The sequence below is a fragment of the Lentibacillus songyuanensis genome, from assembly GCF_039548255.1.
In the GTDB taxonomy this organism is placed as follows: Bacteria; Bacillota; Bacilli; order Bacillales; family Amphibacillaceae; genus Lentibacillus_C; species Lentibacillus_C songyuanensis.
The window spans coordinates 288,358-346,028 of record NZ_JBCLVH010000001.1 but is presented as its reverse complement, the minus strand read 5'-3'; the positions used below and the strand labels follow the sequence as shown (position 1 = coordinate 346,028).

The 57,671-nt window shown below is 41.7% G+C and carries 59 protein-coding genes and 1 riboswitch (1 of these 60 running past the window's edge); of the genes, 22 read left to right on the top strand and 37 right to left on the bottom strand.

What is annotated here, in order from left to right; translation table 11 throughout:
* Positions 1-148: 148 nt before the first annotated feature.
* The 3 genes from WMZ97_RS01640 to WMZ97_RS01630 all read left to right on the top strand — a co-directional run bounded on the left by WMZ97_RS01640 (position 149) and on the right by WMZ97_RS01630 (position 2,101).
* Positions 149-1,159, top strand: a complete 1,011-nt coding sequence (locus tag WMZ97_RS01640; protein WP_343270303.1) for an LLM class flavin-dependent oxidoreductase — start codon at positions 149-151, stop codon at positions 1,157-1,159.
* A gap of 25 nt (positions 1,160-1,184) precedes the next feature.
* Complete coding sequence (locus WMZ97_RS01635) at positions 1,185-1,484, top strand: hypothetical protein (RefSeq protein ID WP_343270302.1); 300 nt, start codon at positions 1,185-1,187, stop codon at positions 1,482-1,484.
* A 158-nt stretch (positions 1,485-1,642) separates the two neighbouring features.
* On the top strand, positions 1,643-2,101 hold the full coding sequence (locus WMZ97_RS01630; protein WP_343270301.1) for a YndM family protein: 459 nt from the start codon (positions 1,643-1,645) through the stop codon (positions 2,099-2,101).
* 50 nt (positions 2,102-2,151) lie between these two features.
* Here WMZ97_RS01630 and wrbA read toward each other — a convergent pair whose 3' ends face one another.
* The 4 genes from wrbA to WMZ97_RS01610 all read right to left on the bottom strand — a co-directional run bounded on the left by wrbA (position 2,152) and on the right by WMZ97_RS01610 (position 6,291).
* Positions 2,152-2,820 (bottom strand): NAD(P)H:quinone oxidoreductase, encoded by a 669-nt coding sequence (gene wrbA, locus WMZ97_RS01625; protein WP_343270300.1) that lies wholly within the window; start codon positions 2,818-2,820, stop codon positions 2,152-2,154.
* Positions 2,821-3,106: 286 nt separating this feature from the next.
* Complete coding sequence (locus WMZ97_RS01620; RefSeq protein ID WP_343270299.1) at positions 3,107-3,706, bottom strand: response regulator transcription factor; 600 nt, start codon at positions 3,704-3,706, stop codon at positions 3,107-3,109.
* Positions 3,706-4,845 carry a sensor histidine kinase gene (locus WMZ97_RS01615; RefSeq protein ID WP_343270379.1) on the bottom strand — a complete coding sequence of 380 codons (1,140 nt, stop codon included), beginning with the start codon at positions 4,843-4,845 and terminating at the stop codon, positions 3,706-3,708. The genes WMZ97_RS01620 and WMZ97_RS01615 overlap by 1 nt, the downstream gene beginning before the upstream one ends.
* 402 nt (positions 4,846-5,247) lie before the next feature.
* Positions 5,248-6,291 (bottom strand): fatty acid desaturase, encoded by a 1,044-nt coding sequence (locus tag WMZ97_RS01610; protein ID WP_343270298.1) that lies wholly within the window; start codon positions 6,289-6,291, stop codon positions 5,248-5,250.
* A gap of 188 nt (positions 6,292-6,479) precedes the next feature.
* On the opposite strand from WMZ97_RS01610, the gene WMZ97_RS01605 reads away from it, so the two are divergent.
* Positions 6,480-7,097 carry an NUDIX hydrolase gene (locus tag WMZ97_RS01605; RefSeq protein WP_343270297.1) on the top strand — a complete coding sequence of 206 codons (618 nt, stop codon included), beginning with the start codon at positions 6,480-6,482 and terminating at the stop codon, positions 7,095-7,097.
* 201 nt (positions 7,098-7,298) lie between these two features.
* Entirely contained in the window at positions 7,299-8,099 is an 801-nt protein-coding gene (locus WMZ97_RS01600) for an N-acetylmuramoyl-L-alanine amidase (RefSeq protein WP_343270296.1), read from the top strand.
* A 48-nt stretch (positions 8,100-8,147) separates the two neighbouring features.
* Here WMZ97_RS01600 and WMZ97_RS01595 read toward each other — a convergent pair whose 3' ends face one another.
* The 3 genes from WMZ97_RS01595 to WMZ97_RS01585 are packed head-to-tail and all read right to left on the bottom strand — an operon-like array spanning position 8,148 to position 8,953.
* The gene (locus WMZ97_RS01595; RefSeq protein WP_343270295.1) at positions 8,148-8,324 is read right to left on the bottom strand and encodes a hypothetical protein; all 177 of its coding nucleotides are present in this window, start codon (positions 8,322-8,324) and stop codon (positions 8,148-8,150) included.
* A 22-nt stretch (positions 8,325-8,346) separates the two neighbouring features.
* A complete protein-coding gene (locus WMZ97_RS01590) occupies positions 8,347-8,727 on the bottom strand; it encodes a permease (protein WP_343270294.1) in 381 nt (126 codons plus the stop codon).
* A 16-nt stretch (positions 8,728-8,743) separates the two neighbouring features.
* Positions 8,744-8,953: a helix-turn-helix transcriptional regulator gene (locus WMZ97_RS01585; protein ID WP_343270293.1), complete on the bottom strand. Its 210-nt coding sequence runs from the start codon at positions 8,951-8,953 to the stop codon at positions 8,744-8,746.
* 256 nt (positions 8,954-9,209) lie between these two features.
* Between WMZ97_RS01585 and WMZ97_RS01580 the strand changes: the two genes are divergently transcribed.
* Complete coding sequence (locus WMZ97_RS01580; RefSeq protein WP_343270292.1) at positions 9,210-9,506, top strand: hypothetical protein; 297 nt, start codon at positions 9,210-9,212, stop codon at positions 9,504-9,506.
* A gap of 95 nt (positions 9,507-9,601) precedes the next feature.
* Here the strand turns inward: WMZ97_RS01580 and WMZ97_RS01575 are convergent, their stop codons facing one another.
* From WMZ97_RS01575 to WMZ97_RS01545, 7 genes are read right to left on the bottom strand one after another with little or no spacing between them, the layout of a single operon-like run.
* Entirely contained in the window at positions 9,602-9,973 is a 372-nt protein-coding gene (locus tag WMZ97_RS01575; protein ID WP_343270291.1) for a Na+/H+ antiporter subunit G, read from the bottom strand.
* The gene (locus tag WMZ97_RS01570; RefSeq protein WP_343270290.1) at positions 9,951-10,235 is read right to left on the bottom strand and encodes a Na(+)/H(+) antiporter subunit F1; all 285 of its coding nucleotides are present in this window, start codon (positions 10,233-10,235) and stop codon (positions 9,951-9,953) included. The genes WMZ97_RS01575 and WMZ97_RS01570 overlap by 23 nt, the downstream gene beginning before the upstream one ends.
* Positions 10,228-10,716 (bottom strand): Na+/H+ antiporter subunit E, encoded by a 489-nt coding sequence (locus tag WMZ97_RS01565; RefSeq protein WP_343270289.1) that lies wholly within the window; start codon positions 10,714-10,716, stop codon positions 10,228-10,230. The genes WMZ97_RS01570 and WMZ97_RS01565 overlap by 8 nt, the downstream gene beginning before the upstream one ends.
* Positions 10,717-10,741: 25 nt before the next feature.
* On the bottom strand, positions 10,742-12,220 hold the full coding sequence (locus WMZ97_RS01560) for a Na+/H+ antiporter subunit D (RefSeq protein WP_343270288.1): 1,479 nt from the start codon (positions 12,218-12,220) through the stop codon (positions 10,742-10,744).
* Positions 12,213-12,548, bottom strand: a complete 336-nt coding sequence (locus WMZ97_RS01555) for a Na(+)/H(+) antiporter subunit C (RefSeq protein WP_343270287.1) — start codon at positions 12,546-12,548, stop codon at positions 12,213-12,215. The genes WMZ97_RS01560 and WMZ97_RS01555 overlap by 8 nt, the downstream gene beginning before the upstream one ends.
* A gap of 3 nt (positions 12,549-12,551) precedes the next feature.
* Positions 12,552-12,974 (bottom strand): Na(+)/H(+) antiporter subunit B, encoded by a 423-nt coding sequence (locus WMZ97_RS01550; RefSeq protein ID WP_343270286.1) that lies wholly within the window; start codon positions 12,972-12,974, stop codon positions 12,552-12,554.
* On the bottom strand, positions 12,971-15,373 hold the full coding sequence (locus WMZ97_RS01545; RefSeq protein ID WP_343270285.1) for a Na+/H+ antiporter subunit A: 2,403 nt from the start codon (positions 15,371-15,373) through the stop codon (positions 12,971-12,973). The genes WMZ97_RS01550 and WMZ97_RS01545 overlap by 4 nt, the downstream gene beginning before the upstream one ends.
* A gap of 766 nt (positions 15,374-16,139) precedes the next feature.
* On the opposite strand from WMZ97_RS01545, the gene WMZ97_RS01540 reads away from it, so the two are divergent.
* Positions 16,140-16,814 carry a histidine kinase gene (locus WMZ97_RS01540; protein WP_343270284.1) on the top strand — a complete coding sequence of 225 codons (675 nt, stop codon included), beginning with the start codon at positions 16,140-16,142 and terminating at the stop codon, positions 16,812-16,814.
* Between the two features lie 150 nt (positions 16,815-16,964).
* On the opposite strand, the gene WMZ97_RS01535 is transcribed toward WMZ97_RS01540, so the two are convergent.
* The 4 genes from WMZ97_RS01535 to WMZ97_RS01520 form a co-directional block, all read right to left on the bottom strand.
* Positions 16,965-18,920, bottom strand: coding sequence for an ABC transporter permease (locus WMZ97_RS01535; RefSeq protein ID WP_343270283.1), 1,956 nt, complete (start codon positions 18,918-18,920; stop codon positions 16,965-16,967).
* Entirely contained in the window at positions 18,910-19,671 is a 762-nt protein-coding gene (locus WMZ97_RS01530) for an ABC transporter ATP-binding protein (RefSeq protein ID WP_343270282.1), read from the bottom strand. The genes WMZ97_RS01535 and WMZ97_RS01530 overlap by 11 nt, the downstream gene beginning before the upstream one ends.
* Before the next feature lie 99 nt (positions 19,672-19,770).
* Positions 19,771-20,775: a sensor histidine kinase gene (locus WMZ97_RS01525; protein WP_343270281.1), complete on the bottom strand. Its 1,005-nt coding sequence runs from the start codon at positions 20,773-20,775 to the stop codon at positions 19,771-19,773.
* Entirely contained in the window at positions 20,768-21,463 is a 696-nt protein-coding gene (locus WMZ97_RS01520) for a response regulator transcription factor (protein ID WP_343270378.1), read from the bottom strand. Before WMZ97_RS01520 ends, WMZ97_RS01525 begins: the two co-directional genes overlap by 8 nt.
* Before the next feature lie 398 nt (positions 21,464-21,861).
* Here WMZ97_RS01520 and WMZ97_RS01515 point away from each other — a divergent pair, with 398 nt between their 5' ends.
* Positions 21,862-22,923 carry an NAD(P)/FAD-dependent oxidoreductase gene (locus WMZ97_RS01515; protein ID WP_343270280.1) on the top strand — a complete coding sequence of 354 codons (1,062 nt, stop codon included), beginning with the start codon at positions 21,862-21,864 and terminating at the stop codon, positions 22,921-22,923.
* A gap of 144 nt (positions 22,924-23,067) precedes the next feature.
* Here WMZ97_RS01515 and WMZ97_RS01510 read toward each other — a convergent pair whose 3' ends face one another.
* Positions 23,068-23,778, bottom strand: coding sequence for a hypothetical protein (locus tag WMZ97_RS01510; protein WP_343270279.1), 711 nt, complete (start codon positions 23,776-23,778; stop codon positions 23,068-23,070).
* A 184-nt stretch (positions 23,779-23,962) separates the two neighbouring features.
* On the opposite strand from WMZ97_RS01510, the gene WMZ97_RS01505 reads away from it, so the two are divergent.
* The gene (locus tag WMZ97_RS01505; RefSeq protein ID WP_343270278.1) at positions 23,963-24,262 is read left to right on the top strand and encodes a c-type cytochrome; all 300 of its coding nucleotides are present in this window, start codon (positions 23,963-23,965) and stop codon (positions 24,260-24,262) included.
* A 91-nt stretch (positions 24,263-24,353) separates the two neighbouring features.
* Here the strand turns inward: WMZ97_RS01505 and WMZ97_RS01500 are convergent, their stop codons facing one another.
* Positions 24,354-24,503 (bottom strand): hypothetical protein, encoded by a 150-nt coding sequence (locus WMZ97_RS01500; RefSeq protein ID WP_343270277.1) that lies wholly within the window; start codon positions 24,501-24,503, stop codon positions 24,354-24,356.
* Between the two features lie 64 nt (positions 24,504-24,567).
* Positions 24,568-25,476 (bottom strand): homoserine O-acetyltransferase MetA, encoded by a 909-nt coding sequence (metA, locus tag WMZ97_RS01495; RefSeq protein WP_343270276.1) that lies wholly within the window; start codon positions 25,474-25,476, stop codon positions 24,568-24,570.
* Positions 25,477-25,797: 321 nt separating this feature from the next.
* On the opposite strand from metA, the gene WMZ97_RS01490 reads away from it, so the two are divergent.
* Positions 25,798-27,048 (top strand): dicarboxylate/amino acid:cation symporter, encoded by a 1,251-nt coding sequence (locus WMZ97_RS01490; RefSeq protein ID WP_343270275.1) that lies wholly within the window; start codon positions 25,798-25,800, stop codon positions 27,046-27,048.
* Between the two features lie 22 nt (positions 27,049-27,070).
* On the opposite strand, the gene WMZ97_RS01485 is transcribed toward WMZ97_RS01490, so the two are convergent.
* Positions 27,071-27,826, bottom strand: a complete 756-nt coding sequence (locus WMZ97_RS01485; protein ID WP_343270274.1) for a hypothetical protein — start codon at positions 27,824-27,826, stop codon at positions 27,071-27,073.
* Between the two features lie 562 nt (positions 27,827-28,388).
* The gene (locus WMZ97_RS01480; RefSeq protein ID WP_343270377.1) at positions 28,389-29,795 is read right to left on the bottom strand and encodes a SpoVR family protein; all 1,407 of its coding nucleotides are present in this window, start codon (positions 29,793-29,795) and stop codon (positions 28,389-28,391) included.
* 342 nt (positions 29,796-30,137) lie between these two features.
* Between WMZ97_RS01480 and WMZ97_RS01475 the strand changes: the two genes are divergently transcribed.
* Positions 30,138-30,491: a hypothetical protein gene (locus WMZ97_RS01475; protein ID WP_343270273.1), complete on the top strand. Its 354-nt coding sequence runs from the start codon at positions 30,138-30,140 to the stop codon at positions 30,489-30,491.
* A 50-nt stretch (positions 30,492-30,541) separates the two neighbouring features.
* On the opposite strand, the gene yhbH is transcribed toward WMZ97_RS01475, so the two are convergent.
* From yhbH to WMZ97_RS01455, 4 genes are all read right to left on the bottom strand, one after another.
* Positions 30,542-31,702, bottom strand: a complete 1,161-nt coding sequence (yhbH, locus tag WMZ97_RS01470; protein ID WP_405027641.1) for a sporulation protein YhbH — start codon at positions 31,700-31,702, stop codon at positions 30,542-30,544.
* A 192-nt stretch (positions 31,703-31,894) separates the two neighbouring features.
* A complete protein-coding gene (locus WMZ97_RS01465; RefSeq protein ID WP_343270272.1) occupies positions 31,895-33,790 on the bottom strand; it encodes a PrkA family serine protein kinase in 1,896 nt (631 codons plus the stop codon).
* Between the two features lie 330 nt (positions 33,791-34,120).
* The gene (locus WMZ97_RS01460; RefSeq protein WP_343270271.1) at positions 34,121-34,708 is read right to left on the bottom strand and encodes a helix-turn-helix domain-containing protein; all 588 of its coding nucleotides are present in this window, start codon (positions 34,706-34,708) and stop codon (positions 34,121-34,123) included.
* Positions 34,709-34,841: 133 nt separating this feature from the next.
* Positions 34,842-35,747 (bottom strand): hydroxymethylglutaryl-CoA lyase, encoded by a 906-nt coding sequence (locus tag WMZ97_RS01455; RefSeq protein WP_343270270.1) that lies wholly within the window; start codon positions 35,745-35,747, stop codon positions 34,842-34,844.
* A gap of 397 nt (positions 35,748-36,144) precedes the next feature.
* On the opposite strand from WMZ97_RS01455, the gene WMZ97_RS01450 reads away from it, so the two are divergent.
* A complete protein-coding gene (locus tag WMZ97_RS01450; protein ID WP_343270269.1) occupies positions 36,145-36,459 on the top strand; it encodes a DUF4870 domain-containing protein in 315 nt (104 codons plus the stop codon).
* 143 nt (positions 36,460-36,602) lie between these two features.
* A complete protein-coding gene (locus WMZ97_RS01445; protein ID WP_343270268.1) occupies positions 36,603-37,019 on the top strand; it encodes a hypothetical protein in 417 nt (138 codons plus the stop codon).
* 74 nt (positions 37,020-37,093) lie between these two features.
* Here the strand turns inward: WMZ97_RS01445 and WMZ97_RS01440 are convergent, their stop codons facing one another.
* From WMZ97_RS01440 to WMZ97_RS01430, 3 genes are all read right to left on the bottom strand, one after another.
* On the bottom strand, positions 37,094-37,783 hold the full coding sequence (locus WMZ97_RS01440) for an LrgB family protein (RefSeq protein WP_343270267.1): 690 nt from the start codon (positions 37,781-37,783) through the stop codon (positions 37,094-37,096).
* Positions 37,776-38,144 (bottom strand): CidA/LrgA family protein, encoded by a 369-nt coding sequence (locus WMZ97_RS01435; protein WP_343270266.1) that lies wholly within the window; start codon positions 38,142-38,144, stop codon positions 37,776-37,778. Before WMZ97_RS01435 ends, WMZ97_RS01440 begins: the two co-directional genes overlap by 8 nt.
* 342 nt (positions 38,145-38,486) lie before the next feature.
* On the bottom strand, positions 38,487-39,722 hold the full coding sequence (locus WMZ97_RS01430; RefSeq protein WP_343270375.1) for an MFS transporter: 1,236 nt from the start codon (positions 39,720-39,722) through the stop codon (positions 38,487-38,489).
* A 192-nt stretch (positions 39,723-39,914) separates the two neighbouring features.
* Here WMZ97_RS01430 and WMZ97_RS01425 point away from each other — a divergent pair, with 192 nt between their 5' ends.
* A complete protein-coding gene (locus WMZ97_RS01425) occupies positions 39,915-40,337 on the top strand; it encodes a MarR family winged helix-turn-helix transcriptional regulator (protein ID WP_343270265.1) in 423 nt (140 codons plus the stop codon).
* Positions 40,338-40,442: 105 nt separating this feature from the next.
* Here WMZ97_RS01425 and WMZ97_RS01420 read toward each other — a convergent pair whose 3' ends face one another.
* Positions 40,443-41,438, bottom strand: coding sequence for a glycosyltransferase (locus WMZ97_RS01420; RefSeq protein ID WP_343270264.1), 996 nt, complete (start codon positions 41,436-41,438; stop codon positions 40,443-40,445).
* Between the two features lie 299 nt (positions 41,439-41,737).
* Positions 41,738-41,922, top strand: a riboswitch (Lysine riboswitch).
* Between the two features lie 132 nt (positions 41,923-42,054).
* On the opposite strand from WMZ97_RS01420, the gene dapA reads away from it, so the two are divergent.
* Positions 42,055-42,942, top strand: coding sequence for a 4-hydroxy-tetrahydrodipicolinate synthase (gene dapA / locus WMZ97_RS01415; RefSeq protein WP_343270263.1), 888 nt, complete (start codon positions 42,055-42,057; stop codon positions 42,940-42,942).
* 205 nt (positions 42,943-43,147) lie between these two features.
* Here dapA and WMZ97_RS01410 read toward each other — a convergent pair whose 3' ends face one another.
* On the bottom strand, positions 43,148-43,723 hold the full coding sequence (locus WMZ97_RS01410; protein WP_343270262.1) for a CBO0543 family protein: 576 nt from the start codon (positions 43,721-43,723) through the stop codon (positions 43,148-43,150).
* Positions 43,724-44,418: 695 nt separating this feature from the next.
* Between WMZ97_RS01410 and WMZ97_RS01405 the strand changes: the two genes are divergently transcribed.
* Positions 44,419-44,970 (top strand): helicase, encoded by a 552-nt coding sequence (locus tag WMZ97_RS01405; RefSeq protein WP_343270261.1) that lies wholly within the window; start codon positions 44,419-44,421, stop codon positions 44,968-44,970.
* 349 nt (positions 44,971-45,319) lie between these two features.
* Complete coding sequence (locus tag WMZ97_RS01400) at positions 45,320-46,717, top strand: purine-cytosine permease family protein (RefSeq protein ID WP_343270260.1); 1,398 nt, start codon at positions 45,320-45,322, stop codon at positions 46,715-46,717.
* Between the two features lie 74 nt (positions 46,718-46,791).
* Here the strand turns inward: WMZ97_RS01400 and WMZ97_RS01395 are convergent, their stop codons facing one another.
* From WMZ97_RS01395 to WMZ97_RS01385, 3 genes are all read right to left on the bottom strand, one after another.
* Positions 46,792-47,844, bottom strand: a complete 1,053-nt coding sequence (locus WMZ97_RS01395; RefSeq protein ID WP_343270259.1) for a tellurite resistance/C4-dicarboxylate transporter family protein — start codon at positions 47,842-47,844, stop codon at positions 46,792-46,794.
* A gap of 294 nt (positions 47,845-48,138) precedes the next feature.
* The gene (locus tag WMZ97_RS01390) at positions 48,139-48,462 is read right to left on the bottom strand and encodes a hypothetical protein (RefSeq protein WP_343270258.1); all 324 of its coding nucleotides are present in this window, start codon (positions 48,460-48,462) and stop codon (positions 48,139-48,141) included.
* A gap of 140 nt (positions 48,463-48,602) precedes the next feature.
* The gene (locus WMZ97_RS01385; RefSeq protein WP_343270257.1) at positions 48,603-49,496 is read right to left on the bottom strand and encodes a LysR family transcriptional regulator; all 894 of its coding nucleotides are present in this window, start codon (positions 49,494-49,496) and stop codon (positions 48,603-48,605) included.
* Positions 49,497-49,614: 118 nt separating this feature from the next.
* Between WMZ97_RS01385 and WMZ97_RS01380 the strand changes: the two genes are divergently transcribed.
* The gene (locus WMZ97_RS01380) at positions 49,615-50,811 is read left to right on the top strand and encodes a coenzyme F420-0:L-glutamate ligase (RefSeq protein WP_343270256.1); all 1,197 of its coding nucleotides are present in this window, start codon (positions 49,615-49,617) and stop codon (positions 50,809-50,811) included.
* Positions 50,812-51,013: 202 nt separating this feature from the next.
* Here the strand turns inward: WMZ97_RS01380 and WMZ97_RS01375 are convergent, their stop codons facing one another.
* Entirely contained in the window at positions 51,014-51,892 is an 879-nt protein-coding gene (locus WMZ97_RS01375) for a LysR family transcriptional regulator (protein WP_343270255.1), read from the bottom strand.
* 202 nt (positions 51,893-52,094) lie between these two features.
* Between WMZ97_RS01375 and WMZ97_RS01370 the strand changes: the two genes are divergently transcribed.
* The gene (locus WMZ97_RS01370) at positions 52,095-53,306 is read left to right on the top strand and encodes an MFS transporter (RefSeq protein WP_343270254.1); all 1,212 of its coding nucleotides are present in this window, start codon (positions 52,095-52,097) and stop codon (positions 53,304-53,306) included.
* 78 nt (positions 53,307-53,384) lie between these two features.
* Here WMZ97_RS01370 and WMZ97_RS01365 read toward each other — a convergent pair whose 3' ends face one another.
* Positions 53,385-53,927: a hypothetical protein gene (locus WMZ97_RS01365; RefSeq protein ID WP_343270253.1), complete on the bottom strand. Its 543-nt coding sequence runs from the start codon at positions 53,925-53,927 to the stop codon at positions 53,385-53,387.
* 297 nt (positions 53,928-54,224) lie between these two features.
* Here WMZ97_RS01365 and WMZ97_RS01360 point away from each other — a divergent pair, with 297 nt between their 5' ends.
* From WMZ97_RS01360 to WMZ97_RS01350, 3 genes are all read left to right on the top strand, one after another.
* Positions 54,225-55,517, top strand: coding sequence for a purine/pyrimidine permease (locus WMZ97_RS01360; RefSeq protein ID WP_343270252.1), 1,293 nt, complete (start codon positions 54,225-54,227; stop codon positions 55,515-55,517).
* 508 nt (positions 55,518-56,025) lie between these two features.
* Positions 56,026-57,060 carry an ABC transporter permease gene (locus tag WMZ97_RS01355; protein ID WP_343270251.1) on the top strand — a complete coding sequence of 345 codons (1,035 nt, stop codon included), beginning with the start codon at positions 56,026-56,028 and terminating at the stop codon, positions 57,058-57,060.
* 5 nt (positions 57,061-57,065) lie between these two features.
* Positions 57,066-57,671 carry the 5' portion of an ABC transporter ATP-binding protein gene (locus WMZ97_RS01350; protein WP_343270250.1) on the top strand. The gene runs 78 nt beyond the window's last position, so the window shows 606 of its 684 coding nt (coding positions 1-606); the start codon lies at positions 57,066-57,068; its stop codon lies beyond the right edge, outside the window.

The window sequence follows — 57,671 nt, the reverse complement described above, 5'->3', positions numbered from 1 at the left end:
CTATATTACTGAAAATATGGCAATAGCGCAACCCACCAGGGACGTTGAACATGTCAACTGATAAAACAAGCAAGATAGTAGACCCGGCCATGGAAAAGACGTATCATTTCTTACTAAGCATAGGAATATTAATAAGGAGTGACTATAATTGACCTCAGAACAAACAAAGACCTTTCATCATATCCCATTATCTGTTTTGGACCTTGCTCCGATTAATGAAGGAAGCAGTCCTAGCGAATCATTACAAAATAGTACCGATTTAGCGCAGCATGTTGAAACATGGGGATTTAACCGCTATTGGCTCGCCGAACATCACAACATGCCTGGTATTGCCAGCTCCGCAACTTCTGTTTTAATCGGACATATTGCCGGGGCAACGAATCATATGCGAATTGGTTCAGGCGGTGTGATGTTACCGAACCATGCCACACTTGTGATTGCAGAACAATTTGGTACCCTAGAAACGCTCTACCCGGGACGTATCGATTTAGGACTTGGCAGGGCACCAGGAAGTGATCAGGAGACCGCCTATGCGCTTCGGCGAACGTTAAACATGGGCCCAGAGGAATTCCCATTACAAGTAGAGGAACTGCAAGGATATTTTGCAGGTACCGAACGTGTTCATGCCGTTCCTGGTGAAGGATTGGACATTCCAATCTGGCTCCTTGGCTCCAGCGGGTTCAGTGCGCAGCTTTCCGCCCATAAGGAATTACCGTTTTCGTTTGCCAGTCATTTTGCACCGGATTATATGATGCCAGCACTACACCTTTACCGGGAAAATTTCAAGCCATCAGCAGCCCTTAAGAAACCGTATGTCATGCTTGGTGTCAATATCATTGCCGCGGATACAGACGAAGAGGCCCGTTATCTGGCTACATCACATCAACAGCAATTCTTGAATATTCGTCGTGGCAGACCATCTAAACTGCAAGCCCCGATCGAAAACATTAACAGCGTGTGGTCTGAAGTAGAACGCGCTGCAGTTGAAAAATCACAGGAGTCCCCCGCTAGTATTGTTGGTGGGCCGGAAACCATTAAACGCGGCTTAGAAAGCTTTCTGGAGCAGACACAGGCAGACGAGTTTATCATCAGCTCACAAATTTTTGATCATCAGGCGCGTTTACACTCCTATAAAATTGTTAGCGAATTGATGGATTGACCCTCAAAATAGGGAGGTACAATCAATGCTTACCGAAACGCTTATATACCTTGCCGGCGGATTATTTATCATTTGGATCGGTTATGTAATTTGGAAAAAACAAGCCTTTTCCCTGCTCGCCGGAATGGGAAAGAATCCGGTTAATAAAGAAAGGCTGGGAAAGCGGCTCGGCTTTCTGTTTATCAGCCTTGGCATTCTGGTTATCATCACCCCATTTTTAATCATGCTATTTGGCAGCATCATGAAAACAATCACTGGGGTGTTGGCACTGGCAGATTGCATTATTATCCTCGGTGTTGTCATATTGGATCAAATAGGATTTTGATATCGTATCAAGGGACAGACAAAATGAAGCGAGTTGTCGCTCGCTCTCTATATTTTTCATATTTAACAATAGCACGCCAGCCATTGCACCTGTATTTTTCATATTTTTAGCGAACTTGTCCAAACTAATGGCAAAACGAGGACAAGTGAGGTGTTATCATGCAACATCTGAAAGCATTAGGTCTTAAATTTCTTGCCATCGCCTTTACCATTTATACCATATTTGGCATTTTTACCGGCGCTGGCTGGGTAAATCTATTCTGGATTAGCCTATTTGTTACCGTCATTTCTTATCTTATTGGCGATATGATTATTTTACGGCAGTTTGGTAATATAACTGCAACCATTGCTGACTTTGCGTTGACATTTCTATCGCTGTTTATTCTGGGTGGCTTGTTTCTCCACGCGACCATTCCAATCATCACGACCTCCATCCTGTCAGCGTTCTTTATTAGCTGCGTTGAACCGTTCATTCACGGGTATATCGTTAATCGGTTCTCCCCTGATGATTATGAACGAAAAGATTGGCGAACTATGAACCAGCTGCAAACGGAATTTGGTGAAGAAACAAACAAAAATACCATCAAGGCTGATCGAAAAGACGAAAATAATAAATAAAAATGCGCCTGGAGAGCATCCAGGCGCATTTATCATACCCTATACGTGAATTAGTTATTACCAGCCTTAATACGACTAGCAATATCAACTGTACGTTTGGCTTGAACTTCAACAGCCGGCTTGACGTCATTGACAATATTTCCTTCTGCATCAACAGTTGCACTTGCGCCATATGGATTACCGCCAGTTGTGAACAACACAGGATCAGTATATCCTGGTGCAGCAATGATCGCGCCCCAATGCATTAAGGATGTGTATAGGGAAAGAATGCTTGCTTCCTGCCCGCCATGATCATTTTGTGCTGATGACATCGCACTAACTACTTTGTTAACTAATTTGCCAGTAGCCCATAAACCACCTTGCATATCAAGGAACTGCTTCATTTGTGAAGCCACACCGCCGAAACGTGTTGCTGCACTAAAGATAATTGCGTCGGCCCATTCCAGATCGCCTGAGGTTGCTTCTGGAACATCTGCTGTTGCTTCATGATTCGCTTTCCAAGCAGGGTTCGATGCAATTGCTGCATCAGGTGCCAATTCCGTTACTTTCAATAAACGTACTTCCGCACCAGCTTGCTTTGCAGCTTCCTCCGCCCATTTTGCCATTTTGTAGTTTGTACCGGTTGAACTGTAATAAACTATTGCTAATTTAACATCTGCCATTTTAGTTATCTCCTTCTTCGTTGTATTTTTTCCAAATAACTTTTTTAAAAATCCCATGTCTAGCTCTCCCAAAGATATCGATGTCATAAAGCCAACTTACATACTTCTGTATTTCGTCTAATCTATTCTTTGCAAAAGCCTCCCTTTTTATTAAAATTTCTTCTTTTAAAACGAAATACAACTACGTATTATTTAACAAGTTAATTACTTTATGTAAGTATTATACAAAGAAATGGTGATTATGTCAAATAACAAACTGACAAAAAGTAACTTATTATGAATCATTGTACAACCTGGTATTATGCATGAATACACAAACCAAACACATTCCACGGTTGGATTATTATTTAAGCCACCCCTGCTCCTTAAATCGAGAAACGGCTTCAATTCGATTGCTCACTTCCAGTTTATCCAGGATGACAGAAACATAATTTCGAACCGTTCCATTTGATAAAAATAGATGCTTGGCGATTTCTTTCGTGCTTTTACCCGACGCTATCAGTTTAAGCACTTGTGTTTCCCGCTGGGTCAAAGGATTCCCGTTATTGTATGCCATATCGACTAACTCTGGAGCATACACCCGTCTGCCATCCATAATGACACGGATAGAATTGGCTAATTCCTCACTCGGACTATCCTTTAAAAGGTACCCGCTGACCTCTGCTTTTCGGGCACGCTCAAAATACCCTTGCCGGGCAAAGGTCGTTAAGATGATTACCTTACAAGAATGATTCTTTAATTCCTCAGCTGTTTCAAGTCCGCTTTTCAGCGGCATTTCAATATCCATTATACAAATATCAGGATTGCACTGCTTCACTAAGGCCAGCGCCTCCTCACCGTTTCTTGCCTTACCTACTACTTCCATATCCTCTTCCAAATCAAGTATCGACCCAAGCGCGCCTAACAGCATGCGCTGATCCTCAGCTAATACAATTCGAATCATTACTGTACCCCCTGTTTCGGCCGTTTAATATCATTTGGCACCCGAATCATCAATGTTGTTCCATTAGATGACGTAATATCGAGACTGCCGTTGACAAATTCCAGTCGCTCGCTCATCCCCATAAGCCCATTTTTTTCCTGGAATGTATTGGTTTTATTATCCGCCATCCCCACCCCATCATCCGTTACGATGATCACCAGCTCATTTGGTGCTTGATCGATGCGGATACTGCATAAGCGAGCCTGGCTATGCTTAACAACGTTGGTGACTGCCTCTTTAACACACATACTCAGCACATTTTCAACCAATGGAGGTATGTTGGTTAGCTCCTGAATTCCTTGTATTTGGAAATCGATTTGTGCAGCTTTTAAAATCTCCTGAACCCGTACCATTTCATCCTCCAGTTTCGCACCCTTCATATCTGAAACCATCTCACGCACTTCTTTCAGTGCCGTCCTGGCGGTTAAATGTATATCGGCAATTTCCTTGCTTGCCGACTCCGGATTCCGATTTATCAATTTGCCGGCTAAATCACTTTTCAGTCCAATAAGAGAAAGTTTCTGCCCCAATGTATCATGCAGATCACGCGCAATTCGCTGACGTTCTTCTAATACTACCATTTGCGAAAGCTTTTTATTAGCAATTTTTAATTGACTTTCTAATCGTTCACGCTTATTCCGGTTATATATCGTGAATGGCAATAGAATAACCCCAATAACACTAATGGTAATGAATGGAAGTTGCATTAAAAACACATCATTTTGTATAAAAAAACCAATCCCAACTGCAACGACTGTAGTAACAAGGTGAACGATATAGAGTGTTAAAAACTTTTTCCGGTGCGGAATATTGCCAATATAGAAGGCGAGAAACAGCGAAAAATAAACATACCCCAAAACCAGTGTCATGACAATACTTATCGCCATTTCGACGCTTATCGATATGCTAGCTGTCCAATCCTCTGAAATAAATGATAGCCGGTATGCTGTGAAAAATAGACAAATCATTAAAATACCAAAGATTATCCCCCACGTTGATGAGGATTTAAAGGTAAAATAGAAAGGAAGGATGCAAAAAATAATCCATGCGTAAATGCTGAGCCCGGTATTCTTTGGGATAAGATGATACCATTTATGCATATTGATTCCTTCTTGTTCCATGCAATCACATCCTTCTATATTAGGTAAGAAAGTATAAAAATCCAAGCTCTATTCTGCTTATGCCAGAGTAGGCCACATCCGGATCCAGCACCCGGCGAGTAGCCAACACCCGTCTCCGTACGATAAGTCAACATCGACTCCCGGGTTAAAGAAGGCCAACTAAGAACGGACTTTGCGTCCAACGTCGGCATACCCCCTATGAAGGGGCATGTTTCCTTTATCTCCAACGCAGGAATGTTCGATTAATACCACTGCTTTGCGCGGCAACACCGAACCACCCTGCATGGCAGGGCGCAGCATATACGCCGCCACCTTCTTCTTCAGTATAACAAAAAAAGACCTCCCCCAGATCATTTAAGAAGGTCCCACAATGTTATTCGTTTACTTTTCCTGAACGCTTGTCTTCATAATGGTGACGGAAGGATCTTTTTTTAACAGATCCTTGATCTCCTTAAAACTGACAAACGATCGGTTTGCCTCATCATATAGCCGAAACCGGATCGACTTCAAACTGGAGGCGAATGTTATGGTTGTTGCCTTTTGCAATGGCGGTGTAGATTGATGAGCTTTTTCCAGATTGTAGTTCGGGACCCTTGGACACAGGTGGTGTACGTGATGGAAACCAATACTGCCAGTAATCCATTGCATCACTTTTGGCAACTTATAATATGAACTGCCATCTACTGCCGCTTTGACATAATCCCATTCTTCCTCATTTTCAAAGTAAGAGTCCTCAAATTGATGCTGAACATAAAACAGCCAAATGCCCAGCGCTCCGGAAATAAATAACATTGGCAATTGAATAATTAGAAATGCCTGCCAGCCAACCACCCAAATTAGCAGCGCATATAGGACAACAATGGAGAGATTAATCAAATATGTGTTTAGCCGTTCTTTATGTCTGGCCCCCTTCCGATTAAACCGATTCGATAACAAAAATAAATAAAGCGGACCCAACCCAAACATAACGATTGGGTTACGATACAGACGGTAAGCTATTCTCCCCCAAAAAGAAGCCGAAACATACTCATTAACCGTCATCACCCAAACATCACCTGTTCCACGCTTATCAAGGTTACTGCTTGTGGCATGATGAATCGCATGGCTGCGTTTCCACTTTTCAAAAGCGAACAACGTAATAATCCCGGTAATCGTACCAAGAATCCGATTCGCCTTTTTATTTTTAAAAAAAGATTGGTGCGTACAGTCATGGAAAATGATAAAGATTCGGACAACAAACCCTGATGCAACGATGGAACATGCTAACGTTAACCATACAGAAATGGCTAAACTTTGATAAGCAAGGAACCACAACAGAAAAAAGGGCAAAAGTGTATTGATAAGCTGCGTGATACTTGATTTTGTATTTGACTTTTCATAGGGTGCGACATTTTTTCGTAATTGTACTTGCTTTTGTCTACTCATATTATATTACCCCCAGGATATATCATGAAAATATTCATATCTCAAGTTTAAGTGACTACACTAACCGATCATAGTCATAAACGTCAATGCAGCAGTATGACAAATGTCATATCAGGTGGGGTGAAATGGAAGTTGTTTTAATTAAATGGGAGGTTCTAGTATAATAGAGTTGTCATGGAGGTGTTAAGGTGAAACCAGAAGATATCATGGCAAAGTTAAATGGACGGATCCCAGCGATTCTCGGTTATGAGGATTTTCGGAAACACGCCATCCTGTTGCCACTGATTGAAAAAAACAATGAAACCCATATATTATTTGAGGTCAGATCGATGAAACTAAGAAGCCAGCCAGGAGACATCTGTTTTCCAGGGGGCAAAATTGACCCGACAGATCCCGATCCTGAATATTGCGCGATTCGTGAAACAACGGAAGAACTCAGGATACCAAAGGCCGTGGTCCAAAATATTGTGCCACTTGATTACATTGTTGCAGATAACGGACGAATGATTTACCCTTTTGCAGGCACAATTACCAATCCAGAACAAATAAACCCTAATACAGCAGAGGTAAGCGAGACTTTTACAGTTCCCCTATCCTACCTGCTTTCGGCAAAACCCGATGTATACAAGGTCCACTTTAACGTGGTACCAGCAGACGACTTTCCACTTGATTTAATTGTTGGTGGTGAAGACTATAATTGGCGGGTGCAATCCAAAAATGAGCTATTTTATCACTATAATGATAGAGTAATTTGGGGGTTAACAGCGAAAATATTAAACCATTTCCTATATTTAATAGAATCCTAAAAAAGGCAGCTAATGATCATTAGTTGTCTTTTTTGCAGATTTTTTCACGGAATATGCCACCATCCCCCTATTTCTTTTCGTTAATAGTAGTGAAAAGGGCGGTGACAACCATGGAAATTTGCAATGCAAAAGACGTTTGTCCAATTTCCTTGTTTGCTAGCGCCATACACTATTATTGCTAAAAGGAAAGGAGGATTTGAAATGAAACTATATTTAGATCCTGGTCATGGCGGCAATGATCCAGGTGCACAAGGAAAGGGTCTAAAGGAAAAGGACATTACACTGGCTATCGCGTTACACATCCAATCCATTCTAAAGCATGATTATACGAATGCGGACGTTAAAATGAGCCGATCAAGTGATAAGACGGTTAGTTTGGCCCAACGAACCAATGAAGCAAATAACTGGGGGGCAGACTACTTTTTGTCGATTCATTGTAATTCCTTTAATGGTTCTGCCCAGGGTTATGAGGATTACATTCATAACAGTCTTTCCGATTCATCTAAGACGGCTGACTATCAAGCTACCATCCACAAAGAGGTTGTAAAGCAGAATGAATTGCGCGACCGCGGGAAAAAGAAGGCAGACTATCATGTATTAAGAGAATCCGCCATGCCAGCGCTTTTGACAGAAAACGGGTTTATTGATCATACCCATGACGCGGCATTAATGAAAAAAGATGCATGGCTTAAAAAAGTAGCCCAAGGGCATGTAAACGGTTTGGAAAAGATATTTCAGCTTAAAAAAAAACACAATAGCCCCAAAACTATTTATCGGGTGATTGCTGGATCTTTCTCCAGTAAAGCAAACGCCAAGAAGCGTGTTGATATGCTGAAACAAAAAAGTATTGAGGCATTTGTTGATGCAATTACCATTTCCGGTAAACAATGGTACCGCGTACAGGCAGGAGCGTTTTCCGAGCAGAAGAATGCAAAGGAGCAGTTAAAAAAAGTTGTTGATGCCGGCGTGAAGGACGCCTTTATCGCTAAGGAAGACCGGTAAAATGAAGCGCAGGCAATCCTATTCTGTGATTGCCTGTTTTTAATTGGTTTACTCCATCAAACCAATAAGAATGACAATAGCAACAAATATAATGCCCATCCCTATTAACAGCTTCTTAAAGCCCTTTTTGGATAAGTTTTTGTGCTCATCATAATCGTTGTGTACCAGAAAATACAAAAACACCCATCCAACAAGAAAGAGAATTAGAAAAAGGAACTGTTTCACAACGACTCCCCCCTAACAACTATTAATTTCGTTTCGCCAGGACAACCATGGTAGTAAACGCTGTACTAATCATCAGTGCCGACAAGATATTAAGTACATCCATAGCAGTTAACGGAAAAATATCAAACTGAACTATACCACTTAGGACGATATAGTAAACAACAAATGCAAGCGCTGAATAAGTCAACGCTTTATAACGAATATGCTTCATCCGTTCATCTTTCTGTTTAAATTGTGGATAGAGATAACTCATGGAAAACGTCATAATTGTCATTGCAACCATCATATAGGTTTGCGGTAATACAAGGCTTCCGATAATATCAATGACAACAAAAAACACTGCCTGAGCTAAAAATATACATCCAATTATTTTAAAAGCTAATGGTGAGTAATCTTTTCGCATGATTACACTCCTCTTCCTATTTCTTATAATCCTTTTCTTCCAACATGAAAATACTTTCCACATTTGTATGAAACGTCTGAGCCAAGATCATCGCTAATGGAAGGGAAGGATTGTATTTCCCTTTTTCTATGGAAATAACGGTTTGCCTTGATACCCCTAATTTCTCAGCTAAACTTTCCTGGGAATAACCAAATCTCCGCCTATATTCTGTCATGTTATTTTTCAAGTGCATTCACCCTTCTCATTTCATATTAATGTATAGCTTCCTTTACGTCAAGTTTATTTTACATATATGGTAAAGCAAAACCCAATCAAAGTTAAGCATTAATGTCGTCATTTAACCGCTCATTCTTTACAATAGATATATATTGGTGATGAAAGGTAAAAAAAGGTATCAAACGATAGCGAAAATACTGCATTCTTTGTTGAATTTCCAACCCTGAAATGAAAAGTTGGTAACCCTAACCGAAAGTGGGTGAAACGTGTCATTGATAAAATCTCTCATTCGTGTTGGCTGTTTCACACCTTATTATCGGGAAAACCGTGGCAATGCGATAACCACAAAAAGAATCTCGAAGGTGTTGGATCTTAAAATTGAATTATGGCAGATGGCAAGCTGGGATTGGAAGCATGAAACGAAGAGCCAGCAAACTGTTAAAAAATGTGACTGCATACACGAAACCCGGGGATATTGTTCTTCTGCACGAATTGCCTCATACGGTGCTGATCCTGACCCGATTAATTCAGACACTGCAAAACAAAGGACTACAATTCTGTGAACCACATGCGGCCTTGAGTTTCGCGAAAAATAATGGCTGTCTCAGGTAGAAACGGAGACAGCCTCATGTCCTTTAAATAGCGATAAGCTGAAGCTTTATTTACTGGAGGTTTTTTCTTTCTCCTGCAACACACCTTCCAGTTCATCCTCAATCGTTATATCACTCTTCTTTACATGGGCTCGGTAGGCTGCACGAATAATAAGATGGCCCGCAACCGGCGCTGTTGTAAAAACAAACAGGATACCAAGCAACAGACGGACACTGATGCGTGACTCGCTGGCCCAAAAATACAGGAAAGCGCCCAACAATGTAAGCAATACTGCTAATGTGGAGCTTTTTGTTGCGGCATGTGAACGTGTATATACATCCGGAAAACGAATAATGCCAATCGCACTAATGACACTCATGATGCTGCCTATTAGAATCAGGAGTGCTGTAATGAACTCAACTGTCGCGCTTACGTTCAATGACGACACCCCTTTCGATATATTTTGAGAAGACGACTGTACTAATAAAGGCAAGGATAGCGAGAATAAGAATGACATCCAAAAAGGACCTTGTTCCGATAATCACTGAAATAATGGCAATGGCAGAAATTAGATGGACGCCAATCATATCCAGCGCGATCACCCGATCAGGCAGACTTGGCCCGAAGATAATGCGGAAAAGGGCAATGAAAATCGCGACACCAAACAACACCAGTGCGGTATACAACATCATGTTAATCATTGCGTGTCACCCCTTTAATCGCCTTCTCAAATTTAGCTAATGATTGCAATAACATATCCTTCGACTGATCAACATCCATCCCGTGTATATAAAACACATTCCCCTCAGGCGTTACTTCCATAACAACCGATCCAGGGGTTAGCGTTAATAACATCGCGAGTAACGGTACTTCCCATTCTCCTTTCAAGTCTGTCTCATACTTAAAAATACCTGGTTTAAACGTCATCTTGGGACTCAAAATATGCTTTAGGACAAAATAACTGGAACTAATCAATTCCGAGATAAACAATACGATTAATTTGATAACAGCAAAAAATCGCGTTAAATAAAACCGCTCACCAAAGAATCGATGCATGAGAAACAAAATCACAATGCCGACAATATACCCTTCTACAAACGTAATAAATCGCAAATGCGCCTGATCTTGAAACATCATCCATAACAGGGCAATCGCCACATTTAATAAAAATTGATAAGGCAATAGGAAGCCACCTCCTCATGTGTGCTTAATCATGTAAAATCGCATCAATATACCTTTCTGGATGTACTAATGTATCCGCCGCATCTTTAACATATGTGGCGATGGACTCTGCACCAAGTCCCAAACCAATGGTAGCAACTGTCAATAGAATACATGGAATGAGCCAGCCTTTCTTCTGCGGCACTTCATCCTCTTCACTGATGAGCGTCTCTCCCCAAAAACAATTCAAGAACACCCTTAGAAGCGAATATAAAACTAAAATACTGGATAAGAATGCAAGTGCCAGTAATAGGTATGAACCAGCGTCAACAGCACCTTGCCCAACTAAAACTTTTCCAATAAAACCACTTAACGGAGGGATACCTGCCAGTGACAGCATGACGATGAAGAACATCCAGCCTAACAATGGAAAATTGCGGATCAATCCACTCATTTCATCAATTCGTGCCGTTTTTGTTAAGGCAATCATCGTCCCTGCAAGTAAGAACAATAGGGCTTTGACAATCATGTCATGAATCAGATAATAAATGGACCCTTCGATTGCTTCCGGCGTAGCAACAGCAAGTCCAATTAAAATGAACCCAACAGATATAATTACATTGAATGTCACAATTTGTCTGAGATCCCGATAGGCAACCGCACCAATACTGCCGGCGATCAGCGTAAGAGCCGCCATAACGCCGATAATCGTTTGGGCAGCCGCTTGATCCTGGTTAAAAACAAGCGTAAACATCCGGAACATCGCATAAATTCCGACCTTTGTCAGCAAGGCACCAAATAAAGCAGCGACAGCAATCGGCGGCGCACTATACGACCCTGGTAGCCAGAAATACAACAACAGACCCGCCTTTAAGGCAAAAACAGTTAAGAAAACAATACTGATTACAGTTACTAAGGGCGTTTGACCAGATTCCGCAATACGCTCTGCTAAATGAGCCATATTCAGTGTCCCTAGTACACCATACAGATACGCAATCCCAACAAGAAACAGCCAGGAAGAGATCACATTAATCACAACATATTTGATCGCTTCTTTTAATTGTACCTTTCGTCCACCTAACGCAAGCAAAACATACGAAGCGACCAGCATTACTTCAAAGAAAACATACAAGTTAAACAAATCACCGGTTAAAAACGAGCCGTTGACCCCGGCTACAAGAAAATTGACAAACGAATAAAAGAACATTCGTTCATAGCTTCGGCCAATAGATGAAAAGGCATAAAGCAGACAGATTGCCGCTACAACACTAGTCGTGAGTACAAGCAATACCGAAAAGGAATCGGCAACAAACGAAATCCCAAACGGCGGATCCCACCCGCCAAAATCGAGACGGAGGATTCCTTCTGCCTGGATCCTGTTCAACAAATAAATACTTATACCAGCATTGATGAGTATGACCCCAAAACTAACCCATCGTTGCATACCAATATATGAACGAAAGAGTATAAACAGGATACCTGCTAAAAGCGGGAGAGCCATTGGAAGTATAAGCATATTATTCATCGGTAAAGCCTCTCCATTCATACAAATCATCCGTCTTCGTTTCCTGATAGATGCGATAAGCCAGTACAAGCGAAATCGCCGTTACGGCAAAGCCAATCACAATGGAAGTTAAAATGAGTGCTTGCGGCAATGAGTCCACATAATGATCACCTTCCCCGATAATGGGAACACTGCCTGACTTTAATCCACCCATCGTCATAATCAGTAGATGGGCTGCATGCGATAGAATAGCTGTCCCCAAAATGACTCGTATCATACTTTTCGATAGAATCAAATAGGTCGCAGCGGTTACTAAAATACCTGATAAGATCGTTATTAATGTTTCCAATGCTTACACGTCCCTGCTAATACTTAGAATAATGGTTACGACAACACCAACGACAACAAGGGCAACACCCGCTTCAAAAATGGTTACCGTCGTCAAATGCGTTTCCCCAAAAATAGGCAAGTCAAAGTGACCGAACGATTGGGTCAAAAACGGATCACCGAAAAGGACGGCACCAAATCCGGTGGCCACAACAATAAATGCCCCGAGTGCTGCAACCCGTTTAAAATCAATGGGAATCCCCTTTTTGATGGTGGCAATATCCTCCACAATAAACAGCAGCACAAAGGCTGAAGCCAACAAAAGGCCGCCAACAAATCCACCACCAGGGCTATTATGGCCGGAGAAAAACAAGTAAACAGCCAATGTTAAAATAATGAACACGACAACCTTTGTAACCGTTCGGAGGATAACGTTATTGATCTTCACGATGCATCATCCTCCTTTTTCGCCTTCAACTTGGTAAACGTATAGACTCCAATTCCCGCGATCAGGAGTACCACAACCTCCAGCATTGTATCGAACGCCCGAAAATCGCCCAAAATTGTATTGACAATATTTTTTCCACCGGCAAGCTCCTCCGCATTCTCATAAAATCCAGAAATCGTTGCAAATAATTTTCCATTTTGTACTGCAAGCGCAGTGATCGTAAAGACAACGCCGACACAAATCGAAATGAGCAAATTAACAGCTTTTGAAATGGGTCGTGTTGCATCCTTTTTCCACTCTGGCAGGAAATAATACGCGACCAGAAACAGTACGGTAGTAACTGTTTCAATCACCGTTTGGGTTAATGCCAGATCCGGAGCCCGAAAGATGACAAATAACACAGCGATCCCGTAACCAAGTGCACTGTTTAACAAAATCGCTGTTAAACGGGAGCCAGCAAACAAAATGGCGATTCCTGCTGCCATCATCACCATCGCAATAATCCATTCAAACAGGCTCACAGAACTATTTCCGGCAATTTCAACTAAAAACGCCTTCGTATAAATCAATATGCCACCTGTTGCGATAATAAAGAATAAGTAAATATATACCAAATAATCACGCAAGTAACCTGTCATATAAAAGTTGGTGATTCGATTAGATGTTTTACCCAATTGCTCCAGCATCGCATCATATAACGCGTTGAAGGATATATGTTGCGGAAATAACCGGTAAATGCCTTTCCAGTACCGTAAAAATAGAAATAATACAACCCCTAAAACAACCAAAGCAATAGTCATCATCAATTCCATATTAAAACCATGGAATGCTGCAATCTCAACAGCTAACTCATGCTGTGGGACGGCCGGAAAAATGCTGCTCAGTGCTGGTGTCAGAATATAACGTCCGAGCAAGTTTGGGAAAAAGAAGATACCAATCACACACAACGCAAGAACCCCGGGTGCAATCAACATGCCGATAGCCGCCTCGTGACCAGGATGCTCCAACTTCTCCATCTGATAAGGTCCAAAAAACGTTTTGAACACCATAATCATACAATAGACAAACGTAAACAAACTTCCTGTCCACGCCAGCACTGGGAATAGGGTGCCCCAGGTTTCCAGCGAAAACATATCAAAGTGACTAATATTCAATGCTGCGGTAAAAAACATTTCTTTACTCAAGAAGCCATTAAACGGAGGTAGTCCCGCCATAGAGAAGCTGCCAATACATGTGATGGTAAATGTTACTGGCATGACCTTCAGCAATCCCCCAAGCTTGCGGATATCACGCGTTCCTACCCGATGGTCAATGATTCCCACCACCATAAACAATGCCCCTTTAAACGTGGAATGGTTAACCAGGTGGAACAAAGCTGCAAAACTTGCTTGGGTATAGATAGCCGTTTCAGCTGATTTGCTCGTGTAAAGCGCAACTGAACCAATCCCGAACATACACATAATCATTCCAAGCTGACTCACCGTTGAATAGGCGAGCAAGGCTTTCAGATCCGTTTGCCGGACTGCATGAAATGACCCCCAAAACAAGGTGAACAGTCCAATCCCGCCAACGAGCCAAAACCAGGTTCCCTCGCCACCAAAAATCGGCGTAAAACGGGCAACCAAATAAATGCCGGCCTTCACCATGGTTGCTGAGTGTAAATACGCGCTGACCGGTGTAGGAGCTTCCATCGCATCCGGTAACCAGATGTGAAACGGAAATTGCGCGGACTTGGTGAACGCACCAAGCAAAATCAACAGCATAGCTGGCAAAAATAACCCATGATCCGTGTACTGGCCAATTCCTGCAATCATTTCACGAATACTAAACGTTCCGGATATCACATACAGCATCAGAAATCCAGCAAGCATGGACATACCACCGGTTATCGTTATTAACATTGACTTTTGCGCACCTTCTCGTGACTTTTTCCGATGGTACCAAAAAGCAATTAACAAAAAAGATGAAATACTGGTCAGCTCCCAGAACACATATAACACCATCATGTTATCGGAAAACACCACACCAAGCATACTTGCCATAAACATGAGTAAATACGTATAAAAACGTGTCAGGGACTCGTTTGTTGATAAGTAGTAAATCGAATAAAGCGTGACAAGCGTGCCAATTCCTGTTATTAACAGACCAAACAGCATACCGAGCCCGTCCAGATAAAAGGTAAAATTAATATCAAATGATGGAATCCATCTTATGGTTGACGAAAAGGTTTGGCCACTTGCAATTGCCGGCAGATAATGGATCAGAAGGATAAATAATGATGCAGGTATGAGCAAAATAAACCAGCCGATATGCATGGTCTTGCCACTTTTTTTATGATGGATTTGAATAAAAGCAACAGCTAAACACAGTATGAGAATTGTCGATATGATAAATAGCAAAATAGATCTAACCCTCCATTGATTCGTCTATTAAAGGTTTTTTGTTATTTAATATATTGGCAGGAAAATATAAATTGCACAAATCACTGTGGAAAAATTACGACGTACAGCCTTAAAACGTAGTATTCCCAACTAACCTTGACTTATGGGAAGGCAAACGAGATAATGGAGGCCATTAAAAGAACAAAGGCGGAAGTGCCCGGATAAAGGAACGCCGACTAAGTTCGGCACGTCCTGTGCCAACGTCGGCATGACCTGCATCCGCAGGCCCACGTACAAACTGGAGCACTTCGCAATGAGATAAAGGAAACATGCCCCTGCAACAGGGGTATGCCGACGTTGGCCGCAAAGGCCGGTTTTAGTCGGCCTTCCTTTGTCCCCTGAACCGATGTTGACTTGATCTGCGTGGAGAAGTGTGAAGTTTGCTAGTTACGTAGCCCACTCTGGCCCGAGCAGAATAAAGCATATGTATGCTTTATTCTCTAAGAAAGAAAAACTTAGATTAGAAGCCTTGCCAAATAGCGTTGATTCTCGGTTTAAAAGGCGATATGATCAATGTATAACATGCTGATCATCCTTTTATGTTCCTTTTCAAAACAATAGGGTAATGAAATCATGTATTAGTATTAATTATACACTAAAATAAAGCGTACTTCATCTTTGACACCCTTTTTCATGTATAGAGGGTTCACGTTTAACATGGAACGTGATAAGATAAGACAGCTTAAGATAATGGAAAGATTAAAAATGAGGTGAAATTGCCGCCATGAAGAAAATAAAAGGCCGGATGGATGAGAGCATTTTAGTATGTGTGTATTATGGTCCGAACGGCGAGCGACTCATTAGACGTGGCCAGAAACTAGCTGAAATTATGGACTGTCCGCTGTATGTACTAACCGTTGATCCGCTTCCATACGATGAATTCGATGCCGAAAAATCCGGATATATTGAACGTTGGAAAGAGCTTTGCGATGAATTGGATGTCGATGAATTCATTATTCGTGATAACGAAAAACGATCATCGGTTAAAGCAATTGCCGAGGTTTGTCACAATTTAAACATCACCCAGGTTATTATTGGGCAAAGTCCGCAAAACCGGTGGGAGGAAATTACCAAAGGCTCGTTTGTCAATGTCCTCTTACGTGCCATGACATTTATCGATATTCACATTGTATCCATTGACCGGACACTAAAAAGCGATACAGATATCACGTTCGAAAAAGGTGTCCGCGGTTTTTTACGCCAAGATAACGATTCATACCGGCTCAGCTTCAGCCGTTCAAAGGATAACCTCTATGAAGGTATTTTCTATAAAGAAATCGGCACAGATTTTAACAACGGAATCTTCAAGTTTGTCAACCATGAAGGAAAAACTTGTCAAGTGCATATCACCGATGACACCGTCACAACCAAAATGAACGAACCCCCGAATGTGAAATAGAGAAAAGGATTGTTTCCAGTGCCCCAGCTTTAAGAATTGGGGCACTGGAACAGATCGGGATATCCGGAAAACCAGCACATTTAATCGGGAAAGCCGCCCTGACTAACAGGTGCGCTCTCCCGATTAAACTGGATCTTCTTCCGACTCTGTTTACAATGCCTCTTGAATAACCCGCCTATAATAAAGTACCGACAAAATTGCGAAGATAGAGTACAATATGGTATAAATCACCATGACAGTCACCATTGGCATTACCATTTCTGTACCAAAGAGGAACCAGCCGGATTTGACCGCAAAGTAACTGTGCAATAGCCCAAGTATTAATGGAATGCCAAAGTTGAACAGCTGTTTATACCAAATCCCGCGTAGTAAATCAGCCTGTGAAAAGCCCAGTTTACGTAAAATGGTATAGGAGGGCTTTTCTTCTTCACTTTCATCCATTTGTTTAAAATACAGAATACAGCCGGATGTAATTAAGAAGGTCAATCCAAGAAACCCAACGATAAACATGGTGAGTCCTGTAGCCTGTTTTTGGTCTGCCATAACCGTTACACGTGAACCATAACCCGGTACATCTTTTTCATCCAAGTCCATCTGTTCAAAAACGCTGTCAGCCTGTTCCAACTGCTTCTTATCTGTCACATCAATACCGACATAGGTGTTACCAAGGTCGCTTTGGTTGTCCGGTTCAAGATTACTTTCCAACTTTTGATAAACGCTGTTATTTACAACCGCGACCGGTATGCCACCAGATGAAAAAATAATTGGCAGTATAGCGTAGTCTTGTAACTCCGAATAGTGTACATCAAAGGAACCCTTGCCATTTGCTAGAACAATCTCTCCTTTATCTTTAAACGAAAGAATCTGGGACATCGAATCGCTAACCCCGGTAAGTACCGTTTCATCAGGGGAAACATTGATATCTTTTACCGATTGATCACTGATGATGACCATGCCGGTATCTGCCGGATTCGCATAGGATTCATACGGAATCGTTTCCAGAGCTTTCGTTATATCGGCGCTTACAGTAATGAAAGGAATGGTGTTTGCCTGATAACGAATATTTTCCTTATCGAGCTTCTTTGTAAAATCGTCGGCATCCTTCTGACTCGGTATGGAAAAATCGTTTGGCACCATTAGCTGGGCTAATTTATCTGCCGAATAATACGAGATATAGGTTAACGATAATAGTCCGATCGCTAGTGCGGCAACAGTCGTGATTACCGTCAAAGCAAGCGCATTTGATTTCATGCGGAACATAATCGACGATAGGGACAACACATCATGAATGGACAGATACCCCGCCTTACTTTTACGAATCAGCTGCAGTATAAAGCTGACCGAGCCTTTGAAGAACAGGTAAGTACCCACAATGACTGAACCCAAGATACTAATCATCAATAAGAAAAGCTTACCAGGACTAATCGTGTTAAAATCAAACAACAATGTAGACAAATAATACCCGAGAATAATCAGACCAATCCCCAAGATGCCGGCCAGAACTTGAACAACCGACAGTTTCCTGATATTGCTCTGGGTTTTCGATCTTGCTTGAAACAAGGACAGGATGCTCTGTCTGCGAATATACAGGTAGTTCATCAACATAATAAGTAAATAGATCACCAAAAAAACAAAAATCGTTTGGAACACAGCTGTCACGGAAAAACTTAACGCAGCTACCTGATCTATAGCTGTGATTTTAAAGAATACCATCTTAATTAATTTTGAAACAGAAAAACCGAGAAAAATCCCGATGATGATCGATCCAACATAAAGGGTAAAGTTTTCGATACTTAAAATACGAAAGACCTTCCCCCTAGTCATTCCAATCAACTGGAACAATCCAACCTCCTGACTTCTTCGCTTGATGAATAATGCATTCGCGTATAATAGAAATACAGCAACGATAGCAATTAATAAAACGGATCCTGCGTAAATTCCCGCTGAACCTTTGACCGTCCTTGAGGGCTCATCAAGCGCTGGATCATATTGCAAGGTAACAAAGGAAAAGTATAGCGCCACACTAAACATAAGCGCAAAGACATACAAGTAATAATTTCGGATATTTTTCTTTAAACTTTGCCAAATTAATCGATTAATGCTCATCTTGCACACCGCCCAAGACGCCTTGTGTTTTCATAATGTCTTTTAAAAAGGTCTCTCTTGTTCCATCCCCCTTATGGAGCTGGGTATATAAAGCGCCATCCTTGATAAAAATCACCCGCTTGGAATAACTGGCAGCGACCGGATCGTGGGATACCATCACAATCGTCGCTTCCCGTTTCTCATTTAAGTGGTTCAACTTGTTTAATAAATCCGATGCCGATTTGGAATCCAGCGCCCCGGTCGGTTCATCGGCAAAAATAATGCTCGGTTCATGGATGAAGGCGCGGGCAGCTGAAGTTCGCTGCTTTTGTCCACCGGAAAGTTCATTTGGATATTTTTCGCAGATATCGTAAATGCCCAGTTCTTCGGCTACTTGTTTAAATATGTCATTGGCTTTCTGTTTTGATACATTATTAATCGACAATGGTAACAGGATATTCTCTTTTACCGTCAGCGTATCCAGTAAGTTGTATTCTTGAAAAATAAATCCTATATGGTGTTTACGAAATGCGGCAAGTTGTTTATCCTTCATCGTGGTTAGTTCCTGTCCTTGAATGACAATATTCCCCTGACTCACCCGGTCAATCGAAGAAAGGACGTTTAAAAGGGTTGTTTTCCCCGACCCGGATGCCCCCATAATACTCACAAATTCTCCCTTTTCTACATTGATATCAATTCCTTTTAAAACTTCTTGTTTATTAAATTTGTTTCCATAGCTTTTACGAATTTTCGTTGCCTCTAACATCATCACCACTTCACTCCTTCCATCTGTCTGACTCTATCATAATGAATAGCAGCTTCTTTTTCCTTCGATTCATCGAACAATTCAAACAAGCATGTGACAATCTTGTCACATGCCTGTAATGGTAACAAATTCATTTTTGTTAGGGAAGATTAGCGTAAACGTGGTGCCTTCTCCGACGATCGATTGAACATCAAGCTTAATGTGTAACGATTTTGCTGCATTTTTCACTAAATATAACCCCATACCGGTTGAAGCAGTATCCTGGTGTGCGGTAGTAGAGGTAAAACCCCGATCAAAAATGCGTGGCAAGTCTTTGGCATCCACACCTCTACCATGGTCTTGGATAGCCAGCTTTGTTTGTTGATACTCCGTATAGCTAGTGATCGAAATATCGGCACCTTCCGTATATTTAATCGCATTGGTTAACAGTTGACGGATGATAAAAGCAAGCCATTTTTCATCCGTCAATACCTCTTCTACTTGGAAAGAAACGTCAAAACCAATTCCTTTAGGCACGCACCACGCTTGTAATGCTTTAATTTCCTGGAAAATCAAAGGCTCCAGGCTGGTTTCTTCGATGTGTAAGTCATTTTCGATAAACGAAATTCGTTTTTTGTGCAGCTGCTGGTCGAGAAGCAGATACGTCCTGAGCCATTCATATTTCAATTGCTGTTTAACTTTTTTATCCTCGACACGATCGATCATGAGTTGCATTGTCGTTAATGGTGTTTTCACCTCATGGATCCAGGAGAGCAGTTCATCTTTTTCCCGTTCCAATTGAGTGTTATGCTTGGAAAGCTCATTTTTAAAGGTCGTTGTTTGCTCCTCGAGTCGTTCCTCTGCGATGGTTTCAAACGGACTCCTTGCCTTTTTAATATCGGTTAAATCATAATCGCCATCCCACGCTTTGAGACCTTTGTAAAATGCCGTTTCTTTTTGATAACGCACGATAACGAATATAATCAGAATTAGCGTCGATAAGAAAACAATATAGACAACGGATCGAATGGGGATGGTCGGATCAATAAACGCAATAAAAAGTGTTACAAGTTGTAACGCAATAAATAGAACTACCCAACTGCTACGCTCGATGAGATACCTTTTAATCAATCGTACGTGTCACCTCTTTTGCCTGATATCCTTGTCCAATTTTCGTCTCGATAAAACGCCCTAATCTAAGTGCGTCCAATCGCTTGCGTAACCGGTTGACATTAACGGTCAGGGTATTATCACTAATGAAACGCTCATCGTTCCAAAGGTTTTGGATGATTTCCTCGCGGGGAACGACTTCATTTTTACGCTCAATTAAAACTTTCAGAATATACATTTCATTTTTTGTTAGCTCAATGGTCCCTTGATCATTGGTAACTGTATTTTTAGCATAATCAACCGTGGCGTTATTCCACATACGCAACTCAATCTGCTCGGTGTTGTAATTATAAACTCGCCGGAGAATCGCTTGTATTTTCGCAATCAACACATCAAAGTGAAATGGTTTCTGGATATAATCATCCGCACCGAGCTGCATCGACATGATCATATCAGTGGGATGATCACGTGAAGATAAAAAGATAATGGGTACATTGGAATGCATCCGAATCATCCGGCACCAATGGAAACCGTCGTATTTTGGCAACTGAATATCAATAATGACCAAATCTGGTTTCAAGCTAGTGAAATCCTTCATAATATCGTTAAAATCACGCACACCATACACGTCATAATCCCAGCTGGCCAGGCGATCTATTACTTCTTGAAACAGGCTTGTGTCGTCTTCAATTAACATAATTTTAGGCATTGGAACCACTCGCTTTATCATCAATCATTTGCTTCCATTGTAGCGAAGTTCAATCATCCTGTATAGACGCTAGTTTGAGGTATCATTCGATAACGTGATATTAAGGTCCATTTCTTCTTGTATATCGGAGCAAGCACCCAAAGCACAAACTGGAGATTTGATCTGAGCTTATCTCCATGATAATGAATGCTTGTAACCCCTAAGCAGCTACCTGCTCTGCACGCCTCTTTCATCTACACGTAGAAAGAGGAATTGACAAATAATTATTAACCAATTCTTAAGACTATTCCAACCTTAGTTTTATACCGATAATCCCTAGTCTTTCCCTGCTTCATTTGTTATCCTTTAGGTGGAATCAAAAACACTTCTATTATTGGGACAGAGATGGGGTCATGTTTATGAAAAGATTAGTCATTTTAGGCGGTGGCTATGGAGGGGTTAAAGTTGTCGCAGGATTACTAAATTACCAGTTATCGGAGGACATTGATATTACCGTCGTGGATAGAAATCCGTATCAATCGATGAAAACTGAGTTTTACTCTATTGCCGCTGGTACTTCTGCCGATAAAGACCTGCGCATCAATTTTCCGGATGATGAAAGGGTTCGTTATGTATTTGGGGAGATCACAGAAATTAATACCAAAAATCAGGAAATCACGCTGCAAGGAAAAAGTGAACATGTACCATACGATTATTTAGTTGTTGCACTTGGATGCGAAGATAACTATCACGGGATCGATGGTGCACAAACATATACAGAAAGCGTGCAAACGTTTCAAGGTGCCCGACACACCGGGACAGCTGTTGGAAATTTAAAGGCGTATGGAAAAGTCGCTATTGTCGGTGCAGGACTAAGCGGAATTGAAGTAGCTGCGGAAATCCGGGAGAGTCGGCCAGACCTAAATATACGGCTGCTTGATCGAGGGTCAACAGTATTAAAAGCATTCAATTCAAGAATTCAAGAATATGTAGAATCATGGTTTATTGAAAATCAAGTGGAAGTACTGCATCATGCGAACGTCGAATATGTTGAAAAAGATGGTGTTTGTAATAATGGCGTTTGTTTTGTCAATGACGTCACCATTTGGACGGCGGGTGTTCAGCCACATCATTTAGCCAGGAAACTGCCATTTGCAAAGGATCCCCAGGATAAAATTATTGTCAATGACTATTTCCAAGTACCAGAAAGCACTAATATATATGTTGTTGGTGACTGCGCTGCTTCGGAGCATTCACCAAGCGGGCAATTGGCAATGCAGCAGGGAGAACAGATTGCCGAGGTTCTATTAGCTGTTCTTCATGATAAAGAACCAAAGAAACCAAAAGAAATCAAGCTCAAAGGGACTCTTGGTTCACTTGGCAAGTCTGACGGGTTCGGGAATATGTTCCAACAACCATTCACCGGCCTTGTCCCACGTATCGCAAAATCCGGTGTCCTTTGGCTCAGCAAACGACACTAATGGGTCACAGGGACCGGTCAAGACTACTGATAGGTAGAAAACAAGCCAGAACTCGTTCGAAACGGGCGAAGTTACGCCTGAAACGTGCGTGAGCAAGCTAATCCTTTTAAGTAGTCGCGAACTGGTCCAGTGTTCCTATATTCCTTATTTCATCTGCTCATATGGGAAAACCTTTAACCTTTTGGCCTCTTCAGCATGATCATTAACAATTTCATTTAACAGCTGTTGTGTATCTTTTCCTTTGGTATCCATCCCTAACTTCTCGGCGGATTGTGTAATCTTTTTATCTTGAATTTCCTTAGCCAAGGTATAGCTGTCTTTTCCTTCCTTATCAATTCCCAATTTATCTGCTTCTTTATGAATGTAATGGTCGAATATCGCTTGTTTAAGTGATTCGATGTCCTTATCTTTGGTATCAATGCCTAATTTCTCGGCTTTTTTCTTTAATTTCGTTTCATACACTTCTTTGGCAAGTGCTTTAGGATCTTTTCCTTTTGTGTCGATACCAAGCTTCTTAGCCATTTGTTTTACCTTTTCTTGACGCACTTCATCAGCAAGTTTGTCAATATTTTTTCCCTTTGTCTCAATACCTAGTTCATCAGCTGCACGATGTATCTCCGCCTCATAAACTTCTTTGGCTAGATCTTCGGCATTTTTCCCTTCTGTATCAATTCCTAATTCCTTTGCCCGTTGCTTTATCAACGCCTCATTATGATGAATCCCATAATGATTATCATGTGATGTCAACTGATTAACCATTTGATCAGAAGCTGCGACCGAAGCCGGCGCTGCCTGTGACGCAATAGCCAAACTAAATGCAACTACCAGTGTTATCATGAACCTATTTCTTATCATGTCATCTTCCTCCTGTTGTTAGATTATTTGTTAGTGTTTCCTTATCCTTTAAAAGAAATGTACATTTTGTACCGATATTGTGACTATTTCTGAAAGCATTTTTCCATTGTGACAAAAGTCATATTGTCTTCGCTTTTATAGCTAATAACCTTGTAGGGAATAAACAATCTAGGAGGGTGAAAAAATGACGGGCAGAATGGTAAACATGTCCGGTTTTATCAAAAACAATATGCCACCTAATAGTGACAAACCTTTAACAGATCAGGAAGCTGCTGATATTGCGGCATTTCTCTTGTCACAGGATCGCTCGGAATGGAAGGGACATGACAGCGATTGGCCTGATGGTGGACGGCCAACAGATATTATTAATAAAGAACGTCGAAAGCAAATCCAACAGGGCACCTTCGATTGGACAGAAATTGAAAATATTATCCCCGCTCAACAAAGTGAAACTTCATTCAGCGGGGATCTTACTACCCGTTAAAGCGGGATAAAGCAAAGGAGATAGCAGTGTATCAAACTGCTATCTCCAGTCAGCCCCTTAGATAAAACGCCCATTTTCATCAGCGTGTCTGTTACTCATCTGCTTTGCCGCTGATATACTCGTTTAACTTTCCGTTGCCTTGGCTGTTATGGTTTTTAAATTGGCTTTTTCTTCCGTTTCGATGTTCTCCATTGTTGGTATTTTCCTTGAACATATTGTTTTTTTGTTCTTTATTAACCACGTATCATAACCTCCTTTTCTATTTCACGTTAGCTTTTGAAAAGGAGGGGACTTTATGCAAAGTATTAATCCCATTGGAAAGGGGTCTGCTGATACACGTAATAATTAAGCCAGTTGGAAAACAACAAATGCGTGTGTGAGCGCCATGTATTCTGCGGCCGTTCGTTCGCATTGTCATTTGGAAAATAATGTTTAGGGATTGCCGTATCCAGTCCTCTGCCAAGGTCGCGTGTATATTCTTCTGCAAGTGTTGTCGCATCATATTCCAGATGACCAGTTACCATGATGTGCTTCTGATCGTTGGACATCACAATAAATGCCCCCGCCTCTTCAGAAGCAGAAAGAAGTGTCAAATTCGGATGCTGCGCAATCTCCTCCATTGGAACTGCTGTATACCTGGAGTGTGGTGCACGAAACACATCCTCAAATCCCCGAACAAGCTCAATAGTTGGATCAGCTATATCATGGGTAAACACACCGAATAGTTTTTTCGACAGCGGATATTTATCAATCCCATAATGATGATATAATGCAGCCTGGGCACCCCAGCAAATATGTAAGCATGAGGTGACATTCTCTTTTGACCACTCCATGATTTTTATTAGCTCTGGCCAGTAATTAACGTCCTCAAACTGCAGGTGTTCAATCGGCGCTCCAGTAATAATCATACCGTCAAAGCGTCGGTCTTTCACTTGCTCAAACGTTAAATAAAAGGAATCCAAATGTGATTTGCTAACGTTCTTCGACTCATGTGTGGCCATTCTTAAGAAACTGATATTAACCTGTAAAGGAGTATTCCCCAGTAAACGCAACAGTTGTAATTCTGTTCTCTCTTTTTCCGGCATTAAATTTAAAATAATGATATTAAGCGGACGAATGTCTTGGGTTCTCGCCCGGTCCTCATCCATGACAAAGATCTTCTCTGTCTTTAATTCCTCTGTTGCTGGCAACTCTTTCGGTATATTAATTGGCACCTGACATATCCCCCTCTGTCGTCATTTGAATAATGTATCTATTATAAGGTCAAAGAAATAGGAAGGCAATCGGGACGGGCCAACTTTATAAGTATAGTATATGGAATCAAAAGGCACTTTAGGTAATAACCTTAAATGTAGGCGCTATTCTGCTTATACTGGAGTAGACCACGTCCCTCTTTGACTGAGCATTGCTTTTGACAGATCACCATTCGTCTTGTATTGTCAGTATACTGCCAAGTGAAATGGCAGGGATATCATTTGCTCCATACCGTAATGGAACATGGACTTTTGGGAAGCCTAATGTAAGGTGGTTATGGTATGAAAGTAATCTGGAAAGGCTACATCAATGCGTCACTAATATTAAAAATCACCATCGCACTAATTTTTGGCATTATTGTTGGATTAATTTTTGGCAAAGATGCGGTAGTTCTTGCGCCATTCGGTGATCTATTGCTTCATTTGTTGAAGTTTCTTATCGTTCCCCTTATTTTGTTTACATTGATCGTTGGGGTCAACCAAACGAAAATTAACGACCTTGGACGAATGGGCGGGAAAGTATTTCTATATTATCTGCTGACCTCGGCACTGGCAATTATCGTTGGTATTGCCGTGGCTAGCATTTTTAACCCTGGAAGCGGAATGACACTGGATACAAATGAAAGCTTTGATGTACCGGAAAACCCAGGAGTCATTCATGTTCTGCTCAATATTGTTCCGGAAAGTATTGTGACAGCTTTCAGCGAGCTTAATTTGTTAGGAATTATTTTTACAGCACTCGTTTTTGGGATTGCGATATCTTCACTACGGTCCTCCAAACAGCATGGAGAACTTGGCGAACAAGTTTATACCGTTATCAACGGATTAAACGAGGCCACCTTATCCATTATGAGCGTAATCCTGCAATACGTACCAATCGGGGTCTTTGCAATTATGGCTAAAACGGTTGGTAACCAAGGGACGGATACGTTATTGTCCTTGGGCGATATGGTCCTGGTGCTATATGTTGGGTTACTTATTCACGTTGGAATTTATATTCTATTTATGCTTCTGACCAAGGTGCCACTGAAGCCGTTTTTTCGTGAAGCACGCTCGCCGGTGGTAACCGCATTTGTCACCCAAAGCAGTTCTGGTGTCTTGCCTCTAACGTTAAACGCCGCGAAAAACATGGGGCTGGAGAGAAGCCTATACGGATTCAGCCTGCCACTGGGGGCGACCATTAATATGGATGGTGCGGCGATGCGCATTGCGGTATCCGCAGTGTTTGCGGCAAATATTGTTGGCGACCCGCTTAGTTTTACAGATATGCTTCAAGTTGTCCTAGTAGGAACCCTGGCATCAATTGGAACTGCCGGCGTACCTGGAGCTGGAATCATTATGATTGCCACGGTATTTGCTCAACTGGGGCTGCCAATGGAAGCAGTTGGCCTATTAACGGCCATCGATGCACTGGTAGGCATGGGAGCTACCGCATTGAACGTCACTGGTGATTTAGTCGGGACTACGATTATCAATAAAACAGAGAGGAAAAGAAACCATTCCGATTTGCAAAAAAACAGCTACTCGCACTGACCAAGCGAATAGCTGTTTTTTCTTACTTCTGTTTATCCGATGTTTCCTCTCGTTTTTGCTCCATAAGAAAGTTCAGTGGCTGATCGGATCCTGTCATCAAATGATAAACAAATGACGATGTACGTTTATAGCTTTTTTCAATTTTATCCACCAAATAACTTGTTCTTTCGAATAAAATGGAACGAATATTCGTAACCTGCCTGAGTGTTTTCTCCAGTAATGCATCCTGGTTTTCCAAATGAGTTAAAGCTTTCTCCTGACTCTCATGCTGAGTGGAAACTTTGTTAGACATCGTTTGCTGCAGTTCAAAAAGTTCATCCATTTTGGCTGCAAGCTGCTTATTTAACGATTCATAGGTTCCGATTTGGTCTAAAATGGCTTGGTTGGATTCGCTAATCTGGTTCATCTCAGCCACGACTTCCCCTTTTAACAACCCCTCCTCATCCAGCCGTCGGGATAGCTCTTGATTATTTTCATCTAGCATACGAATCCACTCCTGTGCATTGGCTTCAAATTGGTCATGCTCCTGCTGTGTCCTCCGGAGCTCTTTTAATTGGTTAAATACGTCCATCCATTCTTTTTTCTGTAAACTCCGTTGCTCAAGAAACTGCTGCCTCAGCTCATGAACCGAATTGTTTAGCGAATCATTTATATTTTGCTGGGACTTCACCAGCTCAGCAAAGTAATCTCGTTGAAAATATTCCTGATTAGGCGCTTGCGGGTCTTCCTGATTCACAAACACTTCTGGATGGACACATTGGTTCATAAATAATCCCATTCGAGTGTTCACTTCCTATAAAGGTTCTTAATGTATCGTATGCATTGTATGATTACTTGGGACATTTGCCCGCCTTAAATGGGTGACAGCCCAGAGCGGGGAGTTCAACCAGAAACGTGGCATTATCGACCCAGATACGTGAGCTTCAACCAAAAATGTGGCATTATCGACCCAGATACGTGAGCTTCAACCAAAAATGAGGTATTATCGACCCAGGCACGTGAGCTTCAACCAAAAATGTGGCATTATCGACCCAGATACGTGAGCTTCAACCAAAAACGTGGCATTATCGACCCAGATACGTGAGCTTCAACCAAAAATGAGGTATTATCGACCCAGGTATGCGAGCTTCAACCAAAAATGAGGCATTATCGACCCAGATACGTGAGCTTCAACCAAAAATGTGGCACTATCGACCCAGGTATGCGAGCTTCAACCAAAAATGTGGCACTATCGACCCAAATACGTGAGCTTCAACCAAAAAATGAGGAACCATCAACCCAAAACCAATCGATCCCACAAACGGAAGTGCCAAGTCCTCCATTGAGCCTGGCACGCATCCCTATTTAAACCGCCGATTCACCCTGCTTCCATCAAACGAATAAACAACAGCCTTTTCTTCCACAACTGTCTCCACGTATACCGTTCGCCCCCAAAGCTGATGAATATACGGAAGCACATGCTCCAAGTAATTTAAATCAAGCTCAATTCCTTCATAACGATGTAATAAATAAAGATACCCGTTACGCAAATAATCCCCATCGATCACTTCAATATACGGGAATCCACCATTAACACGCTGGGATACCAACTGATCACGCACACCTTCATAATCCTTCTCGGTAATTCGGTAATCTGCACCCTGCTTCTCAAATAAATACATATCTTCCCGTTGTACGAGTTCTTTCGTTAAATAATTGCGAATAAATGATGTGTCCGATTCCACTTCCCGGACTTCGAAAATCTTTTCCCGGCCTGATCCAGGTTTAACGCCTAGTTGCTTCATTTCATCGGATGGCTCATTATAGCGAGCTTCAATATCCTCGAACATTTTTACCCCTAGATAGTATGGATTAATTTGCGTCTTGGAGGGCTGGACAACACCCGCATTCAAGCTGGCAAATTCAATCGTTTCCTCGGTGGTCAGATCCATTTCCCGCAATATCCGCTGATGCCAAAATGATGCCCAGCCTTCGTTCATGATCTTCGTCTCCAACTGCGGCCAAAAATAAAGCATTTCCTCCCGCATCATGGTCAGAATGTCGCGTTGCCAATCCTCCAGCTCCCGGCTATGTTCTTCCATAAATAACAAGAGATCCTTCTCCGGATGTGGCGGGAACTTTTTCTTCTTCTTTATTTCTTGTTTCGGCTGATTGTCGGTCATCGTTTCGTCAATATCCCATAGGTCATCGTATGGTGATTTTATCTTTGGCTTGTGCTGCTCTTCTTCTTTTTCCCATTCATAAGCGGTCAATTTCGGCCGGACAAACGATGGATCAATATGTTCCTGAATCGCTAACACCGCATCCAAAAACGCCTCTACTTCTTCTTTTCCATGAATCATTTCATAATTCTCGATTCGTTCGGCTGTCGCTGTCATACTCTCTACCATGTCTCTTCGTGTATTGGAAAAGCGAACATTGTTTTTGAAGAAGTCACAGTGTGCTAAAACATGTGCGACAATTAACTTGTTTTGAATCAAGCTGTTCGTGTCCAGCAAAAAGGCGTAACAAGGATTTGAATTAATAACAAGCTCATAAATTTGGCTTAGCCCCAGATCATAATGGAGCTTCATCTTAAAAAATTGTTTACCAAAACTCCAATGGCTAAATCGTGTTGGCATTCCATAGGCACCAAATGTATAAATAATATCAGCTGGGCAAATTTCATAACGCATCGGATAAAAATCGAGACCAAATCCAGATGCAATGTCCGTTATTTCATCAATTGCGCGGTCGAGCGCTTTCATCTCTGTCAACGAGCATCCCTCCAAATGTGCTTTATCCCGCCTTAACGGGCAGTAAGACCCCCTATTCAAGATTTGAGGTGAAACTAGAAAAGATAAGTGGAGGTCAACTGCCTGTTAAGGTCCGATTCTGTTCGGGCCTGCACGATGCAGGTTACAAAGGCGTTGCAACAGGATGTTGCGAACTTAGCCTTTGTTCCTCTATTTAGAGGAGAAAGGGAAACCCCCACTGAATGAAGTTTCACTTTATACAGTGTATGATTATAATGAATGATGATGAACCATATTCTTTCTTATGAATGACAATCATTAGAACGGGCAATGTAATACCATGGAGGAATCGTTATGACACAGAAGAATTTATCCATTGAGGAATTTAATAAGCAATTACAGAATTGGACAGGGAAGACGGTGAGAATTTGTAAGCAGGAAATAGACGATCATGATGAAACATTGATGCACCTGCAACAGGTTACGTATGAAACAAATACTCGTCGAATCGATGATTACCAGCCAATGCACACTCTACAATTAAACGGAACTGGTCAGGTAGAGAATGAAGCACATGATATGCAGCCGTTACCTTCATCTACCTATGAAATTCCGCTTGAGGATTCATCCCGTTATCAGTTTGACGGATCACAATTTTCTCTGACAACCGACCGCGGGGCATATACGATTGAAATTGCCAAACAATGAAGCTGCCGGGTACCCTGGCTATCTTTGCCAAGAGTACCCGGCATTTACTGTTATACCGGTGCCGTCTCTTTTTTAAAAAAGCTCTTCATCGCATGGTAGACATCACGTTTTTCCTTTAAAACATAATGCCTGAATTTCTTTCCTTCCAAATTGCGATAGGCCTGCATCAGTGTTGATGGGCGGTTATAACTGTTTACTTCCCCATACCCAAACATGCGGGATACCTCCATCAGCTGATTAACGAGCTTGATACATGTTGGATTATCCGACGTAATATTCTCCCCGTCAGAGAAATGAAATGGATAAATGTTGTAACGAGACGGGCTGTATTGATCTTCAATCAGCTCAAGTGCTTTATAGTAGGCAGATGAACAAATGGTGCCACCGCTTTCTCCCTTGGTAAAAAAGGCTTCCTCCGAAACAACCTTAGCCTCTGTATGATGCGCGATAAAAGCAATTTCCACGGATTCATATTTTGTACGTAAAAAACGAGTCATCCAAAAGAAGAAGCTTCTGGCTATATACTTCTCAAATGTACCCATGGATGCGCTTGTATCCATCATCGCGAGTACAACCGCCTTTGATTCAGGCTTCACAATATCGTCCCATGTCTTAAACCGCAGATCGTCATTATATATCGGCGCAATACTCGGATTGCCCTCGGTTGCGTTGCGTTTTAACGCGGTTAAAATGGTTCGCTTTTTATCAATATTTCCCATTAACCCTTTTTTACGAATATCATTAAATTCGATATCCTCGGTGATAATCTCCGCTTGTTCCTTTTGTTCCAAATTTGGCAGTTCCAGTTCTTTAAACAGTGCCGCTTCAATTTCTTCCAGAGATACATCCGCTTCATAATAATCATTTCCCGGCTGATCACCAGCCTGTTTTCCCTGGCCTGATCCTTTGCGGCCGCCGTTTGGATCACGTGCCACCACGTCACCAACCTGACTGTCGCCATCTCCCTGCCCGACATGCTTTGACTTATTATAATTATAGCGAATTTTATACTCATCCAATGAGCGAATCGGTATTTTTACAACATCGCGTCCATTAGACATAATAATACTTTCTTCACTGATTAAATCGGGCAAATTATTTTTAATTGCATCCTTTACCTTATCCATATGACGCTGTTGATCCTGGTGACCTTTCCGATGGAGGGACCAATTTTCCTTGGAGACGACAAAGTTTTCTTTACCTTCCTGCACAATTTCCCCTCCTTACAATATTGCATACGCATCTTCCTGGGTTATCCTATTATTTGAAAATTAAAAATGTAACTCTCTATATTCTATGCAATTACCATAAAGTTATTGCGCATCTTTTTCTAAAAACACATACGCCCGTATGGAAAAACAGCAAGACTAATAGAGTCATTAGTCTTGCTGTCCAGGATCACGTTACCGATTTAGCAGGCTTCCAACATATCGCAAAAGTTCGTTGGCAGAAATAGAATTATAGCCATATTCATCAATCAGCCTTGCTATAACCTCATTAATCTTTTTCAGCTGTGATTCGTCCGGTGTCTTGGATGTCGTCGTAATTTTAACCACATCTTTCAAATCGGCAAACAGTTTCTTTTGTATCGCTTCTCGCAAACGTTCATGCGAATTATAGTCAAAACGCTTACCCTTTCTGGCATATGCAGAAATTCGAATCAGGATTTCCTCACGAAATGCTTTTTTGGCATTTTCGGAGATACCAATTTGTTCTTCAATCGACCGCATTAACTTTTCATCCGGATTCATTTCTTCACCGGTAAGCGGATCTTTCAGCTTATTTTTATTACAAAACGCTTCCACATTATCCAGGTAATTATCCATTAATGTCTTCGCTGATTCTTCATAGGAATAAACAAACGCCTTCTGAACTTCCTTCTTTGCAATGTCATCGTACTCTCTTCTAGCCACTGCAATATAATTGATATACTTTTCCCGGTCCTCCTGGGAGATAGATGCATGCTGATCAAGCCCGTCTTTCAAAGACCGCAGTACATCAAGTGCATTTATCGACGGGGTCTCCTTGCGTATAATCGTCGATGATATCCGGTTAATGACGTAACGCGGATCAATACCATTCATCCCCTCGTCCGGGAACTCTTTTTTCAGCTCATCCACGTCTAATTGGTTAAATCCCTCGACACTTTCCCCATCGTACAGGCGCATTTTCTTCACATGGTCAATTCCCTGTTTCTTCGAGTCCTCCAGCCGTGTCAAAATCGAAAAGATGGCTGCAACTCTTAGTGCATGAGGAGCGATATGGACATGCTGCATATCACTTTCTTTAATCATCTTTTCATAAATGCGTTCTTCCTGCGTTACCTTCAAGTTATATGGAATTGGCATCACAATAATCCGGGAATGGAGCGCTTCATTTTTCTTGTTTGAAATAAATGACCGATATTCCGCCTCATTTGTATGCGCCACAATGAGCTCATCCGCCGAAATCAAGGCAAATCTTCCAGCCTTGAAATTTCCTTCCTGTGTTAGCGAAAGCAGATGCCACAGGAATTTTTCATCACACTTGAGCATTTCTTGGAATTCCATCATGCCACGATTTGCCTTGTTCAATTCTCCATCAAAGCGGTAGGCACGCGGATCTGACTCCGATCCATATTCCGCAATGGTCGAAAAATCAATACTGCCCGTTAAATCGGCAATATCCTGTGACTTCGGGTCGGATGGACTGAACGTCCCAACACCAATCCGCTTATCCTCGGAAAAGAAAATCCGCTCCACCATCACATCCTCAATTCGTCCATCATACTCCTTATCCAGCCGCATCGTGTTTAGTGGTGATAGACTTCCCTCAATCCGGACACCATACGTTTGGAAGAAATCCTCGCGTAAATGCTTGGGTATGAGATGAAGCGGGTCTTCATGCATGGGACAGCCTTTTATCGCATACACAGCACCTTCTTCTGTACGCGAATAAGCTTCAAGCCCCCGCTTTAACATCGTAACAATAGTAGACTTCCCACCACTAACTGGCCCCATTAATAATAATATGCGTTTTCGGACATCCAGCCGTTTTGCTGCCGGATGAAAATATTCTTCCACTAGCCGCTCAATCGCTTCTTCCAGCCCAAATATCTCCTCACCAAAAAAGTGATACATCTTGTTTCCATCTCTTTCGGTTAATCCAGAGCTTTTAATCATATTGTAAACACGTGAATGAGCTGTTTGCGCCACCTCTGGCCTTTGTTTAACAGTTTCCAAATATTCTTCAAATGTACCTTCCCACTCCAGTTGCCTTTCTTCTTCTCGATGACGCCTCACTTTATCTAGTATATCCAATTTGTTACCTCCATTCAGGGCAAGGTTTATATAGCCTATGCAAAAAAAGAGGTTGTGATGACGAAATTAGATTTCCGCAGGCGAATTTGTATCGTCTGGGAAGAACGCATGGATTATTTCCCCATTCGGTTGTTCATACAATCGCCGAGCAAGGCAAGGCTACTTTCTCCGCATTCAGTCCTTCATAATAGAGTGAAAATTCATTTGACAGGGGTCTTACTGCCCGTTTAGGCGGGATAAATTTAAAATCCCACAGTAATAGTACTGTGGGAGACCAAAACTTTATACTTTTTTCTTTTAAAAAACAGACAAAGGCTTCTATCGTATTTTTTACGTATTGCTATCAATAAAAATCGTTAATACCTTTGCCCCGTCATTATCAACCGGGATAAACAAATGCGGTTTAACTCCTTTAAAATACGATGTATCTCCTTGTTCCATAAAATACTTTTGATCATCATAAAGAAGGTAAATGGACCCTTCCAAAATATAAATAAATTCGTCCTGAGAATGGGTGTATGGCTCATGTCTTAAAAAGGTATTCTTTGGTGTAACATGTACAATGGTCGGTTCAACATTGGAAAAACGTGACCTGGCAAGCAATTCAAACGAATAGCCCATGCTGTCATCACCAACACTGAATTCCCGTTTCGATTTGGGCAGCAGCACTAAGTCTGTTTCCGGATGGCCATCAAGTACCCAAGAAAGCGGCACATCCAATGCATCGCTAATTTTCGACAGTGTGGCGACTGCTGATGCCGTTTGCCCATTTTCTATTTTTGATAATAAGCTTTTTGAAATACCACATTGGTCGGCAATTTGTTGTTGGGTATTTCGGCTACGCAAGCGAGCCTGCTTGATTTTTGTACCGATATGCTGCAGGTTGATGATGATCCCTCCCTTTTCACACGAATCCAAGTAGTTTAATGATAGATTAGCAGCGCCCTCCCGTCAAGAAATGCCACGCTTTTGTCTATAGGAAAGACCGCTAATCACTGTTCACAGATAATTAGCGGCCCTTTGTTGATTCGTTTTGATTGTCCTGGTGTTTTCATCCTTGACTGGCTGCATAGGCAAGTGACTTACTGGGAAGCGTCTTGCCTAGCTTCCGCTCAATATAAAATGCAGCTTCTTGAAGTTTTTTTTCATCTATTCCTGTGGCAATACCAAGTCCATGCAACAAATAAAGCACATCGTTTGTCGCAACATTGCCCGCAGCACCTGGGGCATACGGACAGCCTCCCAATCCGCCAATCGAGCTGTCGAATCTGGTAATCCCATATTCCAGTGACCGGGTAATGTTGGCAATCGCCATTCCTCTTGTATCATGGTAATGCATAATAATTTTTTCTTGTGGAAACCGTTGCAGTACGGCCTCTAATAATTGATCGACCTGTGATGGGACAGCGGTACCGATCGTATCTCCAAGTGAAATATCATCCACGCCATACTCTAATAATTGGTCACAAACACGGATAACCTGCTCCGACGTGATTTTTCCTTCAAATGGACAGTCAAAAACAGTTGATACATATCCAGTTACATGCTTATCGGCTTGTTTTGCACCATCAATAACTGCTTTTAAAACCGGGTATGTTTCTGCAATTGATTTATTGATATTTTTCTTATTATGTGTCTCGCTTGCGGACATGAATACCGAGGCCCCATCAATTCCCGCCTCTAAGGCAAGCTCCAGCCCCTTTTGGTTTGGAACAAGTGCCGAGTAGCGGACATTAGGATTTCGTTTGATTTTCCTGCCTACCTCATGTGCATCTGCTAGCTGGGGGATCCACTTTGGATGAACAAACGATGAATACTCAATCTCCTTCACACCGGTTTCCGATAGCATGTTAATCCAACTTACCTTATCAGATGTGGCAACAGGTTTCTTTTCGTTCTGTAATCCATCACGCGGTCCAACCTCTTTGATTTGAACATTACTTGGCCAACGTACCATGATTGTTCCCTCCGCTTCATTTTACTGCGCCATTTTGAGTCTAGTCGCTTCACATGAATGAATGCGTTTACAAATAACTTTGTATTATACTATTCAACCATAGGTCCAAACGATCCTGATAATGAATGACTGGAAACATTTTTATCAATATATTCAATCCGGTTTACTTTTATTCAACCTTGTTGAATATACTATATAATAAAAATTCTTAACATGTCAACAGCTATGGCTAGTAAAACTACTTTATTGATTGTCAGTTTCGGCGGGAACACATCGCATGCCAATCATATAACATATTTTTGGGCAGTTGTGACATACTATCCGTTATTCTAATGCTTTATTTACTATCTTTAAAGGAAACACAAATGAAAAGTGGTTGTTAGAAAGGAGATACCATATGGAAACAGAAGGTAAAATTTTGTCATCATTAAATTACTTTAGCATCTTTTTCGCACCTTTCTTGTTCCCGTTAATTGTCTATTTTGTCGCTGCAGATAAAGAGGTAACATATCATGCTAAACGGGCTCTGATATCCCATATTATTCCTTTTATCGTTATCCTGTTGGCCATTATTATCGGTGCCGTTTTCAGTATGTCAAACTCCATTGGATTGGCAACAGGGACAATCGTAACCGGTCTTTTGACAGCGGGTATTTTATATATTGTTTATCTGATCTGGAATATCATCCAAGGGTTGAAAATGTTCATGTAAATCGGATTGCTTACCCTCCTATTTTCACAGTATGCCCAAACAAACATATAGTGTAGGGAGCTTATCAGGCAATTATAGCCTGTAATGCCCAGCCTATATGCGTGACAATAACGTTTCACTTTATAATCAGGAGGTCTCATTCAATGTATTATCCCTTACATGAGCCAGTGCCGGCCTACTATTTACCGGTCATCCCATGTTTTTATCCGCAACCTGTATACCGTGATCACCAAACTGGACAGGATATGTTATCCAGCCGAGTGCAATATCCAGAAGTGGACCCGACTCGATTTCACCAATCAGCTGCCTCTTTTAAACAATTAATGGAAGTTGCGACGGTATTGTTGAATAAACTAAGTGAATCGAAGGAATTTGCCGGCCAAATTATGGATGCAGCGCAACGGGGCGATAAGAAAAAAGTAACACAACTCATTCAATCCTCTGGAATTAAGGAAAAGGCTGACATTCATTTTAATCCGGATGCTATTACCATTATCCTATATTCCGGAGAAGAACAAGCTGCCTGTTGTAAATTAGCGATGTCGTTAAGATGGCGATGAAAACACTTCTCCAAACGGCTATCTATTGTAACAGCAGCTGAGTAGCCGTTTTTTATGCAGTCCCGTTTGCATACTTACATCCATAACACAATCAGTCCCGGTGTTATAATGGACACGACTACCGCACTCACAACCATTGCAACGGTGCTTACCGATCCCTCAAGCTGGCCACTTTCCATTGCTGCGGCTGTTCCAATAGCGTGCGACGCACAACCTAAGCCAACCGCCCGCCCCAAATAATGATGGATGCGAAAAAGCTTTAAAACATAGGTGCCTATCATGACTCCACCAACACCAGCCATCATAACAAAAACAGCGGCAAGTGAGGTGATTCCTCCCGTTGAATCTGCTATTGCCATCGCAACCGGAGTCGTCACCGATTTTGGCCCAAGGGAGTAAATGATTAAGTTGTCAAACCCTGCCCACTTTGCAAGCAATATTCCCGTTGACACGCCCACCACTGCACCTGCTAACGTCCCACTTAAAATAGGAACGATCAGTTTTTTTAGAGTATCCTGCTGCTGATAAAGCGGAAATGCCAGCGCTACTACCGCAGGACCAAGCAGTTTGTTTATCCAGTCACCACCAATCATATATGTGTCATAAGGAATATGGAATAACAATAAGACAACAATAATGATAAAAGTAGCGATAATAACCGGTACGGTAAAACTATAATTCACACGTTCATGGATTTGCATGGAAAGTAAATAGATTACTAGTGTACCAAGTATTGCCGCCACAGCAATTAAAAGATTAATCATGATCAATCCCCCTTCGTTTCACAAACCATTGGCCTACCAGACCGGATCCGGCTATCACCAGCACCGTACTTACTAACACAATTACGATTAAGAGCGACCCTTTTCCTGCAAAAAGATGCGCATAATCCAATATACCTACCGTTGCAGGGATAAAGAAAAAGGTTAAATTTCGTACAAAGAAACCTGCCCCTTCCTTAATCCATGCAACTTTTATAACATTTGCAGATAACAGAATGAACAACAGAATCATACCGATCACACTTCCTGGTATCGACAAATGTAAAACCTGCTGAATCCCGTTACCTATCAAATAAATCGCATATAAAATAACGACCTGCATGATTGTTTTACATATTTGCAACCTGGACACTTCTCCCCTACAAGAACGTGTTCAAAAAGGAGGATGAAAAGGACCGGGAAATTCGAGGCGGCATAGTTTCGAGCAGCGGGCTTCCACAGGATATGGTGGGTTCTACGTTGCCCACAGGACGTGGGCGGTATTAGTAGAACATCCTTATCCTAGATACATGAGCAACGGAGAAACAAGCCAACGAAGAAATTCGACGTGTCCTTTTCACCGGACTTTTTGAACATCCTCTACAAAAAATTAAAAACTAGAAGCATCTATTATAGACACTTCTAGCACTATTTTAAAAGCATTTCACCTTGACCTCGTCTTGACTAACTGTTTAGCTAAAAATAATTAATGTCCGGTTTCCACTTCGTCGACATGGGCCACGTGTTTATAATTTGCCAGAATAAGCAAAACAGAAAGGAACACAAAACTTGCACCAACTACAAAAGGAACGTGTGGGTTGTAAATTTCGGAAAGCTTCCCGGCCAGAAATGGTGCGATTGCAGCCCCAATAAATCGCAGAAAGCTATAGGCAGCCGATGCGGTTGCACGTTCAACGGTTGTTGCATTCATTACCGCGGTTGTGATTAATGTATTATTATTGCCAAGCAATGCCCCACAAACGATAACCGCTATAATCAGCAGCCATTGTGTATCGGTCCAAATTCCCATCGACAATAAAACACAAGCAAACAATGTTAGCATGATGCACATAGACTTAATGGTACCTAACGTTTGCTGAAGTTTGGGTGCCATAAAAACAGAAGTGACAGCAAGCAATATCCCCCAGCCGAGAAATACAAACCCCAGCCCATGTTCATCCAACCCTAGTACAAAGGGGGCGTATGCCAACAATGTAAAGAAGCCAAAATTATATAATCCTGCAGCAAAGCCGAAGATTCGTAATGACCGGTGTTTTAACGCCCGAAACGGATCAGCCAGCGATGTTTTTGGCTTTTCTGCTATCGACGCAGCACTAGCTGTTGGCATCAGGACAAATAACCCAATAAATGCAATGACCATTAATGATGCCACTCCTAAAAACGGACCGCGCCATGACATTGCTCCCAGCCAGCCGCCAAGCAGCGGACCGACAGAAATCCCCAAGCCAATTGCCGCCTCATATAAAATAACCGCCTTTGCATTGCCGCTTTTGGAAAGGGTCACAATTGCAGCTAAGGAAGTGGCAACAAATAGGGCATTACCCAGTCCCCAGCCGCCTCGAAGTCCAACAAGCGCCCAAATATCATTGGAAAAACCGCCCAATCCAGCGAAAAGGGCAATAATAACAATTCCGGTTAACAAGGTGCCTTTCATTCCAAGCCGGCTGGAAAGCGTGCCAGTAATCAGCATCGCCACGGCCATCACGGCATTATAGCTCGTAAACAGCAGTGTCACCTCACTGGGAGATGCATCAAGCTGACTGGCAATTGCCGGCAGGATCGGGTCAACCAGTCCCAGTCCCATAAAGGCAATAATACAGGCAAAAAAAACTGCCCATACCGATTTTGGCTGGCTCATAATACTTTGCTCCTGAACCGGTTGATCCCATTCTTTTGCTAAAGCTGTTGCGTGTTGCGCCATCAAAAAACTCCAATCCTTCAAATAATTTTATCCGCGTTCGTTCTCTGACCCCGAATAATCGAAAATAATGTGACTTTCATGATAAGTGATTGTATCATACAACTATTTGGTTGTATAGTGCAATTAGATGTAAAAAGGAGAAATACTTGCGATCAACCTATGGGAAATATACGATAATGGGGAGGTGTAAAAATGGATAAAGATTCGTTAAAAAATATTGAACATGAAGTTACGGTATTTGTTCGCCGAATTGTTCTGTCGGACAAACAGCATCGACGGCTGGAGCGGTCCGCCTATGTCATCCTCCGGCAATTATCTATACAAGGTCCGGCTGGTGTCAAATCGTTAGCAGAAAACCTGCACTTGGACATATCCACGATCTCCCGGCAAGCCGCTGCACTCGAGAAAAGAAATTATGTTGAAAAAATACCCAATCCTGAAGATGGCAGATCCTATTTTTACCGGATTACTGAACCAGGTGTCCATGAATTAGATGAAAACAAACAACGACGCTATCAAAAGCTCGAAGCGGCCTTATCTGATTGGTCCGATGAAGAAAAGCGAACATTCGCTGACCTGTTAAAAAAATATAACCAAACTGTGGAAAAAATATAATGAGGCAGGGACCTGTAAAGATCCCTGCCACCAAGAAAAAGTGCTATTAAACGTTCAACTTTCTGGTGAACTTAATCCGCTTTATATCCGGATCGATCAAAGCTTTTATAACCAGGCTTCAAAAAAGTCTTTGTAACCTTGTTTCATAATAGTGCTTGAAAAGTGGTCAAATGCATACTCCCGGTTTTCCTGAGAAATGTTAGTTGGCGTTGCTGCCGCCATGTTTACCAGTTCAAACCAATTCGTTTCATTTCCGGAAAACGCGTGCTTTGAATGAATATGGCCATAACATGGGTGCTCCGGTTTTACAATGATTTTACCCATCGCCAGCGCCTCAGTTAGCGGCATGGCATACGTATCAAACTTCGAACAGTTCCAATACACTTTTGCACTGTTCATCAAGGAAAAAATCTCATCCTGGGTCAGCGCAAACTGCGGTTTCACATTATCCGGAATGGAATAACGCTTCATACTTTCCCGGTATCTTTCTCCACCGAATACCATAACTACTTCTTTATCCGGATTTTGCCGGGCATATTTCAACACCAGATCCGGCCGGCGGTTCGCTTCATCTCTTCCAATCCAAAGAATGCGATTTTCCTTAATTTGCTGCGGAGCAAAATGCTTGTGTGCCAAATCTTCATTAAACCCGATCGGAATAACCGTGACATCGTTAACCCCAAACGTAGATGTTAATTGATCTTTTAAATAATCGGTTTGCACAATCGCCTTATCCACAACTCCATAAAACGGCTTCATCATCTCATAGCCAGTTAATGCTGGGTCGGGGATGCTATGCGGAAACAATACACTATGCTTCATAAACATACTTAAATAAGTAAAACCGGAAACCGTGTATATCACGTGCTCAATATTTTCCTTATCAAGCTTATCGAGTACAATATCATAGTTTACTAAATCACCTTTTTCATATTCGTAGCCCGGTAGATGATCGTACGCGCTAACATGACGTTCCGGAGATATGAATACGATTTCCACTCCCAATTCCTCACCAATTCGCTTTAAACGATCTGCAAACACTCGTGGACCCTGGGCTTCCGCAAATTGAATCTTCCGCATGACTAATCCGACTTTTTTCATGTCTATCAACCTCCAATCATCATCTTATCATAACCTTTCCATAACACCTGAGACAATCCTGATAAAGTGAAACTTCAATCAGTGGGGGTTTCCCTTTCTCCCCTGCTGATTGTTAGTTGAACAGAATCGGACCTTTACGGGCAGTTGACTCCCACTTATCTTTTTTGGTTTCACCTCTAAATCTTGAAGTGGGAGTCTTACTGCCCGTTAAGAGTGGGATAAATTACCCCCTTGCTGTTTCTCGTATTATCTGTTACAGTACAAGTAATTAAATACTTTTCTTATTTCAATTCGTTTGATATAAGGATAGAGGTTGCAAAGGCCATTAGTAAACAATAAGAGGATGATGGGACATCCAGTGATTATTGTGGAAAGGGGTATTTGCCGAAGTGGAAGGAATCTCATATTCCAGAAGCTGGTTCTGTTATTGAATAGGTGCAGAACTGTCATATAGGTTTTTGCTATATGGAGGGCTATCTACGCAGAGATGTGTACACGAAAATCATTCTGCAGCAGTGAAGCCGTCACTGCTGTATTTTTGCGTCTGAGTCCGGATTGCCCTTGATTTTCTTGCATGTATTTCATGTACCAAAAATTTGCAAAAGGGTGTGAAGCTATGTATTTCGGTCAAGTATTAACAGCAATGGTAACGCCATTTAATGCCAATGGTGAAGTAGATTACGAGGCAACCAGCACATTAGTTCAGCATTTAATTACAAATGGTTCTGATGGCCTTGTCGTGGCTGGAACTACTGGAGAATCTCCAACATTAACAACGGAGGAGAAACTAGCACTTTTTAAATGTGTGGTAAAAGCTGCGGACGGAAGGGTTCCTGTTATCGCTGGAACAGGGTCAAATAACACCAGTGCTTCCATTCATTTAACCAAACAAGCCGAAAAAACCGGTGTCGATGGGATAATGCTGGTAACTCCTTATTACAACAAGCCTTCACAGGAAGGGCTGTACCAGCACTTTAAAACGATTGCCGAATCGACTCCCTTACCAGTCATGCTATACAATATTCCAGGCCGCAGTGTTGTCAGTATGTCGGCTGAGACGATTATCCGCTTATCAAAGGTTGACAATATTGTCTCGTTAAAGGATGCAGGCGGGAATTTAAATGACAGTACGACGATTATCCAGGAAACAGCCGATGATTTTAGCGTTTATAGCGGTGATGATGGAATGGCCCTGCCAATGCTGGCTATCGGGGGTACCGGAGTTATTTCGGTTGCCTCGCACATTATCGGAAATGAGATGCAGAAAATGATCCATGATTATAAATTCGGCAACGTTCAACAAGCAGCTGAAATGCATCGTGAGCTTTTGCCAATCATGACTGCCTTATTCCAGGCTCCAAGCCCAACACCGGTCAAAGCAGCCTTAAATCTCGCTGGCGTGCCTGTTGGCGGTGTGCGCTTGCCACTGGTTCCGTTAAATGAAGAAGAAATGAATGACTTACAACACGTACTTCCATTGAAACAGACAAAAGCTATAAGCTAAGGTAACAAGTAATCGCAACAGCATAGTGCTGTTGCGATTACTTGTACATGCCGCGTCTAAAAGGACATCCTTCAACATTTCCATAAACGCGATTCTGATAAGCACATGGTTTTTGCTTCTGAAAAAAGTAAGTGCCGACACTCAAAAGGGAGCACTTTAACGAAGAAAAAGGCGTCTCAAAGTTGATTGTCAGGAGACATATTATCTATTCTTTCTTTTCCCTTCGTTGTTGCGCTTGCAGGGATATTACCTTCTCTGTTAATGCTTTTATACCGATACCCATTACAATATAAATGGGGAAAGAATACACGTATTTCCACCAGTTTAAATAATATATCTTCATCCATATAAAAATAGGCTCAGCAATAAATGCCCAAAAGACTGCAAAAAAAATTATGATGAATATAAACGGTTTCCATCTTGGCACCCATTGATATATTAGCATATACAACACGGGCAATGTACCAAAGTCCACGGGGGCCAATGGTGGAAAAAACTGTACCAGCTTATATCCATAAGTCCACGCTGACAAAACAACACCTGCGACATCAAGCGTGATTGCAATAATGACAATACAAAGACCATAAAAAGCAATTTCCATGGTTCTTGTTTTATCCAGCAGTCTCCACCAGATCACCAGAGGAACAATCATTAAAACTAAAAGGAACCACCAGTTAAAGGTAAACAGTACATCGTTCAACCAGCGATCATAAGTGACTTGAAAAAAATGCTTTTGTGCATCAGAAAGCTCTTCTACAGAGACAGAAAATTTATGTTTCATGGCGATCACCATTTTCATATAACCATTGTAAAATGCGAAGATTTAAAATCAGAATGAAAAATAAAATGGGGTATTCGATTACGGAGTACCACAGTTCCCACCCGTTGTAGTAAAAGAAACTGCTTTTTAGCAAATGTTCATATATACTGCTACATATAGTCCACATTGCAATGTAACCGATCTAAACAATATGCCTTTTTTAGAAACCGATATCCACCCTGTCAAAAAAATACTCACAGCGGGAAAAATACCGTATTCATAGACAAATCCAAGCGAATCCACACCTTTTTTGAAATAGCCATGATCCCATTTAATATCAAAATAATCATCGACAGTTAACTCCAAACATGACCGTAAAAGTAGATGTTGCGTATAATTGCCACTTAGACAGGTTTTTGAGGATGAAATAAGCAGCTAAATTCAGCACCATAATTGTACTCCAAAATAAACCATTGATTCATTCTCTTTTCGATATAGTTATTCTTTTAGTGTGCTCTTAGTGCAGGGTATTATGTGAAGTACATTATTCCGGTAAAAATACCTTCCCCTTTGTGCCGGAATAGGGCGCTTTCAATATAAAAAGATAGTTGGTTATTTGAAAAAATGGGATAATCCTTATGAAATAAATCTCATCAAACAATCAAGGTCATATTACAGTACATAGCTTACCAAACCTTTATAAGGAGTGACTTTAAATGAGTGTTAGAGAAGATAATTTGTACCCGGATTGCCCAACTATAATTAGGACGGTCAACGTTGGCGGTTTGACGAAATCTCAGCTTCTTCGGAGATTGCAACAACAATCTATCTTTATGAATGAGCTTGGAGAGAGGCTGTTCGCTGATGATAAGTTTACTGTCTCAGATAAGATATATCGTGTAAGGACTCTTGAACTCAAAGTTCGTCACCTTGGCTTTCCAGAAGGAGCTACGATACCTGATCTTTTTAAAAAAGCAAACCAGGCTGGCTTAACATTGTGTCCGCTTGAATTAGGTCCACATTTAAGATTGGCTTATCTGGATCAATCGGAAGGTTACTCGTCAAAGCCCTCTTGGCGACATCGAGCTCCATATGGCTCCGTTACAATTGCATCAGAGATCTTGTCCGAAGATGTCGACTTTCCGAAAGGCTTCTATCTGAGACGAATAGAGGGTGTGCTTTGGTTACGAGGATACATTGCTGATCATCTGCATATCTTGGCACCGGACGATCATTTTGTTTTTTGTCAAAACGAAACATTGAAGTAAAAAAATCCTTCAAGGCGTTCTTTTCAATCTATCTTTATATTCAAAGGTTACACCTTTCCTTATTTTTCACTCAGGTAGCGGAACATCTCGCTCTTTTCATAATATATATTAGCTAAAATAATGACCACTTTTCACACATACTTACCAACGATATCCGTATTATCCGTACGATAGCATACGTAAACCGCTGATAGTCATGTATTTTTCTCACTAGATTGTAAAACAAGCGTTATTATCATGGTTGCAGCATGTCGGCCTTCATTGCTATAGTTAATAACAGTCGTGCTTTTTTGAATCATTTATTACTAGAATCATGTGAAACATTACACAAGGATAGGAGCTGATATGTATGCGATCTGTTCAATCTGCAGATCACAAAGTCAATGAAACGGGTGACGATTATTCATTAGACAGAGTACCACGCAGCCAAAGAAACATGGGATGGCTCAGCATTACAAACATTACATTTGGTATTGCCACAGCCATTTTTTACTTCCAAATGGGCAGTGTGATGGCACTACAATTCGGAGCCATCAACGCTATTATTTCTGCCATTTATGCAATTGTTGTTGCCGGCATACTCGGTACATTTATTGCTTATTTATCCGCGAAATCAGGGATGAATGTGAATTTACTCTCCAGAGGCGGCGGATTTGGTTATATTGGGGCATCATTAACCTCGTTCATTTACGCTACAAATTTTATTATGTATTGCGCACTTGAAGGACTAATACTCGTTGCTGCTGTTCACAAGTTTTTCCCCGTAATACCGGAGTGGGTATTAATTATTTTCTTCGGTTCCATCGTCATTCCGCTCAATTGGTTTGGAATTAAACAATTAGATAAACTCCAAAAATGGTCATTACCACTTTTCGTCGTTTTTTTAATTGCGGCTATTGTCATGGCTGGATTAACTCCCTCCACTTACGAAGGCAGTTTCTGGACGTATATGCCTGACGGAGTGCAAGTCGGCGGTACCGCATTATTACTTTGTATCGGCATGCAGCATGGAATCATGGGACTAACCCCATTACTCGCCTCCGACTATGCCCGGTTTCTCAAACCAAAGGATACAAAGCTTGGGATCTTTGCCATTGGATTTATCCCACAGATATTCTGTTTTGGGGTCATGGGCGGTCTAGGCATCTGGTTTGGTGTTCGTTTGGGAGAAGCAAATCCTGGGGTTTACATCGTTTTACTTCTAGGTATTTGGGGTGCATTGTTTACCATGTTAACACAAGTACGGATCAATATCACCAATATATACAGTGGGTCACTCTCCCTGTCCAACTTTTTTGAGAACATCATGAATTTCACCCCCGGCAGACGGTTCTGGGTTGTGATTACTGGTGTAGCAGCAATGGTGCTAATGCTTGGTGGGATTACCGATCATTTGGACACAGCGATGACCTTCCAGGGAGTATTTTTGATGACCTGGGCTGCCATTCTAGTTACCGATGCTGTCTTTGTCAAAAAGCTTTTAAAAATCGGCCCTGGGTATTATGAATCGGAACAGCAAAAATTGCATAAATGGAACCCAGTAGGTGTGATTGCTTTAGTTGTCGCCAGCGGTTTGGGAACGGTTGCCGCGATGGGGCATTTAGGCACATTCCTGCAAAGTACTGCAGCATTTTTTGCCGCGATCCTTGCCGCAGTGCTTACCATTGTCATCGCAATTATCACCAAAGGAAAATATTATGTCAAAGAAGCGAATCCGGAAATTGCCAGAGAAGATTATATTGCATAGTTCTTTACCCTCTATTGCCAGACAATAGAGGGTTTTTTACTGTGGCAGCGCGGAATATTCCATCTAATAATGCCTTAGGAAACCTGCCTATGATGATTTCTAAATGGTTTCAGAAGATGCAGGATAAGTCCAATAAATACGAAAAACCAGGCAACCATCGAAATAACTAGCATGATCTTTGGAATAATCATCAAAAAGGGCAATTCCAACGCTTTGGAAAACTGGTATGTACTTGTCGTATACATCGCCAGCGGGAACGCCATTCCCCAAAACTGCGGATCGTAGGACAACGGATAGCGATTAATCACATGCCGCCAAATCGCCAGGATAAACAGTAACGGGATCCACCACGTACCCGTGATCCAGAAAAATAGTGTAAACCCTTTTAAAAAAGGAGTGATATGATGCAGTAACGGTGATAAATCCGCATGCATAATCAAGGTCGACCCAGCTAAGGTCGTAATGGCAACGGCACCCATATTAATCCAATACGGCGGTGTCAACGCTTCAAACTTGAATTCCACAAACGTAAACCGATAAAAAATTAATGTGATTATGTTCAAATAGAGCATACAACCTAAAAAATACATGGCCAGCGTGTAAAACAGAATAATCCGTTGTGCCTCTCCATCAATATACGGAGCAAGAAGTGTCCCTAGAATCGAAACGGATTGTGTGGCAACCGATGCAATCAGCCAAGCCCCATTAATTCCTTCTGCCATCGTCGGCTTATTCTTGCGGATCGTCACCGCAGTAAAAAAGGTATACATGATGATGAACCATAAAATAATAGCAAGTGCGAATAGATATTTGGACAAGATATGATGGTGTCCAACAATAATTAATTGACTGCCAAACACCGAAGTTCCGGCAATCCATGTAAAAAAACCCGGTCCCTTTAAATGGCTTGTCAAGTCATTGATCACATTAGGCAAAAAATAAACGATCCGAATAATCATCAAGATCCACAAACCAATATATGCAACACAATTAACCCCCAGTAATATGTAGGCAATCGTGTGCAAACCAATCAAGTATGAGCCGATAGATAGTGCCCCTGTAGCCATTACCATGGCAAAATAACCAGAAAACAAATCCTCAGCCTTTCGCTTCAAATAAGCAAACATCCATCCCACCTCTAGTTCCCTTTTCCTTTATATTCCCAATTAAGAGTAGCATAATGCAGTGCAAAAATCGATAATCGATCCATGTGATTTTTGTCATAAGGGAGTGCGTTCATTATTCCAGTGTTGAGATGGGAGAACGGCTCCCTGAAATCTGGTGGCGGTCCACTCCCTGACTTCGTGTGCCTCTCTCCTGACTTGCGACAGTTCTCCTCCGGCAAAACAAAGCCATTACAACTTCAAAAGCTGTAATGGCTCCACACATGTAACCTATATACCTAAACCTGGATGCCGGAATCACCAGAAAAACCCACCATAATAATGTGGATAATATGGCTGATAATATGGATAATATCCATAATACGGATAACCTCCACCATGCGGGAATAACAAGTATCCTGTCAGCAATCCGCCTGCTAAACCACCCAGAAAAGGTCCAACTCCATATTGTCTGGCAAAATCATCCTCAAATCCGGGATGTCCATAAACTGCCCCCCGCATTTCCTCCTGTGGATTCGCTTGCGGGTCTGGCATTGCAGTAAATGCATTCCCTTGTTGAACCGGCATTGCGGCAGGCATATACCACTCATTATTCATTTCATTATTCCCATCGTTATTCATCTTTTTCCCTCATTTCAATGTATGCTATATGATATGCATATGCATTTGCCCATAAAAGTGTTGGGCGTTTGTACCAGAAAAGGGTGAATCTATTTTCAAAAACGATTAATGACATGAATGAAAAGAGCTTTTTGTAGCTATCAAGAAATACCTCTCTGCTCAATAATCTCCATAAATTTTGTAGAAGCCGGCGATAATGGCACCCGTTTTAAATAACAGACACCAATGCTTCTTTTCGGTATCTCCTCAACCATCTGGACTTCATGAACGAGCCCTTGGTTCAAATAACCCAGGGAAAACTCCTTTGTCACACAAGCAACCCCCAGATTGATTTTAGTAAACTCCAACAACAAATCATGGGATCCTAATTCAAACTCGGGTGCAATTCGTATCCCTTTAGACAACAAATAATCCTCCACATATACCCTTGAATTCGATTTTCGTTCAAGAAATATCAAAGGCAGGTTTACTAACTCTGATAAATGAATCGGATTGGATAACCGTTGCTTAAATTTTTCTCCATACACAAAAATATCCTGTACCTCCAGAAACGGTTTCATTTCCAGTGTCGTGTCTTCAACCGGGAAATTACAAAAGGCGACATCGACCGTACCTGACTTTAACATAGATATCGTTTCAGCAGTCGTCCCATTTACAATTTTAAAGGTGATGTTTGGATAATTATTATGAAAAACTTCCAGGTAAGGGAGTAAAAAATAGCGTGATATTGTATCACTTACACCAATCTTTAATTCCCCGGCAGTTAAATGCTTAAAGGCCAGTATTTCTTGTTCACCAGCGTCAAGCATTTGTAAGGCGGAGTGCACATATTCAAACAGATGTCTGCCCTCATTGGTAAGGTTAACCCCTTTTGCCGTACGATTAAATAGTCGTGTATCAAGTTCATTCTCCAATTGGCGAATAGCCTGACTGACAGCCGGCTGAGTCAGATAAAGTTCTTTGGCTGCCTTGGAGAAATTTTGTTTTCTCGCAACAACCGCAAAGATTTTATATAAATCCAATTTCCCTATCATATAAACAGTCCTTATACCTCATATTATATTTATTCATTTTACTTATATCATTAATTCAGTGTATGATACAAGTAGAAAATATGAATATTAACCTTAACAGTAATAAGGAGAGATTATTTTGGAACGAGTAGTTGGAACCGTCTCACGCGGCCTTCGTTGCCCAATTATTAATCAAGGAGACAAGATTGATGAAATCGTCGTTGATAGTGTACTACAGGCTGCTGAAGTGGAAGGGTTTACGGTCCAGGACAAGGATATTGTATCTGTGACCGAATCCGTCGTCGCCCGAGCCCAAGGAAATTATGCAACAGTTGATGATATCGCAACAGACGTACACGCGAAATTCGGAGACCATACAATCGGTGTCATTTTCCCTATCCTGAGCCGGAACCGGTTTGCCATTTGTCTTCGCGGCATTGCCAAAGGAGCCAAGAAAATTGCGCTCATGCTCAGCTATCCGTCCGATGAAGTCGGCAACCATTTAGTCGATATCGATGCACTGGATGAAAAAGGGATCAACCCTTGGACTGATGTATTAACCGAGCAGCAATTCCGTGACTATTTTGGCTTTATGAAACATACCTTTACCGGTGTTGATTATATTGAGTATTATAAATCACTTATTGAAGCGTACGGTGTGGAATGTGAGGTTATCTTCTCCAATAATCCGAAAACGATTTTGACATATACCAAGCATGTGCTCACATGTGATATCCATACACGAGCCCGCACGAAAAAAATTCTGGAAGCTAACGGTGGCGAGACTGTTTACAGCCTGGATGATATTCTATCTGCACCCGTTGATGGCAGTGGCTATAATGATGAATACGGTCTGCTCGGCTCCAATAAATCGACGGAGGACAAAGTGAAGCTGTTCCCACGTGACTGCCAGCCTGTTGTCGACAATATTCAACAGATGCTAAAAGAGCGTACAGGCAAGAATGTGGAAGTCATGATTTATGGCGATGGAGCTTTCAAAGACCCAGTCGGGAAAATATGGGAACTAGCGGATCCTGTTGTATCTCCCGCCTATACAAAAGGCTTGGACGGCACGCCAAATGAAATCAAATTAAAATACCTTGCTGATAACAACTTTGCCGATTTAAAAGGGGCCGAACTACAGCAAGCAATCACCAAATATATTGATGAAAAAGACGAGGATGCAGACTTAGTCGGTGCCATGGAAGCACAAGGAACAACACCAAGAAAACTTACCGACCTGATTGGCTCATTGTCTGATTTGACCTCAGGAAGCGGAGATAAAGGAACACCGATTGTTTATATTCAAGGATATTTTGATAACTATACGAAGTAGCACGTAAACGAGATGTCATGTTGGGTGGCATCTCTTTTTTACATGCGCAGACATTGTGATTTGACCTTCCGAATTGGTAGGGCTCTCCCGAATTTTGACTTCTGTCTCCCGTAGTGATCAGTTTCTCTCCTGACTTTTTGCTTCTGTCTCCCGAGCTGATGTGATTCTCTCCACACCTGCCTTTCCATACCGGCACCCACCATTATTTCTTAAAATAATCCACAACAAACTCTTTAAACCGTATAGCTGCTGCTGATAAATATCCGCCATCGAGCCAGGCTATCCCGATAACCCGTTCACTCTTGGGCCATTTCACATGTAAACGCGATAGCTTTGTTTGGTCTAGGCCTTTAATATCCGGTATAATGGAAACGCCAAGGCCGGCACCGACTAGTCCAGCTATCGTATGGATTTCTTCCCCTTCAAATAAAATTTTTGGACGTATTCCCGCTTCTTCACATAATTGATCCATAATTTGCCGAAGTGAGTTTCCTTCCTTAATCGCTATGAAGCTTTCCTCTGAAATCTCATCAAGGGTAATGCTTTCACGATTTGCCAGCTTATGATCTGCTGGTACAATCACAAAAAGCTCCTCATCCCATAACTTTTGCCAGCTGATCCTGACATTTGTCTCCATCGGTGTTGTCAAGCAGAGGTCAAATTCCCCTGATACCAGCTGTTTAACCAAAGCAGCTGAATTATTTTGATTGAACGAAAAGCGCAGCTGTGGGTGCTGCTTACGGAATGTTCCAATCAAATCTGGAATCTTCTCCATGCCAAGCGTATGCAAAAATCCCAATGACACCTCGCCATAATCAGGGTTGATCAGGTCCTGAATTTCCCGTTTTCCATCATAATATTCCTTTAAAATTCGATTAGCCCGTTTTAAAAACAACTCACCATATCGATTTAACAGGATTGAGCGCCCTTCCCGTTCAAATAACGGAACACCCAATTCACCCTCCAAGCGAGCAATCGAGCGACTTAAAGCAGGCTGGGAAATAGATAGGATCCGAGCCGCCCGCGTAATATGCTGCACACGTGCCACCGTTTGAAAATATTCAATTTGTTGCCATTCCATATAGGGTCACTCCTTAAAGGATAACTTTTTCATAACTGCCATGCATGAAATCCATGAAAACAATGCATTATACTTTTGTATTATTGATCTATATAATAGAACATATAAGACATTATGAAAAGGTAATGGCTGAATAAGATTCACGGGTTTGCCGATGGATCCAATTTTGCCATTTTTTCATTTAAATATGGAGTGAACAATTGTGACCTATGTAAAAAAAGGAACAGCTGCTTTTCGCAAAGTAAATCTCGCATTATTTATTGGCGGTTTTATCACCTTTGCAAACCTGTATGTGGTTCAGCCGCTGTTGCCGGAGTTCTCCGCGCAATTCGGTGCTTCCCCGACGATGGTGAGTCTGACCTTATCGTTAACCACAGTCTTTCTGGCGATTTCCATGCTTTTGGTCGGATCGTTATCGGAGTCATGGGGGCGTAAAGGGATTATGGGTATTTCCGTATTTTCCGTATCCATTTTAGCAATCGTCATCGCCTTTGTTCCAGGCTTTCAAAGCTTGTTGCTACTACGAATCTTACAAGGTATTGTCTTTGCCGGGTTACCATCGATTGCTATGGCCTATCTTGGTGAAGAAATCGATCCATCAAATCTCGGGGCAGCAATGGGAATATACATTAGCGGAAACACGATCGGTGGGCTTGGCGGACGTATCATCACTGGCACGATCGCCGACTTTTTCGATTGGCGAATTGCGATCATGTCAATCGGCATCTTAAGCATCATTGCTAGCATCGTATTTTGGTGGGCCCTGCCAAAGTCCAAGCATTTTCAGCCGCGAAAACTTGAACTGGGAAAACTCGCTAAATCGATGGGGAGCCATTTAAAAGACCCGGCAATGTTAAGTTTATATGGGATTGGCTTTTTATTAATGGGAAGCTTTGTGACCATGTATAACTATATCGGATTCGATTTGCTTGGTCCGCCATATTCCCTAAGTCAAACGTTGGTAGGCTGGATTTTTATCGTATATCTCGTAGGTACATTCAGTTCAACATGGTTTGGAAGTCTAGCAATGAAGCATGGACGGCGTAACATGATGCTCATTGGCATGGTTATCATGTTCACAGGTGCCGTAATTACGCTCGATACCAATTTATGGCTGAAAATTTTCGGTATTGCCCTGTTTACCTTTGGCTTCTTTGCTGGTCATTCGATTGCCAGCGGCTGGGTTGGGGCCCACGCCAGTCATGACAAAGCACAGGCCTCGTCCCTATATCTATTTTTCTATTACTGTGGTTCAAGCGTCGGTGGAACTGCTGGTGGTTTGTTCTGGTCCAGTTTTGGCTGGACGGGTGTCGTCAGTATGATTATTGGCCTTCTTGTACTGACGTTTATTCTATTGGCGGTATTATCCAAGGTAACATCCTACAGCCGAAAGCAGGTACCAGTGACAAATTAACCACAACGAGCTTGGGACTCCAAGCTCGTTTTTTATGTTATATCAAATAAAAAGTATCATACAACAAACCATTCTAACTTAATATGCCATTTCATATTCGCCGTTTTGGTAGACCTTATATTTTCCTACCGTCCCTGAACCGCCACCTTCTTGCATCGATTTGGATACAAGACTGATTGTGTAGTAAGAACCCTTGTCATCAGACGCGGCAGAATCATCGCTCGGAAGAAACTCCGTATCCTCCAGGTCTACCTCACCCTTTGCATCCAATTGTTCTTGAAGATATTCAATCGCATCATCCATGCTTGCTATCTCTGCACCATCGGCATTCGTGTCTTCATTTTGTTGATTATCGACCGATGCTACACCGCCCTTGTTACTTTCTTCGTCATCGTTTTCGTTTCCATCTGATGAATTCTCTTCCTTCACTTCTGCATCATCCTGCGCTGTATTATTGGTATCGCCAACCGATGCATCATCCGACTTGGAAATATCCTCCGTTTCCTTTGCTGTTTCCTGCTTTTTCGTGGTATCTGTGTCATCCGACTGACCACAAGCAGCCAAAAGTACCATGAAAGAAACAACTGCACATAGAAACATCATGTGTTTTCCTTTTTTCATATGTATTGATCCTCTCCTTTTGATTACATATAAAGTCTATCATCTTTCGTTTCTATTTCCAAAGCGTTTTCATAATAGAATAGTTGTACAACTTACATCAGCTAAACAAGTACTTATGCTACGGGAAAATAAAAGGAGGCTGAAAAGAAAAATGTTAAACGCCAAACTTGTCTTATTCCACCCAACACTTTTTATCATCCAGACAGTTCAAACATCCACATTTTAATTTGCTTCATTATCCGATTTAGCAGTATGATTATACGTGAACTTTTTATCGATAAAAGGAGCGAACTCACATTGAAGCTTATTTTTTCATCCCTGCAATGGGCGTTATTTATATTAACGAGCAGCGTAGTTATTCCAGTTGCGATTGCTGCTGATTATGGACTCGATTCATTTGAAACGATTGAATTTGTCCAACGAACATTATTTGTGCTCGGTTTAGCAGGATTACTGCAAACATTTTTCGGTCACCACTTACCAGTTCAGGAAGGACCTGCTGGACTTTGGTGGGGTGTCTTTTCCCTGTACGCCGGGTTAGGTGTTGTCCTATTTGGATCCCACATCGAAACATTAAGGGTTCTGCAATATGCCTTTTTATTGAGTGGGGTCATCTTCATTTTGCTAAGCATCTTTGGGTTAGTTGAAAAACTGGCACGACTGTTCACCCCGACGGTTACCGGCATATACTTAATTCTGATGGTAATCCAGCTAAGCAGCTCGTTTGTTCAAGGAATGTTTGGGCTGGAAGGGCCTGACGATACCGTCCATACAAACGTGCTTGTGCTTTCATTCATTATCATCATTTTATCTTACTTAGTTATGAAAATCCCTAAGGTTGGTCATTACACTGTATTGTTCAGCATTATTTTTGGTTGGCTGTTATTTTCCCTTTTTGGCCTTTCCGAACCCGTTGCCAAGGTGCATGCATTCATTAAATTGCCGACCATCTTTGCGTTCGGGTCACCACGCATCGAGGCTAACATGATTTTCATGGTTATCTTTATTACATTACTGCTATTGGCAAATATGCTTGCTACCGTACGTGTCGTGCAACAAGTAATGGAACGTCATCACGTCGCCGTCGAAAAGAACCGATTCAAACAAGCGGGACTTATTTCCGGTGTAAACCAATTATTAGGTGGGATGTTTTCCGCAATTGGTGCTGTTCCCGTTTCCGGCTCCGCTGGTTTTATTGCTACCACAAAAATAACCAGTAAGCTACCTTTTATCATTGGATCAGTAATCATTATTGGCATTAGCCTGTTTCCACCGTTTACTGCATTTGTTGCGGCCATTCCCAAAGCGGTTGGCTATGCAGCCATATTCCCGATTTTCGCCAGCATCATCAGTATCGCGCTACAGGAATTTGAAGCTGCCAAAAACAAACGAATTCTGTTCCAAGTTGCTGGTATATCACTATTCTCAGGGATTGGCACAATGTTCATCCCATCCGATGCATTTGCAACCATGCCGCCAACACTTGTATCAATACTTAGTAATGGACTTGTATTTGGTGCGATCATCGCAGTTATCACAGAGGTGATTTTGACGAGAAACGTGAAGAGGACAAACGGAAAATCAGCTTAATTTCATAAGAAAGGCTAAAAGCGCCCGTTTAGCAACGTACAAATAGCGCCCTGCCATTTAGTGTGGGTCGGCGTTGCCGCGCAAAGCGGCGAAGTTAGCCGATCCTCCTCTTCATTCGCAATGAGATAAAGGAAACACGGTGGGCTGAGGGCTACAGGATGTAGGTCAGTTCGGTGTTGCGACAGGACGTCGCGGTTTTAACCGAACTTCCCCTGAGCCACGGAAGTGAAGGAAATCTACTAGACTCTGGGCGCTAGAGCCGGACGTGGCTATCACTAGCTGTAAAATCAACAACGCCAAATTTTATGCTTTTTAAAATGAAGCTCAAGTCCAGAAAATCCGGCTTCGACCTTTCCTTATTTTCATCACTTCTTTTCTCTTAACATGTGCATCAAAACCACATCCACATCCTTCACTCCATGTAAGCTAATCTGTAACTCCACGTTCATACTCCGTTCATTTACCAAGGCTATACTTAACCTATCAAGTAAATATGGAGGCACTACAGATGAAAATGGCATGGAAAGAAATAAAAAAAAGTAAGGCACGATTTATTATTTTAGGAGCCATTATTTTTCTAGTCAGTTTGTTAACGTTTGTCATATCCGGACTATCCAATGGACTATCCCAAGATAATGCTGCTTTAATAAAGGATCTGCCGGATGGACAATTTTATATGAATGACGATGCAGACGAAACCTACAACCTTTCGAAAATAGATAAAGATATACAAGACAATGTTCTCCAGAATAATAAAGATGCCGTGGCATTCTCTATTCAGATGGGATTTGTAAATGATACAGACGACAAGCAGCAAAGTGTTGCGTTTGTTACGTCCACCGATTCCAACCTGTTTGAAAATGTTGGCAAGGGCGAGATCATCTTAGACAGTTCATTACAAGATAAAGGGATCAAAATTGGGGATAAATTGACTAACAACCAGTTCAGCGGTGACTTTACGGTTAAGGGCTTTGTTAAGCAAAAGAAATTCAGCCACTCCCCAGCAGCCTTTATTAATATCAAAGACTACAAAGAAATGTATCATGTCAATAACATGCAATTATTGTTTATACCGGGGCCGAACAACGCACAGGAAATGGAGGGATTACAATCCTTTTCCAATAAAGGTTTTCTAAACACGATTCCAAGTTACAGTGCAGAACAATTATCACTCAATATGATTGTTTGGTTCCTTGTTGTGATTAGCGGCATGCTGTTCGGGATCTTCTTTTATATGATGAACGTCCAAAAAATCAGCCTATACGGTATCTTGAAAGCCATTGGAGTGAAAACAAGCTATTTATTTAAAATGATGTGGTCACAAATGCTGCTTATTACCGCCATCGCGCTTGTTCTATCCGTTGCACTCAGTCAAGGATTCGCACAATTTGCACCAGCAGGTATGCCGTTTCATTTAACCATTCAAACAACAGCCCAGCTGTCAATTGTTTTTGTCATCATCGGATTTATCGGCGCGACACTTTCCGGTATTCAAATTAAAAAAGTGGAAGCCTTGCAAGCAATCCAACAAGGGGAGGTGTAATAAATATGGCACTATTTACTGCGGATGGAGTCAAAAAAACATTTACGAATGGAGAAGTACAAGAACAAATATTAAAAGGGATAAACCTTTCATTAAAAAAAGGAGAAATAACAGCATTGGTGGGTGCATCCGGCTCCGGTAAAAGCACGCTGCTTACCATAGCTGCAGGTCTGCAACGTGCATCTGATGGAACAATCCTGTTCGATGGGCAAGATGTGACAGCTATGAGCCAGGAGGAGATCCGTAAAATCCGGGCAAGTGAATTTGGGTTTGTGTTTCAATCTTCCCATCTTGTCCCTTTCCTTACCGTTGCGGAACAATTGATGTTAATGCTTGATGTGTCGGGGGCAAAGATGAAAAAACACAAGCAAAAAGAGGAAACGAAACGGATACTTCAATTAGTCGGAATGGATCACCGTAAAGATGCGTACCCCGCTTCCTTATCAGGCGGTGAAAAACAGCGTGTAGCTATTTCCCGCGCAATTATTCATAAACCCAAAATGTTATTCGCTGACGAGCCGACTGCGAGCTTAGACTCCAAGCGTTCAAAAGAAGTCATGACGCTTATCAGGGAATTAACGATATCACAAAACATTACCACGTTGATGGTA

Coding starts and splice junctions, on each gene's coding strand:
- WMZ97_RS01420 (WP_343270264.1), bottom strand. CDS start 41,438: ATGAAAAAAGTCGGATTAGTCATGCGGAAGATTCAATTTGCGGAAGCC.
- WMZ97_RS01505 (WP_343270278.1), top strand. CDS start 23,963: ATGACGGGCAGAATGGTAAACATGTCCGGTTTTATCAAAAACAATATG.
- WMZ97_RS01400 (WP_343270260.1), top strand. CDS start 45,320: ATGCGATCTGTTCAATCTGCAGATCACAAAGTCAATGAAACGGGTGAC.
- WMZ97_RS01610 (WP_343270298.1), bottom strand. CDS start 6,291: ATGAGTAGACAAAAGCAAGTACAATTACGAAAAAATGTCGCACCCTAT.
- WMZ97_RS01430 (WP_343270375.1), bottom strand. CDS start 39,722: ATGGCGCAACACGCAACAGCTTTAGCAAAAGAATGGGATCAACCGGTT.
- WMZ97_RS01450 (WP_343270269.1), top strand. CDS start 36,145: ATGGAAACAGAAGGTAAAATTTTGTCATCATTAAATTACTTTAGCATC.
- WMZ97_RS01425 (WP_343270265.1), top strand. CDS start 39,915: ATGGATAAAGATTCGTTAAAAAATATTGAACATGAAGTTACGGTATTT.
- WMZ97_RS01455 (WP_343270270.1), bottom strand. CDS start 35,747: ATGGTACGTTGGCCAAGTAATGTTCAAATCAAAGAGGTTGGACCGCGT.
- WMZ97_RS01490 (WP_343270275.1), top strand. CDS start 25,798: ATGAAAGTAATCTGGAAAGGCTACATCAATGCGTCACTAATATTAAAA.
- WMZ97_RS01560 (WP_343270288.1), bottom strand. CDS start 12,220: ATGAATAATATGCTTATACTTCCAATGGCTCTCCCGCTTTTAGCAGGT.
- WMZ97_RS01445 (WP_343270268.1), top strand. CDS start 36,603: ATGTATTATCCCTTACATGAGCCAGTGCCGGCCTACTATTTACCGGTC.
- WMZ97_RS01635 (WP_343270302.1), top strand. CDS start 1,185: ATGCTTACCGAAACGCTTATATACCTTGCCGGCGGATTATTTATCATT.
- WMZ97_RS01355 (WP_343270251.1), top strand. CDS start 56,026: ATGAAAATGGCATGGAAAGAAATAAAAAAAAGTAAGGCACGATTTATT.
- WMZ97_RS01515 (WP_343270280.1), top strand. CDS start 21,862: ATGAAAAGATTAGTCATTTTAGGCGGTGGCTATGGAGGGGTTAAAGTT.
- WMZ97_RS01385 (WP_343270257.1), bottom strand. CDS start 49,496: ATGATAGGGAAATTGGATTTATATAAAATCTTTGCGGTTGTTGCGAGA.
- WMZ97_RS01365 (WP_343270253.1), bottom strand. CDS start 53,927: ATGAAAAAAGGAAAACACATGATGTTTCTATGTGCAGTTGTTTCTTTC.
- WMZ97_RS01390 (WP_343270258.1), bottom strand. CDS start 48,462: ATGAATAACGATGGGAATAATGAAATGAATAATGAGTGGTATATGCCT.
- WMZ97_RS01510 (WP_343270279.1), bottom strand. CDS start 23,778: ATGATAAGAAATAGGTTCATGATAACACTGGTAGTTGCATTTAGTTTG.
- WMZ97_RS01475 (WP_343270273.1), top strand. CDS start 30,138: ATGACACAGAAGAATTTATCCATTGAGGAATTTAATAAGCAATTACAG.
- WMZ97_RS01485 (WP_343270274.1), bottom strand. CDS start 27,826: ATGGGATTATTTATGAACCAATGTGTCCATCCAGAAGTGTTTGTGAAT.
- WMZ97_RS01630 (WP_343270301.1), top strand. CDS start 1,643: ATGCAACATCTGAAAGCATTAGGTCTTAAATTTCTTGCCATCGCCTTT.
- WMZ97_RS01395 (WP_343270259.1), bottom strand. CDS start 47,844: ATGTTTGCTTATTTGAAGCGAAAGGCTGAGGATTTGTTTTCTGGTTAT.
- WMZ97_RS01480 (WP_343270377.1), bottom strand. CDS start 29,795: ATGAAAGCGCTCGACCGCGCAATTGATGAAATAACGGACATTGCATCT.
- dapA (WP_343270263.1), top strand. CDS start 42,055: ATGTATTTCGGTCAAGTATTAACAGCAATGGTAACGCCATTTAATGCC.
- WMZ97_RS01540 (WP_343270284.1), top strand. CDS start 16,140: ATGAAGAAAATAAAAGGCCGGATGGATGAGAGCATTTTAGTATGTGTG.
- WMZ97_RS01535 (WP_343270283.1), bottom strand. CDS start 18,920: ATGAGCATTAATCGATTAATTTGGCAAAGTTTAAAGAAAAATATCCGA.
- WMZ97_RS01410 (WP_343270262.1), bottom strand. CDS start 43,723: ATGAAACATAAATTTTCTGTCTCTGTAGAAGAGCTTTCTGATGCACAA.
- WMZ97_RS01590 (WP_343270294.1), bottom strand. CDS start 8,727: ATGCGAAAAGATTACTCACCATTAGCTTTTAAAATAATTGGATGTATA.
- WMZ97_RS01600 (WP_343270296.1), top strand. CDS start 7,299: ATGAAACTATATTTAGATCCTGGTCATGGCGGCAATGATCCAGGTGCA.
- wrbA (WP_343270300.1), bottom strand. CDS start 2,820: ATGGGATTTTTAAAAAAGTTATTTGGAAAAAATACAACGAAGAAGGAG.
- WMZ97_RS01440 (WP_343270267.1), bottom strand. CDS start 37,783: ATGATTAATCTTTTAATTGCTGTGGCGGCAATACTTGGTACACTAGTA.
- WMZ97_RS01620 (WP_343270299.1), bottom strand. CDS start 3,706: ATGATTCGAATTGTATTAGCTGAGGATCAGCGCATGCTGTTAGGCGCG.
- WMZ97_RS01405 (WP_343270261.1), top strand. CDS start 44,419: ATGAGTGTTAGAGAAGATAATTTGTACCCGGATTGCCCAACTATAATT.
- WMZ97_RS01570 (WP_343270290.1), bottom strand. CDS start 10,235: ATGATTAACATGATGTTGTATACCGCACTGGTGTTGTTTGGTGTCGCG.
- WMZ97_RS01520 (WP_343270378.1), bottom strand. CDS start 21,463: ATGCCTAAAATTATGTTAATTGAAGACGACACAAGCCTGTTTCAAGAA.
- WMZ97_RS01615 (WP_343270379.1), bottom strand. CDS start 4,845: ATGCATAAATGGTATCATCTTATCCCAAAGAATACCGGGCTCAGCATT.
- WMZ97_RS01375 (WP_343270255.1), bottom strand. CDS start 51,892: ATGGAATGGCAACAAATTGAATATTTTCAAACGGTGGCACGTGTGCAG.